The 55,746-nt window shown below is 72.8% G+C and carries 57 protein-coding genes (2 of these 57 only partly in view); 31 read left to right on the top strand and 26 right to left on the bottom strand.

What is annotated here, in order from left to right; genetic code table 11:
• Both ACFV20_RS06090 and ACFV20_RS06085 read right to left on the bottom strand, forming a co-directional pair.
• Window positions 1-676: the 5' portion of an HAD family hydrolase gene (locus ACFV20_RS06090; protein WP_385652915.1), read on the bottom strand. It extends 20 nt beyond the left edge of the window; the window shows 676 of its 696 coding nt (coding positions 1-676); the start codon lies at window positions 674-676; its stop codon lies beyond the left edge, outside the window.
• 19 nt (window positions 677-695) lie between these two features.
• Window positions 696-1,172 (bottom strand): Lrp/AsnC family transcriptional regulator, encoded by a 477-nt coding sequence (locus ACFV20_RS06085; RefSeq protein ID WP_385652913.1) that lies wholly within the window; start codon window positions 1,170-1,172, stop codon window positions 696-698.
• Window positions 1,173-1,371: 199 nt separating this feature from the next.
• Here ACFV20_RS06085 and ACFV20_RS06080 point away from each other — a divergent pair, with 199 nt between their 5' ends.
• Window positions 1,372-2,862, top strand: coding sequence for an FUSC family protein (locus tag ACFV20_RS06080; RefSeq protein WP_385652910.1), 1,491 nt, complete (start codon window positions 1,372-1,374; stop codon window positions 2,860-2,862).
• Window positions 2,863-2,960: 98 nt separating this feature from the next.
• Window positions 2,961-3,998 (top strand): lactonase family protein, encoded by a 1,038-nt coding sequence (locus ACFV20_RS06075; protein WP_385652908.1) that lies wholly within the window; start codon window positions 2,961-2,963, stop codon window positions 3,996-3,998.
• 37 nt (window positions 3,999-4,035) lie between these two features.
• Here the strand turns inward: ACFV20_RS06075 and ACFV20_RS06070 are convergent, their stop codons facing one another.
• From ACFV20_RS06070 to ACFV20_RS06050, 5 genes are all read right to left on the bottom strand, one after another.
• Window positions 4,036-4,215, bottom strand: coding sequence for a hypothetical protein (locus tag ACFV20_RS06070; protein ID WP_385652906.1), 180 nt, complete (start codon window positions 4,213-4,215; stop codon window positions 4,036-4,038).
• A 177-nt stretch (window positions 4,216-4,392) separates the two neighbouring features.
• Window positions 4,393-5,316 (bottom strand): sirohydrochlorin chelatase, encoded by a 924-nt coding sequence (locus ACFV20_RS06065; protein WP_385652903.1) that lies wholly within the window; start codon window positions 5,314-5,316, stop codon window positions 4,393-4,395.
• Window positions 5,317-5,426: 110 nt separating this feature from the next.
• Complete coding sequence (locus tag ACFV20_RS06060) at window positions 5,427-6,413, bottom strand: N-acetylglucosamine kinase (RefSeq protein WP_385652901.1); 987 nt, start codon at window positions 6,411-6,413, stop codon at window positions 5,427-5,429.
• Window positions 6,410-7,087, bottom strand: a complete 678-nt coding sequence (locus ACFV20_RS06055; protein WP_234845935.1) for a uracil-DNA glycosylase — start codon at window positions 7,085-7,087, stop codon at window positions 6,410-6,412. Before ACFV20_RS06055 ends, ACFV20_RS06060 begins: the two co-directional genes overlap by 4 nt.
• Window positions 7,088-7,225: 138 nt before the next feature.
• Entirely contained in the window at window positions 7,226-8,383 is a 1,158-nt protein-coding gene (locus tag ACFV20_RS06050; protein ID WP_385652898.1) for a WD40/YVTN/BNR-like repeat-containing protein, read from the bottom strand.
• 292 nt (window positions 8,384-8,675) lie between these two features.
• Between ACFV20_RS06050 and ACFV20_RS06045 the strand changes: the two genes are divergently transcribed.
• Complete coding sequence (locus ACFV20_RS06045; protein ID WP_385652895.1) at window positions 8,676-9,257, top strand: hypothetical protein; 582 nt, start codon at window positions 8,676-8,678, stop codon at window positions 9,255-9,257.
• 3 nt (window positions 9,258-9,260) lie between these two features.
• Here the strand turns inward: ACFV20_RS06045 and ACFV20_RS06040 are convergent, their stop codons facing one another.
• Together ACFV20_RS06040 and ACFV20_RS06035 are read right to left on the bottom strand one after the other, a co-directional pair.
• Window positions 9,261-11,276 (bottom strand): HEAT repeat domain-containing protein, encoded by a 2,016-nt coding sequence (locus tag ACFV20_RS06040; RefSeq protein ID WP_385652892.1) that lies wholly within the window; start codon window positions 11,274-11,276, stop codon window positions 9,261-9,263.
• Window positions 11,277-11,505: 229 nt separating this feature from the next.
• Entirely contained in the window at window positions 11,506-13,200 is a 1,695-nt protein-coding gene (locus ACFV20_RS06035) for an acyl-CoA dehydrogenase family protein (protein ID WP_385652889.1), read from the bottom strand.
• Between the two features lie 75 nt (window positions 13,201-13,275).
• Between ACFV20_RS06035 and ACFV20_RS06030 the strand changes: the two genes are divergently transcribed.
• Window positions 13,276-14,034, top strand: a complete 759-nt coding sequence (locus tag ACFV20_RS06030; RefSeq protein WP_385652888.1) for a PaaX family transcriptional regulator C-terminal domain-containing protein — start codon at window positions 13,276-13,278, stop codon at window positions 14,032-14,034.
• Window positions 14,035-14,111: 77 nt separating this feature from the next.
• Here ACFV20_RS06030 and ACFV20_RS06025 read toward each other — a convergent pair whose 3' ends face one another.
• Window positions 14,112-14,900: a pectate lyase gene (locus ACFV20_RS06025; RefSeq protein ID WP_385652885.1), complete on the bottom strand. Its 789-nt coding sequence runs from the start codon at window positions 14,898-14,900 to the stop codon at window positions 14,112-14,114.
• Window positions 14,901-15,171: 271 nt separating this feature from the next.
• Here ACFV20_RS06025 and ACFV20_RS06020 point away from each other — a divergent pair, with 271 nt between their 5' ends.
• Window positions 15,172-16,512 carry a PHB depolymerase family esterase gene (locus tag ACFV20_RS06020; RefSeq protein WP_385652882.1) on the top strand — a complete coding sequence of 447 codons (1,341 nt, stop codon included), beginning with the start codon at window positions 15,172-15,174 and terminating at the stop codon, window positions 16,510-16,512.
• A 149-nt stretch (window positions 16,513-16,661) separates the two neighbouring features.
• Here the strand turns inward: ACFV20_RS06020 and ACFV20_RS06015 are convergent, their stop codons facing one another.
• A complete protein-coding gene (locus ACFV20_RS06015; protein ID WP_385652879.1) occupies window positions 16,662-18,005 on the bottom strand; it encodes an FAD-dependent oxidoreductase in 1,344 nt (447 codons plus the stop codon).
• 209 nt (window positions 18,006-18,214) lie between these two features.
• Here ACFV20_RS06015 and ACFV20_RS06010 point away from each other — a divergent pair, with 209 nt between their 5' ends.
• Window positions 18,215-18,667: a DUF6214 family protein gene (locus ACFV20_RS06010; protein WP_385652876.1), complete on the top strand. Its 453-nt coding sequence runs from the start codon at window positions 18,215-18,217 to the stop codon at window positions 18,665-18,667.
• A gap of 37 nt (window positions 18,668-18,704) precedes the next feature.
• On the opposite strand, the gene ACFV20_RS06005 is transcribed toward ACFV20_RS06010, so the two are convergent.
• Window positions 18,705-19,076 carry a VOC family protein gene (locus ACFV20_RS06005; protein WP_385652873.1) on the bottom strand — a complete coding sequence of 124 codons (372 nt, stop codon included), beginning with the start codon at window positions 19,074-19,076 and terminating at the stop codon, window positions 18,705-18,707.
• A 69-nt stretch (window positions 19,077-19,145) separates the two neighbouring features.
• A complete protein-coding gene (locus ACFV20_RS06000; RefSeq protein WP_385652870.1) occupies window positions 19,146-19,796 on the bottom strand; it encodes a DUF305 domain-containing protein in 651 nt (216 codons plus the stop codon).
• Between the two features lie 190 nt (window positions 19,797-19,986).
• Between ACFV20_RS06000 and ACFV20_RS05995 the strand changes: the two genes are divergently transcribed.
• The gene (locus tag ACFV20_RS05995; RefSeq protein WP_385652868.1) at window positions 19,987-21,489 is read left to right on the top strand and encodes an LVIVD repeat-containing protein; all 1,503 of its coding nucleotides are present in this window, start codon (window positions 19,987-19,989) and stop codon (window positions 21,487-21,489) included.
• Here ACFV20_RS05995 and ACFV20_RS05990 read toward each other — a convergent pair.
• The 4 genes from ACFV20_RS05990 to ACFV20_RS05975 all read right to left on the bottom strand — a co-directional run bounded on the left by ACFV20_RS05990 (window position 21,477) and on the right by ACFV20_RS05975 (window position 25,147).
• Window positions 21,477-22,163 carry a TetR/AcrR family transcriptional regulator gene (locus ACFV20_RS05990; protein WP_385652865.1) on the bottom strand — a complete coding sequence of 229 codons (687 nt, stop codon included), beginning with the start codon at window positions 22,161-22,163 and terminating at the stop codon, window positions 21,477-21,479. The genes ACFV20_RS05995 and ACFV20_RS05990 overlap by 13 nt on opposite strands.
• Window positions 22,164-22,436: 273 nt before the next feature.
• Window positions 22,437-23,105: a phosphatase PAP2 family protein gene (locus ACFV20_RS05985; RefSeq protein ID WP_385652862.1), complete on the bottom strand. Its 669-nt coding sequence runs from the start codon at window positions 23,103-23,105 to the stop codon at window positions 22,437-22,439.
• 136 nt (window positions 23,106-23,241) lie between these two features.
• The gene (locus ACFV20_RS05980) at window positions 23,242-24,177 is read right to left on the bottom strand and encodes a M56 family metallopeptidase (RefSeq protein WP_385652859.1); all 936 of its coding nucleotides are present in this window, start codon (window positions 24,175-24,177) and stop codon (window positions 23,242-23,244) included.
• Window positions 24,178-24,598: 421 nt separating this feature from the next.
• Window positions 24,599-25,147, bottom strand: coding sequence for a DUF5134 domain-containing protein (locus tag ACFV20_RS05975; protein ID WP_385652856.1), 549 nt, complete (start codon window positions 25,145-25,147; stop codon window positions 24,599-24,601).
• Between the two features lie 150 nt (window positions 25,148-25,297).
• On the opposite strand from ACFV20_RS05975, the gene ACFV20_RS05970 reads away from it, so the two are divergent.
• On the top strand, window positions 25,298-26,986 hold the full coding sequence (locus ACFV20_RS05970; protein ID WP_385652853.1) for an FUSC family protein: 1,689 nt from the start codon (window positions 25,298-25,300) through the stop codon (window positions 26,984-26,986).
• Window positions 26,983-27,660 carry a MarR family winged helix-turn-helix transcriptional regulator gene (locus ACFV20_RS05965; RefSeq protein WP_385652849.1) on the top strand — a complete coding sequence of 226 codons (678 nt, stop codon included), beginning with the start codon at window positions 26,983-26,985 and terminating at the stop codon, window positions 27,658-27,660. The genes ACFV20_RS05970 and ACFV20_RS05965 overlap by 4 nt, the downstream gene beginning before the upstream one ends.
• 34 nt (window positions 27,661-27,694) lie before the next feature.
• Here the strand turns inward: ACFV20_RS05965 and ACFV20_RS05960 are convergent, their stop codons facing one another.
• Together ACFV20_RS05960 and ACFV20_RS05955 are read right to left on the bottom strand one after the other, a co-directional pair.
• Entirely contained in the window at window positions 27,695-28,747 is a 1,053-nt protein-coding gene (locus tag ACFV20_RS05960) for an aldo/keto reductase (protein WP_385652846.1), read from the bottom strand.
• Between the two features lie 100 nt (window positions 28,748-28,847).
• Entirely contained in the window at window positions 28,848-29,609 is a 762-nt protein-coding gene (locus ACFV20_RS05955) for a VOC family protein (RefSeq protein ID WP_385652843.1), read from the bottom strand.
• A 185-nt stretch (window positions 29,610-29,794) separates the two neighbouring features.
• On the opposite strand from ACFV20_RS05955, the gene ACFV20_RS05950 reads away from it, so the two are divergent.
• Window positions 29,795-30,730 carry a GNAT family N-acetyltransferase gene (locus tag ACFV20_RS05950; protein WP_385652840.1) on the top strand — a complete coding sequence of 312 codons (936 nt, stop codon included), beginning with the start codon at window positions 29,795-29,797 and terminating at the stop codon, window positions 30,728-30,730.
• On the opposite strand, the gene ACFV20_RS05945 is transcribed toward ACFV20_RS05950, so the two are convergent.
• A complete protein-coding gene (locus tag ACFV20_RS05945) occupies window positions 30,712-31,104 on the bottom strand; it encodes a VOC family protein (protein WP_385652837.1) in 393 nt (130 codons plus the stop codon). The genes ACFV20_RS05950 and ACFV20_RS05945 overlap by 19 nt on opposite strands.
• A gap of 72 nt (window positions 31,105-31,176) precedes the next feature.
• On the opposite strand from ACFV20_RS05945, the gene ACFV20_RS05940 reads away from it, so the two are divergent.
• Window positions 31,177-31,731, top strand: coding sequence for a GNAT family N-acetyltransferase (locus ACFV20_RS05940; RefSeq protein WP_385652834.1), 555 nt, complete (start codon window positions 31,177-31,179; stop codon window positions 31,729-31,731).
• Here ACFV20_RS05940 and ACFV20_RS05935 read toward each other — a convergent pair.
• Complete coding sequence (locus ACFV20_RS05935) at window positions 31,721-32,404, bottom strand: glycerophosphodiester phosphodiesterase (RefSeq protein ID WP_385652831.1); 684 nt, start codon at window positions 32,402-32,404, stop codon at window positions 31,721-31,723. The two genes, ACFV20_RS05940 and ACFV20_RS05935, sit on opposite strands and share 11 nt — an antisense overlap.
• A 249-nt stretch (window positions 32,405-32,653) precedes the next feature.
• Here ACFV20_RS05935 and ACFV20_RS05930 point away from each other — a divergent pair, with 249 nt between their 5' ends.
• From ACFV20_RS05930 to ACFV20_RS05910, 5 genes are all read left to right on the top strand, one after another.
• Window positions 32,654-34,051: a DUF6421 family protein gene (locus ACFV20_RS05930; RefSeq protein WP_385652829.1), complete on the top strand. Its 1,398-nt coding sequence runs from the start codon at window positions 32,654-32,656 to the stop codon at window positions 34,049-34,051.
• Between the two features lie 41 nt (window positions 34,052-34,092).
• A complete protein-coding gene (locus ACFV20_RS05925) occupies window positions 34,093-34,839 on the top strand; it encodes an SDR family NAD(P)-dependent oxidoreductase (RefSeq protein WP_385653184.1) in 747 nt (248 codons plus the stop codon).
• Window positions 34,836-35,906, top strand: a complete 1,071-nt coding sequence (locus ACFV20_RS05920) for a threonine aldolase family protein (protein WP_385653181.1) — start codon at window positions 34,836-34,838, stop codon at window positions 35,904-35,906. Before ACFV20_RS05925 ends, ACFV20_RS05920 begins: the two co-directional genes overlap by 4 nt.
• A gap of 113 nt (window positions 35,907-36,019) precedes the next feature.
• Window positions 36,020-36,592 carry a transglutaminase domain-containing protein gene (locus tag ACFV20_RS05915; protein WP_385652827.1) on the top strand — a complete coding sequence of 191 codons (573 nt, stop codon included), beginning with the start codon at window positions 36,020-36,022 and terminating at the stop codon, window positions 36,590-36,592.
• 12 nt (window positions 36,593-36,604) lie between these two features.
• Complete coding sequence (locus tag ACFV20_RS05910; protein ID WP_385652825.1) at window positions 36,605-37,306, top strand: B3/4 domain-containing protein; 702 nt, start codon at window positions 36,605-36,607, stop codon at window positions 37,304-37,306.
• Between the two features lie 18 nt (window positions 37,307-37,324).
• Here the strand turns inward: ACFV20_RS05910 and ACFV20_RS05905 are convergent, their stop codons facing one another.
• Together ACFV20_RS05905 and ACFV20_RS05900 are read right to left on the bottom strand one after the other, a co-directional pair.
• Window positions 37,325-38,053 carry a lysophospholipid acyltransferase family protein gene (locus ACFV20_RS05905; protein ID WP_385652823.1) on the bottom strand — a complete coding sequence of 243 codons (729 nt, stop codon included), beginning with the start codon at window positions 38,051-38,053 and terminating at the stop codon, window positions 37,325-37,327.
• Between the two features lie 188 nt (window positions 38,054-38,241).
• On the bottom strand, window positions 38,242-38,658 hold the full coding sequence (locus tag ACFV20_RS05900; protein WP_385652821.1) for a DUF4395 domain-containing protein: 417 nt from the start codon (window positions 38,656-38,658) through the stop codon (window positions 38,242-38,244).
• 78 nt (window positions 38,659-38,736) lie between these two features.
• Here ACFV20_RS05900 and ACFV20_RS05895 point away from each other — a divergent pair, with 78 nt between their 5' ends.
• From ACFV20_RS05895 to ACFV20_RS05880, 4 genes are all read left to right on the top strand, one after another.
• Window positions 38,737-39,150: a thioredoxin family protein gene (locus tag ACFV20_RS05895; RefSeq protein ID WP_385652819.1), complete on the top strand. Its 414-nt coding sequence runs from the start codon at window positions 38,737-38,739 to the stop codon at window positions 39,148-39,150.
• Between the two features lie 82 nt (window positions 39,151-39,232).
• On the top strand, window positions 39,233-39,724 hold the full coding sequence (locus tag ACFV20_RS05890) for a flavin reductase family protein (RefSeq protein WP_385652817.1): 492 nt from the start codon (window positions 39,233-39,235) through the stop codon (window positions 39,722-39,724).
• Between the two features lie 219 nt (window positions 39,725-39,943).
• Window positions 39,944-40,732, top strand: coding sequence for an electron transfer flavoprotein subunit beta/FixA family protein (locus ACFV20_RS05885; RefSeq protein ID WP_366713936.1), 789 nt, complete (start codon window positions 39,944-39,946; stop codon window positions 40,730-40,732).
• A 52-nt stretch (window positions 40,733-40,784) separates the two neighbouring features.
• Window positions 40,785-41,747: an electron transfer flavoprotein subunit alpha/FixB family protein gene (locus ACFV20_RS05880; protein ID WP_234845906.1), complete on the top strand. Its 963-nt coding sequence runs from the start codon at window positions 40,785-40,787 to the stop codon at window positions 41,745-41,747.
• A gap of 58 nt (window positions 41,748-41,805) precedes the next feature.
• Here the strand turns inward: ACFV20_RS05880 and ACFV20_RS05875 are convergent, their stop codons facing one another.
• On the bottom strand, window positions 41,806-42,711 hold the full coding sequence (locus tag ACFV20_RS05875; RefSeq protein WP_385652814.1) for an endonuclease/exonuclease/phosphatase family protein: 906 nt from the start codon (window positions 42,709-42,711) through the stop codon (window positions 41,806-41,808).
• 194 nt (window positions 42,712-42,905) lie between these two features.
• On the opposite strand from ACFV20_RS05875, the gene ACFV20_RS05870 reads away from it, so the two are divergent.
• The gene (locus ACFV20_RS05870) at window positions 42,906-44,207 is read left to right on the top strand and encodes a DUF6986 family protein (RefSeq protein ID WP_385652811.1); all 1,302 of its coding nucleotides are present in this window, start codon (window positions 42,906-42,908) and stop codon (window positions 44,205-44,207) included.
• A gap of 154 nt (window positions 44,208-44,361) precedes the next feature.
• Window positions 44,362-46,329, top strand: a complete 1,968-nt coding sequence (locus ACFV20_RS05865) for a protein kinase (protein WP_385652808.1) — start codon at window positions 44,362-44,364, stop codon at window positions 46,327-46,329.
• Here ACFV20_RS05865 and ACFV20_RS05860 read toward each other — a convergent pair.
• Together ACFV20_RS05860 and ACFV20_RS05855 are read right to left on the bottom strand one after the other, a co-directional pair.
• Window positions 46,275-47,090: a hypothetical protein gene (locus ACFV20_RS05860; protein WP_385652805.1), complete on the bottom strand. Its 816-nt coding sequence runs from the start codon at window positions 47,088-47,090 to the stop codon at window positions 46,275-46,277. The two genes, ACFV20_RS05865 and ACFV20_RS05860, sit on opposite strands and share 55 nt — an antisense overlap.
• A 7-nt stretch (window positions 47,091-47,097) precedes the next feature.
• Window positions 47,098-48,162 (bottom strand): LacI family DNA-binding transcriptional regulator, encoded by a 1,065-nt coding sequence (locus tag ACFV20_RS05855; RefSeq protein ID WP_385652803.1) that lies wholly within the window; start codon window positions 48,160-48,162, stop codon window positions 47,098-47,100.
• Between the two features lie 194 nt (window positions 48,163-48,356).
• Between ACFV20_RS05855 and ACFV20_RS05850 the strand changes: the two genes are divergently transcribed.
• The 9 genes from ACFV20_RS05850 to ACFV20_RS05810 form a co-directional block, all read left to right on the top strand.
• The gene (locus tag ACFV20_RS05850) at window positions 48,357-49,310 is read left to right on the top strand and encodes an ROK family protein (protein WP_385652801.1); all 954 of its coding nucleotides are present in this window, start codon (window positions 48,357-48,359) and stop codon (window positions 49,308-49,310) included.
• Window positions 49,311-49,613: 303 nt separating this feature from the next.
• Entirely contained in the window at window positions 49,614-50,057 is a 444-nt protein-coding gene (locus ACFV20_RS05845) for a helix-turn-helix transcriptional regulator (protein WP_385652798.1), read from the top strand.
• Window positions 50,058-50,067: 10 nt separating this feature from the next.
• Complete coding sequence (locus tag ACFV20_RS05840) at window positions 50,068-50,484, top strand: VOC family protein (RefSeq protein ID WP_385652796.1); 417 nt, start codon at window positions 50,068-50,070, stop codon at window positions 50,482-50,484.
• A 99-nt stretch (window positions 50,485-50,583) separates the two neighbouring features.
• The gene (locus ACFV20_RS05835) at window positions 50,584-52,986 is read left to right on the top strand and encodes an ATP-binding cassette domain-containing protein (protein WP_385652794.1); all 2,403 of its coding nucleotides are present in this window, start codon (window positions 50,584-50,586) and stop codon (window positions 52,984-52,986) included.
• A gap of 140 nt (window positions 52,987-53,126) precedes the next feature.
• Window positions 53,127-53,399, top strand: coding sequence for a hypothetical protein (locus tag ACFV20_RS05830; protein WP_385652791.1), 273 nt, complete (start codon window positions 53,127-53,129; stop codon window positions 53,397-53,399).
• 50 nt (window positions 53,400-53,449) lie between these two features.
• Window positions 53,450-53,686, top strand: a complete 237-nt coding sequence (locus ACFV20_RS05825; protein ID WP_385652789.1) for a hypothetical protein — start codon at window positions 53,450-53,452, stop codon at window positions 53,684-53,686.
• A gap of 156 nt (window positions 53,687-53,842) precedes the next feature.
• Window positions 53,843-54,043 (top strand): hypothetical protein, encoded by a 201-nt coding sequence (locus ACFV20_RS05820; RefSeq protein WP_385652787.1) that lies wholly within the window; start codon window positions 53,843-53,845, stop codon window positions 54,041-54,043.
• Between the two features lie 145 nt (window positions 54,044-54,188).
• Window positions 54,189-55,232, top strand: a complete 1,044-nt coding sequence (locus tag ACFV20_RS05815; protein ID WP_385652784.1) for an NUDIX domain-containing protein — start codon at window positions 54,189-54,191, stop codon at window positions 55,230-55,232.
• A gap of 141 nt (window positions 55,233-55,373) precedes the next feature.
• Window positions 55,374-55,746 carry the 5' portion of an MSMEG_1061 family FMN-dependent PPOX-type flavoprotein gene (locus ACFV20_RS05810; protein ID WP_385652782.1) on the top strand. The gene runs 287 nt beyond the window's last position, so only the first 373 of its 660 coding nucleotides appear in the window; it begins with the start codon at window positions 55,374-55,376; its stop codon lies beyond the right edge, outside the window.

The raw sequence follows: 55,746 nt of genomic DNA, 5'->3' as shown, positions 1-55,746 counted from the left end.
GCGCCAGCCAGTCGTACGCGACCCGTGCCGTGAACTGCGCCTGGCCGCCCGGCAGCAGCAGCCCCGCCGTCGCGAACTCCGGCGCGCCCGCCTGGTCCGGGACGTACGGGATCGCGATGCAGCGCATACCGGCCGCGTGCGCGGCGGCGGCGCCCGGAGCGGCGTCCTCCAGTACGACGCAGTCGGACGGGGCCGCGCCGAGCCTGCGGGCCGCCTCCAGGAAGACGTCCGGAGCCGGCTTGCCGTGCGGGACCTCGTCGGCGGAGACCACGGTGTGCACGTGCGCGTCCAGGCCCGTACCGTCCAGCACCGCCGCTATCGCCTCCGGTGACGAGCCCGAGGCCACGGCCATGGGCACGGCCTCGGCCGCCAGCAGCTCGACGAACGCGCGCATCTCCGGGTAGGCGCGGGTGGCGCTGCGGGCCAGTGCCAGATAGTGGCGGTTCTTCACGGTGAGCAGTTCCCCGACCGGGGCGCGCAGGCCGTAGCGGACCTTCCAGTCCGCGACCGTCTCCCGTGTGCTGATGCCGACGTACCGCTCGTGGTCCGCCCAGCCGAAGTCCGTCACGCCGTACTCGGCGAGCGTCCTGCGGCCTGCCTCGTAGTAGTTCGGCTCGCTGTCCACGAGCGTTCCGTCGAGATCGAAGATGACTGACGTGCGGCGGAGCCTGCTCATACGGCCATGCTCTCAAAGATCATCCGCGGGCCGACCGCCCGATCGACTCCACCAGTGGCAGCAGCCGGTGGGACACACGCTCGCGCAGGGCGACCTCGGTACGGGTGCGCACCACACCCGGCATGCTGATCAGCTTCTGGACGACGTCCTCCAGATGCGCGTTGTCCCGTGCCACCACCCGGGCCAGCAGGTCCCCGCCACCCGTGGTCGAGAACGCCTCCACGATCTCCGGCACCGCCGCCAGCGCGTCACCCACCTCGTCGAGATGGCCCTGGGTGACCTCGATGTGCACGAAGGCCAGCACCGGATGCCCGAGCGCGGCGGGGGAGAGGGCCGGTGCCGTCCCGGTGATCACGCCGTCGCGCTCCAGCCGGTCGAGCCGGGCCTGGAGCGTGCCGCGGGCGACGCCCAGGATCCGGGCGTACTCGCGCACGCTCGTGCGCGGCTGCTCCAGCAGCAGCCGCAGGATGCGGGTGTCGAGCTCGTCCACGGGCATGGCGCCATCTCCTCGTCCGTTGGCCCTGTCGTGGCCGTTCACGGGAATCTCCTACTGTACCAATGGCCCAGGTCCAGATGTGCGAGTTGAGCCACTGGCCGCCGGGATGCTGATATGGGTACGTCGATGGCGCTGCGGACCCCGCGGCGCCTTTTTCATGCCGTGCCGGTGGCCGGTATCTCGAAGGGGGCGGTAAGCGGTGCTGAAGAGGGTGTTCATGGCTCCGGATCCGGGGCGGACACGACTGCGGTTCGCTGCGCGGGCCGTGCTCGGCATCGCGCTCGCGGTCACCGTCTGCGGTCTCGCCGGGCATTCCCTCGCGGGGGCCGTCACCGGAGGTCTCGCCGCCCTGCTCGCCCTGTTCACCGTCACCGACGCCACGGTCCGCGGCCAGGCCGTCACCACCGCGCTGCTGCCCGCCGTGGGTCTGCCCGTGCTCACCGCCGCGGCCGAACTGCACGACCACCCGGTGGCCCGGGACCTCACCTTCCTCGCCGTCGTCGGGGCCGGTGTGTACGCCAGGCGCTGGGGGCCGCGCGGGCACAGCCTCGGCGTCTTCGCGTTCATGACCTTCTTCGTGGCGCAGTTCCTGCACGCCACCACCGGGCAGCTGCCCCAGCTGTACGCCTCGGTCCTGCTGTCCGTCCTCGCCGCCGCCGTGGTGCGCTTCGGCCTGTGGTGCTACGAACGCCGCCTGCCCCCGCCCGTCGTGCCCGCTCCGCCGGGCGGCACGGGACTGGCCCGGGTGACCACCCGCCAGGCCGTCCAGGCCACCGCCGGGGCCGGCTTCGCCCTGGTCGTGGGCCAGCTGGTGTCCGGACAGCGCTGGTACTGGGCCGTCGGCGCCACCTGGTGGATCTTCGTCAACACCACCTCGCGCGGCGAGACCCTGGTCCGCGGGTTCCGGCGGGTCCTCGGCACGGTCATCGGTATCGGCCTGGGCCTGGTCGTGGCCGTGCCCGTGCACGGCGACCCGGCCGTCACCGCCGCGCTGACCGCCGTCTGCGTCTTCGGCATCTTCTACACGGCCGCCGTGTCCTACACCTGGATGATGCTCTGGGTCACCCTCCTCGCGGGCCTGCTGTACGGACTCCTCGGCGTGCTCGGCCCGGATCTGCTCGCCCTGCGGCTCGCCGAGACCGGGGTGGGGGCGCTGGGCGCCGCCCTGGCCGTGATCCTCGTCCTGCCCGTCACCACGCACAGCATCACCGACGCCTGGATCCGGCGGGCCCTGCGCTGCGTGCACGCGTGTGCCGTCGAGACCGCCAGGCGCCTGGCCGGGGCGGCGGACGCCGACCCCGCCCCCCGGGTGGCGGAGCTGGAACAGCTCCTCGCCCGGGTACGCCTCTCGGTCGCCCCGCTGGTGCACCCGCTGAACCCGATGCTCGGCCGCAAGCGGCGGGCCCGGCACGTCCTCACCCTCCTCGACGACTGCGCCCGTGAGATCCGCGGCCTGGTCGCCGTCGCGGCCGACCCGGAGGCCTCCCACGACGCCCGTCTCGCCACCGCCTGCCGACGGGTCGAGGCCGCCGTGGAGGCCCTCACCGAGGGCCGTGACATCGCGGTCCACGCGGACGGCCAGCCCCACGCGGAACCAGCCCTGGCCCATCTGCACGGCCTGGAACGGGCCCTCGCCGACCTGGCCCGCCCCCTGCGCACACCGTCGGGCTCACCACTGGTGGGCGCCTGAGGGGGCTGCCCGGGCGACGCACCCTTGACCGTTTGGTCTAGACCGCGCATGATCGGCTGCGCGGTCCTCCCGGGCTGCGCCGGCGGAAGGGGACAGCGGTGGCGGACGGCAGGCGGCGGGCGTTCATCGGGTCGTTCACGGCGGCCGGCGGCCCCGGCATCGTGACGGCCGAGGTCGACCCCGGCACCGGCGCGCTGACCCCGCTGAGCAGCGTCGACGCCGTCCCGGATCCCTCCTGCCTGGCGCTCTCGCCCGACCGGGAGACGCTGTACGCGGTCAGTGAGACCGCCGAGGGCGCGGTGGCCGCGTACCGGGTGGACGGCGACAAGCCCGAGCCGGCCGGGCGGCCCGTAGCGATCGACGGCAGCAGCCCGACCCACCTCAGCGTCTTCGCGGGGCACGTCCTGACCGCCAACTACGGCTCCGGCAGCGTCACCGCGATCCCCCTCCGCCCCGACGGCGCCCTCGTACGATCTTCAGCCCGCGTGCTCCGGCACAGCGGCTCCGGCCCCCACACACCCCGCCAGCAGGGACCGCACGCCCACCAGGTGCAGCCCGACCCGAGCGGCCGCTGGGCCGTCAGCGTGGACCTCGGCACGGACTCGGTGCGCGTGTGCACCCTGACGGGCGGGGTCCTCGCCCTGCACCGCGAGATCGCCCTGCGTCCCGGCTCGGGGCCGCGCCACCTGGCCTTCCACCCGGACGGCTCGTACGCGTACGTCGTGAACGAGCTGAGCCCCTCCGTCACCGTCTGTCGCTGGGACGCGGTCGAAGGCGCCCTGACGCCGCTGTCCGAGATCCCGGTCCTGTCCGGTGTGCCGACGCGTGACGCCTACCCGTCGGGCATCGCCGTCTCTCCCGACGGCCGCTTCGTGTGGACCGCCACCCGCGGCGAGGACGTCCTGTCCGTGCTCGCCGTCGAGGGCGAGGAGCTGCGGCTCGTCACCACGGTGCACTGCGGTGGCCACTGGCCCCGCGCCCTCACCGCGGGCGACGGCGTCCTGGACGGCTTCCTGTACGTCGCCAACGAGCGCTCCGGCGACGTGACCTGGTTCGCGGTCGATCCGCTCACAGGCGTCCCGCGAAGGGGCGGCTCGATCCGGGTGACCGCCGCCTCGTACGTGATCCTCGGCTGAAGACCACCCGCACGACCCGCCCTGGCCGCGCCATCCATCACGGCCGCACAGCCCCCTGGCCCGCGCCATCCATCACGGCCGCACAGCCCCTGGCCGCACTCTCCACCATGGCCGGGCAGGCCACCTTGACCGCACCCTCCACCACGGCCGGGCAGGCCACCTTGACCGCACCCTCCACCACGGCCGGGCAGGCCACCTTGACCGCACCAGCCGCCACGGTCGTCCAGCCCACCCTGGTCGCATCATCCACCCCGGCCGGGCAGCCACCCTGACCAGGCGGCCCCGGCCGGCAGCCCCATCCCTGCCGGTCTTCCCCCTCGACAGGCCCCGGACGAATGAAGGCCCGCTCCTCAACGGAGCGGGCCTTCACGGCGTCCTGTGGTGGGGCCTCGCGTCAGCGCGCAGGCGTGCTCTGCGCCTGCTGCGGCGCGATGCCCAGCGCCGTCGTGTACTTGGCCAGGGCGAGCTTGCCGATCGCCGGGTACGGGCCGAGCGACTCGGCGGCGGAGCAGCCGGCCTCCTTCGCGGCCTCCTCGACCAGGCCCGGCTCGATCTCCGGTCCGATCAGATACGGCGCGAGCGCCAGTTGCTGCGAACCCGAGGAGCGCAGCTGCTCGGCGACGGACGCGATGGAGCCCTCCTGGTCCAGGGCCGCCGCCATCACCGGGACGGCGAGACGCGCGGCGAGCAGCATGCCGGTGATGCCCGCCGCCTGCACGGCCTCGTCACCGCCCACCGAAGCGAGGATGATGCCGTCGGCGGCGGTCGCCACGGTGAACAGCCGGGCACGGTCCGCACGGGCCAGACCCGCCTCGGACAGCCGCACGTGCAGCGCCTCCGCGAGCAGCGGGTGCGGGCCGAGGACGTCGGTCAGCTCGGCGGCGACCCGGCTCTCCATGAGGGCCTGGCGGACCTGGCGCAGCAGCGAGCCGTCCGGGCCGGCGAGCAGCGGCACGACGACGGCGACAGGACCGTCGGGCGTCTTCACGTCCATGCCGGCGGCGCGGGCCTGCTCGAAACGGGCCGTGCGCTCCTCGGCGGCGTGCACGAGCACGGCCTGCAGCGAGGGGAACTCCGCGTTGTCCCCGTCGAGGTACCCGATGCGGGCGTCGAGGCCGGGCAGCTCGGAGCGGGCGATGCTCACAACCTCTTCGGCGAGGCTGCGCGTGGTGCTACTGGGCGTCCCCGGCACGGCGAGGACGAGCGCGGGCGCGCCCTCGGGAGCGACCAGCGGCTCGGGACGGCGGTGCCGTCCGGGCTGGCGGGGGCGCGGCATTCGTACAGGCAGGCCATCCGCGGGCCCAGTGGGGGAACTCATGGCGCCGCATGTTACTGGCTTCTGGGGTTCCCCTGTTCGGGGAGGGTGCAGGTGAGCGGTATCCGTCCCGTTTTGTCTGATGAGTTGTGTACGGAAGGGACGCGATCGGATCAATCACCCGAACGGGTGGTCACGGTCAGCATCCTGCCGTCCACCGGCAGGGTGAGGGAACCGGCGCTCAGGTCTGTGGCGATCCGCACCGAGCCGTGCAGCGGGTCGCCCTCGGCCGGTACCCGCCGCGCCCGCGGAAGCCGCCGGGCCAACTCCTCCTCCAACGGCCCGAGCAGCGGGTCGCCCAGCTTGAACAGCCCACCGGTGACGGCGACACGCGGCTCACCACCGGAGGGGCACACGGCGGCCGCGGAATCGGCCATGTGCCGGGCGGCGGCGCGCAGGATGCCCGCGGCGACGGGATCCGCGTCCGCGCAGGCGGCCACCCGGGGCGCGAAGGAGGCCAGGACGGCGGGCCGGTCGGGGCGGGGGTACAGCGCGCCGGGCAGCCCCGCGACGGGCCCGAACTCCTCTTCCGCGCAGGCCAGCAGCCGGGGCGAGCCGTCCTCGCGCCCGTCGTGGGCGCGCAGTGCGGCCTCGAGACCGGCCCGGCCGATCCAGGCACCGCCCCCGCAGTCGCCGAGCAGATGCCCCCAGCCGTCCGCACGCCGCCAGCCGGTCAGATCGGTGCCCACCGCGATCAGTCCCGTACCGCCGGCGATCACCGCACCGGGGTGCGGTCCGAGCGCCCCCACGTAGGCGGTCACGGCATCGGCGGCCAGTGCGACCCGGCGCACGCCCCACTCCCGGGCCAGGGCCCCCGGCAGTTCGGCGCGCAGCCCCTCGCCCAGGGAGGCGAGCCCGGCCGCGCCGACGACGACCGTGGTCAGCGGCACCGCTCCCGCCTCGGCGGTCAACGCGCCGACCAGCGGCACGAGTCGCGCCATGAAGTGCTCGGGGTCGATGCCCCGCTCGCCCGTGCGCACCGGCTCACCGGACGTCCGCCGGGCCAGCGGTCCGCGCTCGGCGGTCCCGACCACGGCCCGCAGTCCGGAGCCGCCCGAGTCCACGGCGAGAAACCCGGAGTGCTCCGACGCGCCGGTCACGGCAGGCGCCAGTCCACCGGTTGGCCGCCCTGGCGGATCAGCAGGTCGTTGGCCCGGCTGAACGGTCGGGAGCCGAAGAAGCCCCGGTCGGCCGACATGGGGGAGGGGTGGGCGGACTCGACGGAGGGCAGGTCGCCCAGCAGCGGGCGCAGATTGCGGGCGTCACGGCCCCACAGGATGGACACCAGTGGCTTGCCCCGCCCCGCCAGGGCGCGGATGGCCTGCTCGGTGACCTCCTCCCAGCCCTTGCCCCGGTGGGCGGCGGGCTTGCGCGGGGCGGTGGTCAGCGCCCTGTTGAGCAGCAGCACGCCCTGCCGCGTCCACGGGGTGAGGTCGCCGTTGGACGGCTGGGGCAGTCCCAGGTCGGCGTGCAGCTCGCGGTAGATGTTGATGAGGCTGCCGGGCAGCGGCCGCACCTCCGGCGCCACCGAGAAGGACAACCCCACCGCGTGCCCGGGGGTGGGATAGGGGTCCTGACCGACGATCAGGACACGCACGTCGTCGAAGGGCTGCTGGAAGGCCCGCAGAACGTTCGGCCCGGCCGGGAGGTAGGTGCGCCCCGCGGCGATCTCCGCGCGGAGGAAGTCCCCCATCGCGGCGACGCGTTCGGCCACCGGTTCCAGGGCCTTCGCCCAGCCCGCTTCGACGATTTCATGCAAGGGTCGTGGTGCCACGGGCGTCACCCTACTGCCGTACGCACAGCGGCGATCAACCGGTGGCCAACGCCTGTGGGTAACCCCGGCCCCACCTCACCCCCACCCCCACTCACGCCTCGCCCCCTCGCGCTCATCCCCCTCGCGCCCCGCCCTCCCTCAGCCGACGAGCGCGGCCCGGACGCACAGCACGTCCGGCAGATGCGAGGCGAGCTGGTGCCAGCTGTCACCGTCGTCGGCCGACGCGAACACCTCGCCGTTGCGGTTGCCGAAGTAGATGCCCGCCGGGTCGGCGTCGTCCGTGCACATCGCGTCCCGCAGCACCGTGCCGTAGTGGTCCTCCTGGGGGAGTCCCGCCGAGAGGGGCTCCCAGCTCTTGCCCGCGTCCGCCGTCCGGTAGACCCGGCACCGGCGGTCGGCCGGGACCCGGTCGGCGTCGGCGTTGATGGGGAACACGTACGCCGTGTCGCCCCGGTGCGGATGCGCCGCCGCGGCGAAGCCGAACGTGGACGGCAGGCCCTCGCCGATGTCGGTCCAGTGCGCGCCCGCGTCGTCGCTGCGGTACACCCCCCAGTGGTTCTGCAGGTACAGCCGGTCCGGGGTGGCCGCGTCCCGCGCGACCTTGTGCACGCACTGGCCGAACTCCGGGTTCGGGTCGGGCAGGAACACCGCGGAGACGCCCGAGTTGGAAGGAGTCCAGCTCGCTCCGCCGTCGAGCGTGCGGAACACGCCGGCGGTCGAGACGGCGACCGTGACCGCCCGCGGGTCGCGCGTGTCGGTGAGCACGGTGTGCAGGCCCTCGCCTCCGCCGCCCGGCACCCACTTCGACCGCGTGGGGTGCTCCCACAGGGGCCGGACCAGCTCGAACGTCTCCCCGCGGTCCTCCGAGCGGTACAGCGCGGCCGGTTCGGTGCCCGCGTACACCACGTCCGGCTCGGCGGCGGCCGGGTGCAACTGCCACACCCGCTCCAGGGACGCCCCCGTGTCCTTGGGGAACTTGACCGCCGGGCGGGCCGGCTCGGTCCAGGTCCGGCCGAGGTCGTCGGAGTGGAACACGGACGGGCCCCAGTGCGCGCTGTCGCCGCCGACCAGCAGCCGCGGGGTCCCGGCCCGGGTGTCGATGGCGACCGAATACACGGCCTGCGCGTTGAAGTAGGGGCTCTCGTCGAACTCCCAGGCGTCACCACCTCGCCGCCGCCCGATGAACAGGCCTTTGCGTGTCCCCACGGCGAGCAGTACCTCGGTCATGCCGATCACCTCCGCGGCGTCCTCGTCGACGCCCTCGTCCCGGACACCGGCCAGTCTGCACCCGACCACTGACAGTCACCTCCGGAACGGGCTGCGTCCCAGGTCAGCCGGGTGTCGGCGGCGAGGGCGCCGGGTGCCGCCAACGTCCCCCGGCAGGGCGTCGGCAGCCGGTAGACGGGGCCCGCGTGCCGCACCGGCAGGCCGTACGACGGGGCCCGCGCGCCGCACCGGCAGGGCGCTCGCCGGGACCGGCGGCCGCGGACCACCGTCCCCTCGGGCAGGTGCGGTGAGCATCCGGGCGCCGCCGTCCGTATGGGGAGAGCGGCGGGATGATCGTCGGCTCGTGATGAGGAGGCCTTCGATGGCGTTACGTGGTCCGAGGGTGTGGCTGTGGCGCTGGCGGCGCAATCCGCTCAAGCGCCGCGCCGACCGGGTGGAGGCCTGGGTCGTGCTGGGCGTGTGGACGTTCACCGTGTTCCTCGGGCTGCTCGCCGGCACCACCGTGAGCCGGTCCGTCGAGGACGGCCTGGCCCGGGAACGTGCCGAGTGGCGCCCCCTCGTGGCGCGGCTGGCCGAGCGCGCCCCCGGGACGGCCCCCGCGAGCGAGCGTGCCCGCGCCGAGCAGGTGTGGGCGACGGCACGGTGGACCGCCGCCGACGGCTCCGAGCACTCCGGCCAGTTGCGGGTACCGGCGGGCAGCGCCGCGGGCGCCCCGGTCACCGTGTGGACGGATCCCGAGGGCCGTCAGGTCACCCGGCCCGTCACCGAGGCCCAGGCCCGCGTGCGGGCCTCGCTGACCGGTGCCGTGGCAGGGCTGTGCGCGGCGGCCGTACCCCTGGGGGCCGGGCGGGCCCTCCGCGGCCGTCTGGAGCGCCGCCGCATCGACCAGTGGGCCGTGGAGTGGTCCCGCTTCGGCCCGATGTGGGGCCGTACGGCGGGGTGAGCCCTACCGGCCCCCCGGCCCGGCCACCGCCTCCCGGCACACCCGGAGCAGCGCCAGGTCCTCGCGTATGCCGGAGCCGCCGGAGCCGGGGCGATGCCGTCGCGGAGAGGCGAGTTCCGCTCGGAGCACGTCGTGCAGGGGGGCTCCCGCCGGTCCCAGGGCGAACACGCACTCCGCGATGGTCGCGCGCGTGCACGGGTGTTCCGTCCACGCCGAGCGGAGGAGCGGGAGGAACCGCTCCGGGTCCCCCGTGACCTGCCACACCGCACAGGCGGCCGTGGTCCTCTCCCGCGCGTCCCCCCGGTCCGCCAGCGCGCGCAGCCCGGGCAGAGCGGGGCGCGCCGCCGGGCCCAGCCGCCCCAGTGCGGCCGCCGCACGGTGTGACCGACCGTTTCCCGAGTCCGTCAACTCCCCGGTCAGCACGGGCAGGACCGCGTCAGCGTCGCCGGTGACCGACCACAGCGCGTCCGCCGCCGCGACCGCGCAGTCCGTCTCCAGCAGCGCGCGAAGATCGGGCACCGCCTCGTGCGCGGCGCCGCCGAACGCGCCGACGGCACGGACCGCCGCGTCCGTGACCGCCGCACGCCGAGGCAGCCCGTCCGGTATGCCGCGCAGCAGACGCACCACGGCCGGCAGGGACGCGACGTCGCCCAGCGCGGCCAGGGCCGACAGCAGGGGAACGGCCTGTGCGGGGGTGTCGGGCGCGTCGAGCGGCAGGCGGGCGAGACGACGCCGCAGCGCGGGGGCGAGCGGCAGAGCCGCGCGGCCCAGAGGGGGTACGGCCAGCCCCAGGTCGTGCGGGACGACCGGACCCGCCAGCACGTCGGCCAGCACCGGTACGGCCCGCGCGTCCCCGGCCCCCGCCAGTGCCTTGAGGGGGCCGCCCAGGGTCGGGGCGCCCCGCTCCCCGTGCCGTATCCGAAGCTCGGGGCGGAAGGTGACCAGAGCGTGCAGCCGGTCGGCGGCGGGCGCGGCCAGCTCGGAGAGCTCCAGCAGGACCGCGACCGCCGCGTCGTGCAACCTGCCCTCCTCCGAACCGAGTTGGCCGCCGATGAGGGGGACCGTCTCGGTGTGACCGGTGCGCCAGGCACGGAACAGTCCGGCCGACATCCACACGCCGTTGCACCGGTCGAGGGGGTCCGGGCTGGTCAACTGCCCGCACAGCAGGGCGACCCGGTCGGCCACCCGGCCGTCGAGGGCGTGGTGCAGGGTCCGCAGCAGCCGGGAGCCCTCCTCGTCCGAGGGGCGCAACCGCCGCAGCCGGCCGGCGAGCGTGTCCGGACCGGGACCGTCGTCAGCGCGCTCCGCCCGGGCCCGCTGCTCGGACCTGTCCCTGAGCAGTCCGACGACGGTCGGCACGAGATCCGCCGGGAGCGTGTCCGGGGCGCACCCCGCGAGCTGGCCCAGCGCGGCGATCCGGAGCCCGGGGTCATGAGGAGGTCCGCTCAGCTCGACCAGCAGCCGTACCGCGGCGGCCGCGTGGGCCTCCTCGTCCGGGCGACAGCGCCCGGCGAACAGGCCGAGGCTCTCCGCGAGGGCGAGCAGGACACGGTCGTCCCGCTCCACGGTGATCCGCTCCCGCAGCAGGGCGAGCACCCGCGCCGGCCGGTCCACGTACCGCACGAGCGCACCCGGAGCCGCCCGGCGCACGGCTGCGTCCGGGTCCCCCACGAGGCGGACGAAGACGTCGGCACGCGCGCACAGGGCGTCCCGCACGGCTGCCCCGAGACCACCGCGGGCACCGGCGGTGTCGCCGATGCCGACGAGGAGCTCCACCACCTCCGCCCGGTCCCGCACCCCCTCGTCACCGGCGAGTGCCAGGAGGAACGGAACACAGGCGAGCGTCGAGTCGTAGACGTCGCCCGGGTGGTGCACGGCGCCGTACATCCCGTCGAGCGCGGTCTGCCGCTCGGCGGGGTCGGCGGAAGCCAGGTTCCGCAGTAATCCGGGCACGTCCTCCGCGCTGCCCTGCGCATGGCGCAGCGAGGCCCAGTCGACCTCGTCGATCCCCCTGAACACGTTGTCCTCCCCAGGCGAAATGCCAACTGACGGGGAGTCTGCACCACGGCACTGACAACGAAGCGAAGCCGGGCGATGACTGTGCGCGAACTGTACGCACGATGGCTTGAGTTCGAGTCGACCGGCCCACGCGGACCGGTTCAGCGGGCGGGACGGCCCGGCTCGCGCGGACCGGTCCAGCGGGCGGATCGTCCCGGCCCGGCCGGGGCCGACGGCTCAGTCGCCCGGCTCAGACTCCCGTGTCCCGGCCCCCGTCCCCGGGCAGCGCCCGCTCCACGATCGCGTCCAGGCCCGCCGTCTGCGGCAGCGTCCCGAACGCGTGCCCCCAGTCGCCCCCGAGCCGCGTCGCGCAGAACGCGTCGGCGACGGCCGGCGGGGCGTGCCGGACGAGGAGGGAGGCCTGGAGGGTCAGCGCCATCTGCTCCACGAGACGGCGTGCCGTCACCGGCGACGCCTCCGACAGACCCGCCTTGAGCCGTGTCACGGCCGCGTCCAGGCGGGTGTCCGCGCCCCCGGCGAGGGCGAGCTCGCCGAACAGGGCCTCCGCGGCGCCCGGTTCGCGGCTCAGCGCCCGCAGCACGTCGAGGGCGTTGACGTTCCCGGAGCCCTCCCAGATCGACAGCAGCGGGGCCTCGCGGTAGTGCCGGGGCATGCCCGAGTCCTCGACGTAGCCGTTGCCGCCGAGGCACTCCAGCGCCTCCGCGGTGAAGGCGGGACCGCGCTTGGTCACCCAGTACTTGCCGACGGCGGTGGCGATCCGGCGGAACGCGGCCTCCGACCCGTCCGGGTCGTCCCCGCGGACCGCCCGGTCGGCCGCCCCCGCCAGTCGCAGGGTGAGCGTCGTGGCGGCCTCGGACTCCAGCGCGAGATCGGCGAGGACGTTGCGCATCAGCGGCTGGTCCACCAGCCGCGCGCCGAACGCGCTGCGGTGGCGTGCGTGGTGCCCGGCCTCGACGAGGGACTTGCGCATCAGCGCGGCCGACATCATCACGCAGTCCAGCCGTGTGCAGTTGACCATCTCGATGATGGTCTTCACGCCCTGCCCCTCGGCGCCGACCAGCCAAGCCACCGTCCCGTCGAACTCGGGCTCGGAGGAGGCGTTGGACCGGTTGCCCAGCTTGTCCTTCAACCGCTGGATGCGGAAGGTGTTGCGCGTCCCGTCGGGCAGGACGCGCGGCACCATGAAGCACGACAGGCCGCCCGGGGCCTGCGCCAGGACGAGGAACACGTCGCACATCGGCGCCGAGGTGAACCACTTGTGCCCGCGCAGGGTGTACACCCCGGGCTCGGCCGTGGGGGTGGCCGCCGTGGTGTTGGTCCGGACGTCGGAGCCGCCCTGCTTCTCGGTCATCCCCATGCCCGCCAGCAGCCCGCGCTTCTCGGTGGGCTCCCGCAGGACGGGGTCGTACTCCCGGCTCGTCAGCAGCGGTTCGTACAGCTTCGCCAGCTCCGGCTGCCGGCGCAGCGCGGGGACGGCCGCGTAGGTCATGGACGTGGGGCAGCCGTGCCCGGCCTCGGTGTGGCCCCACACCAGTCCGCCGGCCGTCCTGACGACGTGGGCGCCGGGCCGGTCGTCCGCCCACGGTGACGCGGCCAGTCCCTCCCCCACCGCCGAGCGCATCAGATGGTGCCAGCTGGGGTGGAACTCGACCTCGTCGACGCGGTTGCCGTACCGGTCGTGCGTGCGCAGCTCCGGTTCGTGCCGGTTGGCGAGGTCGGCCCACTCCTGCACCTGGGCGCTGCCGGCCTGCCTGCCGAGCCGTCGCAGGTCCTCCTCGGCCCACCCGGCGCCCTCCCGCCGCAGCCCCTCCAGCAGGGCCGTGTCGGCGGAGGCGTCGTACGGGGCGAGGGGCGGGGCCTGATTGGTGACGTCATGCGTGGCGGGTCCGTCGTATCCCCGCTGTTCGTCCGGTGTCGAGACCATGCGTCGAGTGTTGCACTCTCGCTACGACCGCAGCAATCCTGCAACACGGAAAACCGCCGCGTACAGTACGTGACCATGCCGATGAACGTCCCTGCCCGGCCCGGCGCGCACGACCTGCGCCCGCTGTCCGCGCGGTCGGTCGTGCTGAGCCTGCTCCTCGGGACGCACCCGCCCGAACTGCCGGTCAGGGAGCTGGTGCGGCTGGTGGAGGGCTTCGGCGTCGGCGGCTCCACGCTGCGGGCGGCCCTCAGCCGGATGGTGGCCGCGGGGGACCTGCGGCGCACGGACGGGGGCTACCGCCTGAGCGACCGGCTGCTGGAGCGTCAGCGCCGCCAGGACGACGCCGTGCATCCCCGCACGCGCGCGTGGGACGGCGACTGGGAGATGGTCGTGATCACCGCGACCGGACGCGGCCCCGCTGAACGGGCCGATCTGCGCACGCGGCTCACCGCGCTCCGGCTCGCCGAGCTCCGTGAGGGTGTCTGGCTCCGGCCCGCCAACCTCTCCCGGGCTCTCCCCGGCGACCTGGACCGGCTCGTCCAGCGCTACACGGCCCGCCCCGACCGGCCTCCGGGCGAACTGGCCGCGGAACTCTGGCCCCTGGACGCCTGGTCCGCCACCGCCCGGGCCCTGCTCGCGCACATCGCCGACTCCCCGCACCCGGCCGACCGCCTGGCCGCCTTCGCCGCCGTCGTACGGCATCTGCTGGCCGACCCCGTCCTGCCTCCCGGCCTGCTGCCCGCCGACTGGCCCGGCGCCGCGCTGCGCGCCGCCTACGCCGACTACCAGCGGGAGCTGGTCGGGGCGGTCCGCGCGCGCGTGCGCGGCACATGACGCGGGCGGCCGTGCGCGGCGCCCGCCGGGGCACTGCGCACGGCCGCCATCACCGTGGGGGGAGGGTCCGCACGGAGCTACCTGTAGGTGATGTCGGCGGTGGAGTAGAAGCAGTTCGTGCTGTCGGGTCCGGATCCGACAGCGGTGTTGTTGTTGTACTTCTGGCAGGGGACGACCTTGCGGGCGGAGTCGTTGCGGATCGTGATGTTCCGCAGGGTCGCCACGTCATTGCGGTTGACGTTGATGCCGACGAGCCGCGCGGTGGAGCCCGTGCCGGTGACGTCGATGGTGTTGAGGTTGACCTTGCGGGTGTACTGCGTGGAGCAGTCCCCGCAGGAGCGGTACAGCGTCTTGAACTCCTGCACCGCGAAGTTCGAGATGGTCAGCGTGCCGCCGCCGTTGTGCTGGAAGACCTTGTCCGCCGCCTTCTTCGCCCCGCCGCCGATCACCTGGTAGGCGGCGCCGTTGCCGCCGCGGAAGGTGGCCGCGTCCTCGCCGACGTCCTCCCACCAGACGTTCTGCAGCGTGCAGCTGCCCTCGCAGTGGATGCCGTCGGCCGCGGGGGCGCCGAGGATGACGTTCTTCAGCACCGCGCCGTCGGCGAGCTTGAAGATCGGGTCCTGGCCCTCTTCCTGGCCGTCACCCGCCAGGCTCCCGGTGCCGTAGTACCGCTTCATGCCGTAGTCCTTGGTGCCGGACACGGAGATGGTGGAGGAGGTTCCCTGGCTGCCGTTGGGGGTCGGCCAGGTCGCGGCGCTCGCAGGAGGCGCATTGAGTGTCATGATCATGCCAAACGTGAGGCCGAGCGCGGCCAGGGTCCCGGTCGCCGTGCGCCCGCGGGCGCTTCGACGCGTCCCAGAAGTCATGTCCCGAATCCTTCTGTCGTGGGGGTAGCGGACATGTACATGAACGAGATTCTTCACGCTGTCCATCGCGCGTACCAGACGTGCCCCGTTCGCGCCGATGGGTCACACTGCTGAACGGAACGTAGAGGGCAAGCGCTTTCTAGTCAACGCCTCGCGCAGAACGGAATCTGTCGCCCCTGGTCGCGTCGGCGATGTTGTGGGAGCGCTTCCATGGAAGCCATGTCCATGCCACCATGCCGCGGACGCCTCCCTCGACGGAAGGAACCCGAACGTGCCTGCCACCCCCCACCTCCTGCCGAGGAGGCCCTCGCGGTCGCTCCTGCTCGCGCTGGTCGCCGCACTGCTGCTCTTGTCGGCGACCACCACGATCACCGCCCCCGCGGCCGCCGCCGGTGAGCCCGCCCGCACCTCCGGCCGCCAAGGCGCGCTACCCACCGCGGCCCTCACCGAGGTCGCGAACTTCGGCACGAACCCCAGCAACCTGCGTATGTACCTCTACGTCCCGGAGAGCGTGACAGCGAAGCCGGCGATCGTGGTGGCCATGCACTGGTGCACCGGCTCGGGCCCGGACATGTACAACGGCACCGAATACGACACCCTCGCCGACCGGTACGGATTCATCGTGCTCTACCCGTCCGTCACGCGCGGCAGCAAGTGCTTCGACGTCTCCTCGCCCCAGGCCCTGCGCCGGGGCGGCGGCAGCGACCCCGTCGGCATCAAGTCGATGATCGACTGGACCACCCGCACGTACGGCGCCGACCCCGGCCGGATCTTCGCCACCGGCATCTCCTCCGGCGCGATGATGACGAACGTCCTGCTCGGGGACTACCCGGACGTGTTCGCGGCGGGCGCCGCCTTCTCGGGCGTCCCGTTCGGCTGCTTCGCCACGACCGACGGCTCCGAGTGGAACAGTGCCTGCTCGGGCGGCACGGTCATCCGCACCCCGAAGGCGTGGGGCGACCTGGTCCGGGGCGCGTACCCCGGCTACACCGGGCCCCGCCCCCGCATGCAGATCTGGCACGGCACCCAGGACGACGTCCTGCGGCACCCCAACTTCGGGGAGCAGATCAAGCAGTGGACCGACGTGCAGGGCGTGAGCCGGACGCCCGCCGCGACCGACACGCCCCAGTCGGGCTGGACCCGTACCCGCTACGGCGGCACGGGCGACCGGGCCCCCGTGGAGGCCGTGAGCCTCCAGGGCGTCGGCCACAACCTGTACGCACCGGGCATGGCGTCCCGTGTGCTCACCTTCTTCGGGCTGGACGCCTCCGGCCCCGCTCCCCAGCCCCAGCCCGGCGCCTGCCGGGTGACGGCCTCGGTGAACGCCTGGAGCACCGGCCTGACCGCCTCCGTGACCCTCACCAACACCGGCACCACGGCCGTCGACGGCTGGAAGCTCGGCTTCGCACTGCCCGCCGGGCAGGCGATCACGGGCGGCTGGGGCGCCACGTACGCGCCGACGTCCGGGTCGGTCACCGCCACCAACGCCCCGTACAACGGCATCATCGCCCCGGGCGCGAGCGTGAGCATCGGCTACCAGGCCTCGCACACCGGCAACAGCGCCACCCCGGCCGCGTTCACGCTCAACGGGACCGCGTGCGCGGCCGGTTGACGTAATGGACCGGTGCCCGGTGCCCGGTGCCGGGTGCCGGGTGCCGGGCCGGAGGTCGGGGGCCGGAGGGCGGGGCCGGCGCCCGGTGGTCGGCCGTGCGCGGCCGGTCGACCGCCAGGCCGCCCCGTCCGGTCGGCTGACGCGGCCCTCTAGGGTGTCTCGGTGCGCGCGGCGGCCAACAGGGAGTCCCAGTCCGGGAGTTTGACCACGGTGCGGCCCAGCGAGGCGCCCAGGTCCGCCTCCGCCCGCTCGATCGACTGCCAGCCCCGCCATGCGACCGGGTCGGTGCCCGCCGCGCGCAGAGCCGCGACGGGGTCGTCGGCCACGGCTTGTTGCGTGAGGGCCGGCGCATCCGCGAGCAGGGAGGTCGCCGTCTCCTTCGCGCAGGGGCGGTTCGTGCCGATGACGCCGGTGGGGCCGCGCTTGATCCAGCCGGCCACGTATTCGCCGGGTGCGATGGCGCCCTCGCGCAGGACGCGGCCGGACAGGTTCGGGACGGTGCCCGTGGCCGGGTCGAACGGCAGGCCCTCCAGGGGGACCCCGCGGTAACCCACCGAGCGAAGGATCAACTGTCCCTCGATGACCTCGAAGCGGCCCGTGCCGGTCACGCCGCCCCGGCCGTCCGGGGCCGTGCGCTCGAAGCGCGCGGCAGCCACGCGGCCACGGTCGGGGAGCAGTTCGGCCGGGCGGAGGAAGAACCTCAGGCGGATACGGCGCGGGGCGCCCGTCGGCGGTGTCTCCGCCCAGCCGCGCAGCACCTCCACGTTGCGGCGCTGGGGCGCGGGCAGGGCGGACGGGTCGGTGCAGTCCGGGTCCAGGGCCAGCTCCGCCGGGTCCACGACGACGTCGGTCTCCGGCAGGGTGCCCAGTTCGCGCAGCTCCTTGGTGGTGAAACGGGCCTGGGACGGGCCGCGCCGGCCCACCATGTGGATCTCGGTCACCTTGCTGTCCGCCAGGGTGGTCAGGGCCGCCTGCGGCATGTCGGTCGGGGTGAGCTCGGCCAGGCCGCGGGCCAGCATCCGTGTGACGTCCACGGCGACGTTGCCCACGCCGATGACGACGGCCGACCGGGCGTCCCGCAGGAACCCGGCGTCCGCCGCGTCCGGGTGGGCGCTGTACCAGGACACGAACCGCGTCGCCGACCAGCTGCCCGGCAGATCCTCGCCGGGGATGCCGAGGCGCCGGTCGGTGGCGGCGCCCAGGCAGTACACCACCGCGTGGTAGAGCTCCCGCAACCGCGTCACCGTGACCCCGCCGGGGCCGATCTGCACGCCGCCGAGGAAGCGGACCCGGTCGTGTTCGAGGATCGCGCGCAGGTTGTTCTGCAGCGACTTGATCTTCTCGTGGTCGGGTGCCACGCCGTAGCGGACGAGACCGTACGGGCACGGCAGGCGGTCCAGGACGTCGACGCGCACGTCCGGGTCGAGCTGCACGAGGCTCTGGGCGGTGTAGCACCCGCTCGGCCCCGACCCTACGACGGCGACTCGCAGCACGGCGGAACTCCTAACCCGGGGGATCCGGAGGATCACGGGAGAGCGCTGACGCCTCCAGCATCGCACCGGGTGGGCTCCGCTGACAGGGTGCAGTGCTCCGCCCGCGACGCGTGTCCGATCTGTAGGGAATGTGATCATGCGGTTACGTTCAGTGCGTGCTGGACGCATCCTTTCTGAATCTTTCTGATCGCTCTCCGGCGGACGGTGCGGTGTCCGTGCGCCCCGCGTGGGAAGTGCGGGAGAGCCAGGGCACCACGCGGTGGTTCGAGTTCCGGCTGGTGTTCCCGGACGGCGCCCGGGTCGACGCGCTGGCGGTGGTGGGCGGCGGATGCGTCTGCGTCGAGGAGTTGCGCGCTCAGCCCGCCCTCTCCCTCGACGACCTGGGCGTGCTGGGCGAGTGGATCGAGGAAGCGGTGGCGGGGGCGTGCGGTGCCGGGCCCGGGGACGACGGGGGCCCGGGACGCCGCGCCCGGTCGGCCTGGCCGCGCGGGGCGGAGGGGCGGCGGCTGGTCGCACGGGAGTACCGGGCCGCCCAGCGGGACGGCGCCGACCCGGTCCTCGCGGTGATGGGTGCGACCGGGCACAGCCGGCGCACGACCCTCAGACTGATCGGCCAGGCCCGCGACGCGGGCCTGCTGGCACCACGCCGCGCCAGACGCTGACCCGGCACCACCGCCCGTCCCGCACGCGCCGCCGCGATCAGGCACCTTCAGGGGTGATCAGGCAGAAGGGGTGACCGACGGGGTCCTGGTACACCCGGTAACCGATCGGCTTGTCCGAACCGTCGAGCAGTGTCGCACCGAGGGTGAGCACCTGCTCCTCGGCCACGTCGAGATCCTCGACCATCACGTCGAGGTGCATCTGCGGCGGGCACGCGGGGTCCGCCCATCGAGGCGCGCGGAAGTCGGCCACTCGCTGGAGGACGACGACCGGCGCGCCCTCGGCATTCCGCAGCACGACGTAGTCACCGGAGTCCTCCTGCCGTGAGAGGGACAGCAGCTTCTCGTAGAAGCCGGCGAGCCGCCCCGGGTCGGGGCAGTCGATGACAACGGTGTACAGGCGTCCGATCATCCGCTCACTGTGCCACCGGCCCGCGGACCGGCCGACCGGCCTCTGTCCTGGCCGACTGGCCGAGGAAGATCAGAGCATCCTCCGCATCCGGTTGATCTCGCTCGTCTGCTGGGCGATCACCTCGTCGGCCATCTCCTCCACGCGGATGTTGTTGCCCTCCCCCTTCACCTCCGTCGCCATGGTGATCGCACCCTGGTGATGGGTCGTCATCAGGGTCAGGAAGAGGTGGTCGAAGGCCTCCCCGTCGGCCGCGCGGAGTTTCGCGAGCTGGGGCTCCGTCGCCATGCCGGGCATGGTGGTGTGCTCGTGCCGCCCGGCCTTCAACGGTTTGCCGTACGACTTCAGCCAGCCCTTCATGGCCTCGATCTCCGGCTTCTGCCCGGCGGCGATGCGCTCGGCGATCCGCTGCACGTCCTTCGACTCCGCCCGCTTCGGGACGAGTTCGGTCATCACCAGGGCCTGTGCGTGGTGCTCGATCATCATGCGCACGTAGGAGACGTCGGCCGAGTTGGGGGAGTCGTTCTCCGAGTGCCGGTCGGCGGCCTCCTCGGCGGACAGGGTGCGGTTCGCCCCGCCGGGCTCGCCCGGTGCGATCACGGCGGGCCCGTCCGCCGCCGGCTTCCGGTCCGAACCGGAGTCACAGCCCCCGGCCCCGAGCACGGCCAGCACGATCAGCCCCGTCGTGACGGCGGACACCCGGGACGCACGGCGGAACAGCACAACGACCTCCTGAGACGAGCGAGTTGGGAAGCACCTCGTGTTGCGGACGACGTACTGGCACGCTTCCTCGGGTCATTGATCGGAAAACTTCATTGCGATTCTGTTGCCCCCTGTTGGTATGTGCATGGCGAAGACGATACTGCGTGGTGCGTGAACCGTTCCGCAGCGAACGGAACCAGGGAGGAAAACAGTGATCCTGTTGAACGACCGCAGAACACGCCGCAGACGCCTCGGAGTCGCCGCTGCCGCCGGAGGGCTGCTGGCCGCCCTCCTCACAGCGGCGCCGGCAGGGGCCACCCCCGACCCCGGAGACGCCCCGCCCGCCCCGAAGAAGGTCTCCCAGAGCGCCCAGGCCGAAGTCCGGGAGGCCATCCAGAACGGCGACATACCCGGCCAGGACGAGATCGTCCACTCCGACAACATCCAGCACCTGGCCCACGTCCCCAAGGACGCCCTGCAGGCCACGAACTCGGACCTCGCCTTCCAGGGCAGATACGCGTTCGCGGGCAACTACGACGGCTTCAGCATCTTCGACATCAGCAACCCCAAGGCGCCCAGAACCGTCGCCCAGGTGCTGTGCCCGGGCTCGCAGAACGACATCTCCGTCTCGGGCGACCTGCTGTTCCTGTCCACCGACTCCTCACGCAGTGACAGCAGTTGCTCCAGCACCACGCAGCCGGCGACCGAGAAATCCTCCTGGGAGGGCATGAAGGTCTTCGACATCAGCGACAAGCGCAACCCGAGGTACGTCGCCGCCGTCGAGACCGCCTGCGGCTCACACACCCACACGCTGGTGCCCGAGCGCCGCAACGTCTACGTGTACGTCTCCTCGTACTCGCCGAACGCCGCCTACCCCGACTGCCAGCCGCCGCACGACGGGATCTCCGTCATCAAGGTGCCGCGCGACGCCCCCGAGAAGGCGAAGGTCGTCGGCTTCCCCGTGCTGTTCCCCGGTGAGGGGCCGGACGGCGGCGGCAACCCGGGCGGACCCACCAACCCGGGCGTGTCCAAGACCACCGGCTGCCACGACATCACCGTGCTGCCCTCGAAGGACCTGGCCGCGGGCGCCTGCATGGGCGACGGCATCCTGTTCTCCATCAGGGACCCGGAACGCCCGAAGGTCATCGACCGCGTGCAGGACAACGTGAACTTCGCGTTCTGGCACTCGGCGACCTTCAACCAGAAGGCGAACAAGGTCGTCTTCACCGATGAGCTGGGCGGCGGCGGCGCGGCCACCTGCAACGCGGAGATCGGCCCGGACCGTGGTGCCGACGGCATCTACGACATCACCGGCAAGGGCGACCGGCGCAAGCTCGTCTTCCGCAGCTACTTCAAGATCCCCCGCCACCAGGCCGACACCGAGAACTGCGTCGCCCACAACGGCTCGCTCATCCCGGTCAAGGGCAGGGACATCATGGTCCAGGCCTGGTACCAGGGCGGCGTGTCCGTCTGGGAGTTCACCGACTCGGACAAGCCGAAGGAGATCGCCTACTTCGACCGCGGTCCCCTGACCACCGACGTGCTCAAGTCCGGCGGCTCCTGGTCGGCGTACTACTACAACGGCTACATCTACTCCAACGAGATCGCCCGGGGCTTCGACGTCCTGAAGGTCGACGACCGGCGCACGAACCCGGCCCGCTGGGTCCACCAGCGTGAGCTCAACGTCCAGACCCAGCCGGACTACTTCGACTGACCCCGCGGGTCGCACTCCGGTGCGGCCCCGGTGGCGAAGAAGCGCGACAGATCCTCGTCGCCCCTCCCGCCGCAGGCTCCGGTCCCCGGCGGGAGGCCCTGCTCCCGGTCGAGCCGGTAGCGCTTGAACAGCTCGGCCCGCAGCAGCGGCACCGGCATCGGCGCACCCGGCACCAGGGCCGCGTACACCGCGCCCATCAGCAGGGCGCGCATCATCGGATAGTCGCTGTCGACGTCCGGTGACCCGTGCCGGGACATGGTGTCCCGCAGCAGCTCGGCCAGCCGCCGCTGCTCCGGGCACTGCATGAAGCCCTCGCCCTGGAGGATCCCCGCCATGTGCTGCCGCATCAGCACGGGCCGGTCCCGGGCCAGGCCCAGGATCGCGTCGATGGCTCGGGCCATCCGCTCCCGGCCGTCCTCGGTGCGCGGCTCGCGCTCCAGCGCCTCCTCCAGCGTCCGGTGCATCAGCCGGTGCACGGCGGACTGCACCAGCTGGCGCTTGCCGGGAAAGTAGTACGACACCAGGCCGCGGGCCGAACCCGCCCGGTCGGCGATGTCGCCCAGCGTCGTCGCGTCGTACCCGCGCTCGCTCACCAACTCGACCGCCGCCTGCAGGAGCCGCTCCCGGGAACGCCGCCGCAGCTCTTCGTTCACCGAGGCGCTACGCGGAGACATGCGACAACTCCTGTGTTGACTGGCTGCCAGCCAACTATACTCAGACGGGTCCGGCCACGACCTGTCAGGTCCCGGCCGGTGCTGCCGTCTGCCTCGGGCGACGCGGGGGATCGTCCGAGGCGGGCGGACAGACCGGCCCGGTGGTCGCCCAGGGCTACTTTCACCGGCCCGGGGTGCGGCCGCCCGGGAAGCGCGGCGCGTACGCCGCGGCCCCCCGGCTCCGCGCCCGGCCGCCTCCCGCGACCGCGTCACCGCGGCCCCCCGTGGTCCTGCTCAGGGCTGCCAGCGCCGGTGCGCCCACACCGCCAGGGCCACCACCGTCGCGCCGAGGAGCCAGCCCCCCGCCACGTCCGACGGCCAGTGCACGCCGAGCCAGATCCGCGTCAGCCCGACCCCCACCACGGACACGACGGCCACGGCCACGGCGGTGCGCCACACGGCCCTGCCGACGCCGTGCCGGTGCAGCAGCCAGAGCAGCAGGCCGCAGACCACCGTGGCGGTCATGGCGTGGCCCGACGGGAAAGCCGAGTAGTGGGCCGAGTCGACGGGGTCGGGCCAGACCGGGCGCGGACGGTCCACCGCTGCTTTGACGCCCTGCTGCAGCAGCGTGCCCAGGGCGACGGCCAGCGCCAGCCACACCGCCGTCCAGCGCGCCGCCCACCGCACCACCAGCCACACGACGACGGCCGCGCACAGCAGACGCATCGTCCAGGGATCCCACACCCAGTCCGTGAGGATGCGGCACGTCTGCGTGAGGACCGGTTCGTCGACCGCCCAGCGGTGGGTGGTGTCGGAGATGTTGTCGTCCGCGCCGATCAACGGGCTCCATCTGGCGGAGACGAGGACCAGCAGCAGCGCCGAGCACAGGGCCAGGGCGCCGGTGAGTCCGGCCGTGCCGCGGTGTTCCGGACGGGGCGGGGAGTCGACGGACGAGGTGTGCATAGAGCGATCCTCGCCGAACCGGGGGGTCCGGATCCAGTACGGGGACGATCTTGCGTCACCGGCGACATCCTTCGGCCACCCCCGTGCGCACCGAATGCGCACCGAATGCGCACCGACGTGGCCCGTGCGCCCCTCGTCATCCCAGTGCCCGCAACCCCGGCACGAACGCCAGCAGCACCGGCACCACGGGCACCAGCGCGGCTGCCGCCGTCAGCCGCAGGCGCCGGCCCGCGGTCAGCCGGTCCGGGGGAGTGAGCAACCGGTTCACCCGGGCCGGGACATGGGCCTGCGGGGTCGGGCAGGGCCCGAACACGCCGCGGTGCTCGTTCAGTTCGACCAGGGCGAGGGCCGTGGTCAGACGGCCGAAGCGGCGCGACGCCGTGTCGTCGGCGGCGAGTTCGACCAGGCGGTGCATCTCGTCACGGAACGCGGCGAACACCGGCACCTGCGGAAAGCCGCCGGCCAGGGCCGAGGAGCAGTTGAGCAGCCAGTCGTGCCGGGCCCGGGCATGGCCCTGCTCGTGGGCGAGCACGGCGTCCAGCCGGCGGCCCTTCAGACGGCGCAACGCGGCCGTGGTGACGACCAGTTGCGGGGGAGTGCCCGGCTGCCACCAGGCATCGGGCCGCTCGCTCTCCAGGACGACCAGCCGGCCGGACACGGCCACCTCGCCGGGCAGCAGCGGGGCCCGGACCAGCAGATCGGCGCGCCGACGGCGGCGCCGGGCACGGGCCCGGCCGATCTCGCGGACCAGCATCGCCGCGCTCCACAGCCCGCCGCCGGCCAGTGCGACCGCGGTGGTCGCCGCCCAGGGGCCCGCCGTGCCGAGGGCGTAGGCCTCGACGACCCCGCGCGGGGCGGTGGCGAAGAGGTGCCCACCGACCGCGTGCCAGGCCGCGGCCGCGCTGAGCGTCATCGACAACGCGCAGCACACCAGCACGGCCGCCACCACGCACTGCCACACCCACAGCGCCACCACCGGTTCACGGTCCGGCCAGTCCGCCCGGGCGAGCAACCGGGGGGCGACCACGGCGGTCAGGGCGCCGAGCAGCAACAGCGCGGCGGGGAGCATCATGGGGGCAGCCTATGAGCGCGGCCCCGGCCAGGGGTACGGCTTGTGGCGCCAAAGTGACGCAGACAACGGAGCCGTTGGGACACCGGCCCGCCGGACGCGGCGCCGGCCCGAGGGACCCGGACGGGGTGCCGCCACGGCGGGTGCGGTTGCCTGGGTGGCTCCGGCTGGGTCCTGCCACGGGGGGTGCGGTTGCCTGGGTGAGGGCTTCGGCTGGGTCCTGCCACGGGGGGTGCGGTTGCCTGGGTGAGGGCTTCGGCCGGGTGCCGCCACGGCGGGTGCGGTTGCCTGGGTGAGGGCTTCGGCCGGGTGCCGCCACGGCGGGTGCGGTTGCCCGGGTGAGGGCTCCGGCCGGGTGCCGCCACGGCGGGTGCGGTTGCCGGGGTGAGGGCTCAGCCTGGGCGCCACGCCCGGTCCGGCTGGCTCACAGGGTCAGCAGCATCGCCACCATCGCCATCCCCATGGACAGCCGGCAGGCCCGAGCCAGTTCCGGCCGGTCGCCCCACCCGGCGGCGCCGCCTCCCCCGGCCACGGCTGCGGCCGGCACCAGACGGACGCCGGACAGGAGCACGTACCCGGCGAAGTAGAGCAGCAGCACCCCGGTCAGCAACGGCACCCCCGATCCGCCCCGGCCGTGTCCGTGAGCGGGGGAGCCGGCCATGACGAGCGCCATGTAGACCATCGCCGCGGCGCCCACCAGGTGATGGAGGTGGTGCGCTCCGGCCCGCGCCGCCCACAGCGCGTGGACGCCCGCCGCCCCGAACACCGCGGCGTAGACGGGCCACGCCCACGCGGGCGGTGTGAACACCGCCGTCGGCACGGCCATCGCGGCCATCCCGAACCCCATCAGCGCCTCACCGCCCGCGGCGCTGCGCTGCCCCGCGGCACCGCTGCGCATCCGCGCCAGGCAGTAGGCGCCGGTCACGGCGCAGAGCGCCACCAGCAGCCAGCCGGACGAAGCCGGTCCGTGCACGCGTACCTCCCCCTTCGCGAGTCGGTCGATCGATGCCCCGGCCACGCGGCGCGCACGCGAGCGCAAGGATGTACACGGGGAGCATTCGGCGGAGCACAGCAGGTGAAGGCGTATGCTTTACAGGTAAAACACCTGTTAATCTTGTTCGTCATGAGTGCTGCGCCCCCCACCCCCACGCCCGCCGACCCGCCCGCCCGGCGCCTCCCGCTGGCGGGGGTGCTGCGCCTCGGCAGGCCCTCGGAGATCTGGTTCAAACCCGCGCTGAGCGTGGTCGCCGCGATCGCCCCGCCCGCCCTCACACTGCAGGCCATGGGCCGGCTCGACCTCGTGATGTACGCGATGGCCGGGTCGCTCTGCGCGCTGTACACCCACAACCGCCCGTACGCCGCCCGGGCCGGAGCCCTGTTCCGGGTGGTGCTGGGCATGCTCGGCGGGCTCTCCGCGGCCCTGGTCACGGCCTCCCTCACGGACAACGCGGTCGTGCTGGTCACGATCGGCGCACTGCTGGCCGCCGCCCAGAAGGTGCTGTGCGACGCCACCCGGATCGGCCCGCCGGGCAACGTCGTCCTCACCTTCGTCAGCTCCGCCGCGCTGTTCGCACCGCAGACCATCGGCCAGGTGCCCGGCCATCTGGCCCTCGCCGCCGGGACCGGTGCCTGGGCCTGGCTGGTCTGCATGGCCCCCGCGCTCGTCCGGCCGCACGGACCGGAGCGCCGCGCCACCGCCGCCGCCCTGAGGGCCACCGCCCGCTACGCCGGCACCGGCGGCGCGGAGGAGGGCCACACGCGTGCCGCCGGTTACGCCGCGGTGCAGGCCGCCTGGCAGTCGCTGCTGTCCACCCGGGCCCCTTCCCGGACCCGACGTGTTCTGGAACGGCTCGTGGTCCGTGCCGAGGTCGCCCTCGCGGCGCCGACGGAGGCGGACCCGGACCGGCTGCGGGCCTGGGCGGACTCGCTGCGCGGCACCGGCCCCGTCCCCGGGGCCCAACTGCCCGACGCGGCCGCCGACGAACTGCTCGGCCTGGCCGCGGCCCGCCCCCTCCGGGCTCGGCTGGGCCCGCTGACGCCGCTCGCGGTACGCACCACGCTCGGCTGCGCGCTCGCCGGCTACGCGTCCCTCGGCCTCGGCATCGGCCGCCCCTACTGGGCCCTGGTCACCGCCGCCTCGCTCTACCAGGCCAACATCACGCTGACCTGGAGCCGAGCCGTGCAGCGGGTCGTCGGCAACGTCGTCGGCGTGCTCGTGTTCCTGGCCGTCGTGCCGGTCGCCCACCTCGGTCCCCCGGCGCTCGTGCTGTGCTGCCTGGCGTTCAGCTTCGGCGCGGAGGTGCTGATCAGCCGGAACTACTGGCTCGGCAGCGTCTGTGTGACGCCGATGGCCCTGCTCATCACGGAGTTCGCCGGATACCAGGAGCCGAGGACACTGATGACGGAGCGGGTCGTGGACACCGTGGTCGGCGCGCTGGTGGGGTTCGTCGCCGCCGTGGCCGTCACCAACCGGCGCGCGGGTGACCGTGTCGAACGCGCCCTCACCGCCGCCGACCGGGCCCGTGAGCACGCCGCCACCCTGCTGGCCGAGCCGGACCCGGGCAGGGCGGCCCTGGAAGCCGCGCGCCGCGGCCTGGCCGTCGCTCTGACCGACCTGCGCGCCGCCGCCGACGCCGCCGCCGGTGAATGGTGGCAGCGGGCCCTGCCCCAGGAGCGGGTCGTGCTCGTCGAACAGTCCGGACACCGTACGCTCGCCGCTACGGCCCGACGCCAGGGACTGCTCCCGCACCGGGACCCTGCTGCCGAACCGGACCGGGACCCGGCCACAGAAACGGAGGACGCACGGTCATGACGCCGACCGAAGGACCCTCGCCCACGGGGAACGACCCGGGACGGGCCCCGCGGCAGGAGGCCGGGACGGAGCCGGAAGCGCGGGCCGGGGCGGCCGATGCGGGGGCCACGGCCGGAGCGGACACCGGTGTCGACGGTTCCTCCGCCGGGGTGGGTCCGGCCGGCGGCCGACGGGACGACACGGTCGCTTCCGTGGTCCGGCAGTGGCAGGCCGTGCGCCCCGGGCTCGCCACCGGGCCGATGGAGATCATCGGACGCATCAACCGCTGTGCCGCCCTGCTCCAGCAGGCCGAGGACGCTCCGCTGCGTCGCGCGGGGCTCAGCCGGCCCGAGTTCGACCTGCTGGGCGCGCTGCGTCGCACCGGGCACGAGCTGACGCCCGGCGAGCTGGCCCGGGAGACCTTCTCCTCCGGCGCCGCCGTCACCAAACGGCTGAAGCAGCTCACCGAGCGCGGTCTGGTCGAGCGGCGCGGCGACACCCGTGACCGCCGGGTCGTCCACCTCCGCCTCACCGACGCCGGACGAGACCTCGTCGACGGCCTCCTGCCCGTCCAGCTCGCCTACGAGACGTCGGTGCTGTCCGGACTCGACGGCCTGGAGCAGGGCGAACTCGCCGATCTGCTGGGGGAGTTGCTCAGCCGGCTGGAAGGGCGGGCCGGGATGCTGCGGCCCTGACCCCTGCACCGGCCGGATCGGGCCGGCGCACCGGTCAGAGCACGTCGTGCACCGTGCGGCGGTACGTGGAGCGGCGGTCCTCGACGGCCGCCCAGCGGTCACCGTAGACGTTCCGGGTGATGTCCGGGTCGCGCAGGAAGTCGTGCGGGAACCCGAGCGGCACCGCGCTCACCTCGTCGAGCAGGGCGAGGGCGTCGTCGTCGAGCCGGACGTCGACGCTGCCCAGGTTGTCGGCGAGTTGCTGCTCCCCGGTCGCCGCGACGATCGGCACGACGTTGCCCGGCCGGGCCAGCAGCCAGGCCAGCGCCACCTGGGCCGGACTCCAGCCGCCCTGCCCGGCGACCTCCAGCACGGTATCGATCACCGCCTCCTCACGCGGGTCCGTCTCCTTGCCGGTGGAGTCGAGGCGCCCCGTCTCACCCCTGCGGTACTTGCCCGTGAGCTTCCCGGCGGCGAGCGGCGCCCAGGCCGGCACGGCCAGGTCGAACGCCCGGGCCTGCGGCAGCAGTTCACGCTCCGGGGTCCGGTCCAGCAGGCTGTAGCGCAGCTGCGAACCGGCGAACGCGGTCCAGCCCCGCAGCTCCGCCAGCGTGCACGCCTGGGCGATCTCCCAGGCGGGCCAGTCCGAGACACCGAGGTACAGCACCTTGCCTGTGCGCACGAGGTCGTCCAGGGCCCGCATGACCTCCTCGACCGGGGTGAAGTTGTCCCTGGCGTGCACCCACAGCACGTCCAGCCGGTCGGTCCGCAGCCGCCGCAGGCTCGCCTCCACCGACTGCACCAGGTTCTTGCGGTGGTTGCCCGCGGCGTTGACGTCGCCCTCGCGGATCCGGCAGGTGTACTTGCTGGCGAGCACGAACCGGTCGCGCCGGCCTTCCAGCAGCGCGCCCAGGATCCGTTCCGAGCTGCCGTCGGTGTAGTTGTTGGCGGTGTCGATGAAGTTGCCGCCCGCTTCCGCGTAGGCGTCGACGATCCGGGCGCTGGTCTCCTCGCCGGCGCCCCAGCCCCAGTCGTCGCCGATGGTCATCGCGCCGAGGCTCAGCTCGCTCACGCGCAGACCGGTCTTGCCGAACAGTGTGTAACGCACGGTTTTCCCCCTCCGGGCAGGTCGTGCCCAGGACGCTAGAAGCTGGAGCGCACTTCAGCGCAAGTCCCGGCCGGCCCCCTCGCTGTCGCCCAGGGCCGTCTCAGCGCTCGTAGTCCGCCCCGTACACGCCGAACATCGCTCCCTGGGGGTCCCGCAGCACTGCGATGCGCGGCCCGTCGGGCACGGAGGTGGGCACCATCAGGACCGTGCCGTGCCGCTGCACGACGGCCGTCGTGTCGTCCACGTCGGCCACGGCGAAGTACGGCAGCCAGTGCGCCGGCACCTCGGGCGGGAACTTGTCGTCCATCGCCACCATGCCGCCGAAGTCGGCGCCGCCGACGCCCCACTGGGTGTAGCGGTCGGACGGGGCGACCGTCCAGCCGAACACCCGCGTGTAGAAGGACACGGCCCCCTCGGGATCCCGCGTCATCAGTTCCACCCAGCCCAGCGAGCCGGGCGCGTTGAACAGCCCCGCACCCGGAAAGGTCCCGGCCTGCCACAGCTGGAACACGGCACCGCCCGGGTCGGCGGCCACCGCGAAACGGCCCACGTCGAACACGTCCGTCGGGCCGAACAGCAGCGTCCCGCCCGCCTCGGTCACCGCACGGACGGTGGCGTCCGCGTCGGTCACCGCGAACGACACGTTCCAGGCGACCGGCTGCGACGGCTGGTACAGCGGGGCGAGCGCGGCCACCGCCGCGTCACCGAGATGCGCGACGGTGTAGCCGCCGGCCTCCTGACGCGTGTCCGTCTCGTGCCGCCAGTCGAACAGCCGCGTGTAGAACCGCCGGGCGGCCTCCAGGTCGCTGGTCCCCAGCTCGGTCCAGCAGGGACCGCCGGTCACCGGTGCGTCGAGCTTCATGGCGTTCCTTCCGCGAGCGGCGGGGACAGGCCCCCCGGGGGGGCTTCTCCAGCACGCTAAGCCGCGTCGCGGGCTCCCTGCCATCCGGGGAAACCCACTGGTGTGCCGCCGCGGCCCCGGCGTACCCTCGCCCCGTACCGCACCGCGTGGCGGCCTCCAGCTCTCACCCTGCCCGGAGGTACCCCATGCCCGCGCCCGAGGTGCGCCTCTTCCGCCGTACCGACCGCGACCAGCTCACCGACCTGGTCAATCTGCACGTCGCGGCCGTCGTCCCCGGCGTCTCCGTCTCCGTGAACACCGTGCTCGGCGACCTGGAGCGCCAGCCGGGGGAGTTCATCACCGACCCGTGGGTGGCCGAGCGGACGACACTCGTCGCCGAGCAGCGCGCGCACGTCGTCGCCGCGGCCCACCTGCTGCGCTACCGCGCGGACGCCGACGTCGGCGACGCCTACCGCGACGCCGCCGAGATCAACTGGTTCGTGCACCGCCCGGCGGCGCCCCTGTGGCCGGACGCCGACCGTGCCGCCGACCTGCTGATGCGGGCGTGCCTCGCACAGTTCACCCGCTGGCACGCCCGGATCGGCTACGGGGACGGCTGCCTGCCCGCCCCGCTGGTCTACGGTCTGCCACGCAACTGGCCGCACATCCGGGCCCTGTACGCACGCGCGGGATTCCGGCACACCGGTGACACCGAGGTCATCCTGATCGCCCGGGTCGCCGACCTGCCGGTCCCCGAACCCCGGCCGGACGTCACCGTGGAGCGCACCCCGGGGACGTGCGGCACCCGCTTCACCGCCCGGGCCGACGGGAAGAGCCTGGGCTTCATCGAGATCGACACGGCCCTGGCCCGCCCGGAACGCCACACCCGCGCCGCGGGCCTCGCCGAGATCGGCGACCTGCACATCGACCCCGCCCGCCACGGCACCGGCCTGGAGCACTGGCTGCTCGGCCGGGCCGCGGACTGGCTCCGGCTGTGCGGCGTCGACCGGCTCGTCACCTGTGAGGCCGCCGGCGACAGCGCGATGCTCGCCCTGCTGGCCGCCGCGGGGTTCGGCGAGCTCACCCGCACCGACCGGGGCTGGGAGTACCGCCCCGACCGGGCTCAGATGCCCGGGCGGTAACGCATCGGGTGGTCCGCCGGTACCTCCACCAGCACGATCGGCGTCCCGTCCGGGTCCGCGATCCACATCTCCACAAGGCCCCACGGCTCCTTCACCGGCGGCCGGACGATCTCCACGCCCTTGGCACGCAGCTCCTCCTGCGCCGCGGCCACGTCGTCGACCTGCAGCCACAGCCGTACGGAGGGCGCCCGGGGCGTCTCGGAACGGCCCGAGACCTCCAGGAAGCCGCCGCCCGTGAAGAAGACCGTGCCGCGCTCCGCGCCCGTGCCGAACTCCCGGTACACGGCGAGGCCCAACTGCTCGCCGTAGAAGGCCCGCGAGCGCTCGGGGTCGGTCGGGCGGAGCAGGATCCGACTGCTGAGTACATGCACCATGCAGCGGAGCCTAGTGGGGGCGTTACGCTCGTCCCTGCCCGAGCCGCGCCCGCAGGACGGAGACGTACCCCCATGGAAACCGCCGCCACCGCACTGACCTTCCGCGAAGCCACCGACGCCGACGTGGACGAGCTGGTCGCGCTGATCGAGTCGGCGTACCGGGGCGACGACAGCCGGGCCGGGTGGACCACCGAGGCGGACATCCTCGAAGGGCAGCGGACCGACCCGCAGGGGGTGCTGGCGGTCGTCAAGTCGCCCGACAGCCGGCTCGTGACGGTGGAGCGGGACGGCAGGATCGTCGCCTGCTGCCAGCTGGAGCACCGGGGTGAGAGCGCCTACTTCGGGATGTTCGCCGTCAGTCCCCTGCTCCAGGGCGCGGGCCTGGGCAAGCTGATCATCGCGGAGGCGGAGCGCCAGGCACGCGAGGACTGGGGCGTGCGGGAGATGCACATGACGGTGATCTCCGTGCGTGACGACCTCATCGCCTGGTACGAGCGACGCGGCTACCGCCGTACGGGACGCATGACCCCGTTCCCGTACGGCGACGAGCGCTTCGGCGTCCCGCAGCGCGACGACCTGCAGTTCGAGCTGCTGATCAAGGAGATCGGCCGGCCGTCTACGCCGTGAAGCGGCCCGTGCGCTTGATGTCCGGGTGGTCGGTGGTGGCGCCGTCCAGGCCGAACGCCCGGACCAGCCGCAGCTGGTCCTGTGTGTTCACCACCCAGCCGATGATCTTCAGATCGGCCTTGCGGGCCCGCTCCACGATCTCCAGGGTGAGCCGGCGGATGTTCAGGCAGACGGTCTCGGCACCGGCCTCGACGGCGCGGTCCACGATGTCCGTGCCGTAGCGGCTGGCGATCAGCGCGGTGCGCACGCCCGGCACCAGCGGCTTGATCTCGGCGATCGCCTCGTCGTGGAACGAGGACACCTCCACCCGGCCGGCCAGATCGCGCCGGTTCATCACCTCGGCCAGGGCCCGGGCCGCCTGCTTGTCCTTGATCTCCGCCTGGAGCGGCGAGTGGACGGCTTCCAGTACCTCCTCGAAGACCGGCACCCGCTCACCCCGGCCCGCGTCCAGGGCCCGCAGCTCGGCGAGGGTCTTCTCGGCGATCGGGCCGGTGCCGTCGGTCGTGCGGTCCACATCCGTGTCGTGCATGACGACGAGCGCGCCGTCCTTGCTCAGGTGCAGATCGAGTTCGATGGCGTCGAGTCCCGCCTCCTGGGCGGCGACGAAGGACCGGAGGGTGTTCTCGGGCTCCACACCCATGACTCCGCGGTGACCGATGGTGAGGAAGTTCAAGACGCGACTCTCTTCCGTCGACAGGCGGCACTGGGGGCCTGACGGCCCCCCTGACCGTATCGCCTGGACCCGTCCTGTGCAGAGAGTGAGGGCATGGTTGCGGCACATCCGGGCAGAAGCGTGGCGGACAGGAAAAAGTGCGGTGAAGCACAGGGTCGGGCAGGATAATTTCCCGGGTTCACCCTTGCTGGGAGGAACCTCGTGTGTATACGGTCTGCATACGTGAGATTCTCCCGTGGAAGGTGGGACATGACGGAAATTCTTGTGCAAGTGGGTTCGGAGGAAGCTCTTCCTCCCGTGGCCAGGGTGGTGGACCACCCGGCATGGCCCGTGCTCAAGGATGCCGTGGAGCGGATCCGGCCATGGCAGTCCAAGGACGGGTCGATCGACTTCGACGCCGAGGGCGCGCCCGACCCGGCCGACGCCGAGCTCGTGGTCCGCCAGGTCGCCGACGCCGTCCGGGAGCTCTCCCCGCTGCTCCCGCACGACACCGCCTACCACGAGGCCCTGGTGAAGGACCTGACCCGGTGGGCCGACAGCGGCTTCCAGGTGCCCGACTTCCTCGACTCGCTGCTGGCCTTCCAGCCCGCGGCGAACCGCGCGGACGGCCTCCAGCACCTCGTCGTCTTCCCGATGTACACGCAGAACGGCAACCCGGACCGCAACCTCGAAGCGGTCGTGCTGCGCATGGTCTGGCCGGACTGGCTGGCCGAGCTGGAGCGCACCCGCTACGACAACCCGCTCTTCTGCGGCATCAAGTTCGAGGACTTCACGGCCGGCTACGACACCAACTCGGCCGTCCTGTTCCCCGAGACCATCGCCGTGCGCGAGGCCCCCGAGCGGTTCACCTGGGGCGGTATCTTCTGCGACCGCGAGGCCGCCCGCTTCCGCCGGGTGACCGACGCCGCCGTCGACATCCTGGGCCTGGAGCTGCCCGAGGACGTCGCCGCGATGGTCCACGACCAGAAGCGCTGCGAAGAGGCGTTCGTGCTGTGGGACATGGTCCACGACCGCACCCACAGCCACGGCGACCTGCCGTTCGACCCCTTCATGATCAAGCAGCGCCAGCCGTTCTGGATGTACGGCCTGGAGGAGCTGCGCTGTGACCTCACCGCCTTCAAGGAGGCCGTGAAGCTGGAGGCGGACGGCGTCCCGCAGGCGCGTGACGTGCAGGTCGCGGTCCTCTTCGACCGCATGTTCCGCTTCCCGGTCACCGGCGAGCGGGTGCGCAACTACGACGGTCTCGGCGGCCAGCTCCTCTTCGCGTACCTGCACAAGCACGACGTCGTCCGCTGGACCGACAACAAGCTGACCATCGACTGGGAGCGCGCTCCGCAGGTCACCAACCAGCTGTGCGCCGAGATCGAGGACCTGTACCGCGACGGCATCGACCGCCCGAAGCTCGTCCACTGGTTCGCCGGGTACGAGCTGGTGTCCACCTACCTCGCCCCGCACCCGGGCTCGAAGTGGGCCAAGGGTCCCGACGCCCTCGACACGACGCAGCCGCCGCGCAAGCTCGTCGATGACGTGCTTCCGGACGAGTTTCCGCTGAGCATGTTCTATGAGGCACTGTCCAAGAAGCTGAAGCATGTGATCGCCTCCACCAAGGGCATCACGGCGGACGGCGCCGAGCGGATCGCCGCGTGAGCGATCGGCGTACCGGGAACACTGCTCAGGAGGCGAAGATCATGGGGAACGGGGCGCTCAGCGGTGCGGTGATCGCGGTGGCCGGAGCGGGCGGACCCGCCGGCCGGGCCGCGCTGCTCAGGCTGGCCGAGGCGGGAGCGACCGTCATCGGGTCGGACAACGATCCGGAGCGGCTGGCGGAGGCGGTGGACGCGGCGAGCTTCGCGTCCGGCGGCGCCACCGTCACCGGTGACACGGTGGACCTGCTCGACCTCGGGGCCACCCGCGACTGGGCCACCCGCATCGAGAAGGACTTCGGCCGGGTCGACGGCCTGGTCCACCTCGTCGGCGGCTGGCGCGGCAGCGAGACCTTCACCAGGACCAGCCTCGACGACTGGGACTTCCTGGAGATGCTGCTGGTCCGCACGGTCCAGCACACCTCGCTCGCCTTCCATGAGGGACTGCAGCGCAGCGACCGCGGCCGGTACGTACTGATCAGCGCCGCGGGTGCCAGCAAGCCCACCGCGGGCAACGCCGCCTACGCGGCCGGCAAGGCGGCGGCCGAGGCGTGGACGCTGGCCATGGCGGACTACTTCCGCAAGGCCGGGGGCGCGGAAGGGCCGACGTCGGCCGCTGCGATCCTGGTGGTCAAGGCGCTGGTCCACGATGCGATGCGCGCCGACCGACCCAACGCGAAGTTCGCGGGCTTCACCGACGTCAAGGACCTGGCCGAGGCCATCACCGAGGTCTGGGACAAGCCCGCCGCCGAAGTGAACGGAAAACGTCTGTGGCTCACCGAGAAGCCGTGAACCCGCCGAAGACCGACGCCCGTCGTCATCACGACCCCGAGGTCCGCGGATTCGCCAGCGACAACTACGCCGGGGTCCACCCGGAGGTGCTCGCCGCCCTGGCCCTGGCCAACGGCGGGCACCAGGTCGCCTACGGCGAGGACGTCTACACCGAGAACCTCCAGCAGGTGGTCCGCAGCCACTTCGGGCCCACGGCAGAGGCCTTCCCGGTCTTCAACGGCACCGGCGCGAACGTCGTCGCGCTCCAGGCGGTCACCGACCGCTGGGGCGCGGTGATCTGCGCGGAGAGCGCGCACATCAACGTCGACGAGTGCGGGGCCCCCGAGCGGGTCGGCGGTCTGAAGCTGCTGACCGTTCCCACACCCGACGGCAAGCTCACGCCCGAGCTGATCGACCGGCAGGCGTACGGCTGGGACGACGAGCACCGCGCGATGCCGCAGGTCGTCTCCCTCGCCCAGGCCACCGAGCTCGGCACGGTCTACACGCCGGAGGAGATACGGGCCATCTGCGAGCACGCCCACGCGCACGGCATGAAGGTGCACCTGGACGGCTCCCGGCTGGCCAACGCCGCCGCCACCCTGAACGTCCCGATGCGGGCGCTCACCAACGCCGCCGGCGTCGACATCCTCTCCCTGGGCGGCACCAAGAACGGCGCCCTGTTCGGTGAGGCCGTGGTGGTCCTGAACCAGGACGCCGTCAGCCACATGAAGCACCTGCGCAAGCTGTCCATGCAGCTCCCCTCCAAGATGCGCTTCGTGTCGGTGCAGTTGGAGGCCCTGCTCGCGCGTGACCTGTGGCTGCGCAACGCCGCACACGCCAACGAGATGGCCCAGCGCCTCGCCGAGGGCGTGCGCGCCGTGCACGGTGTGGAGATCCTCTACCCGGTGCAGGCCAACGCGGTCTTCGCCCGCCTGCCCCACGACGTGAGCGAACGCCTCCAGAAGCGGTTCCGCTTCTACTTCTGGGACGAGGCGGCGGGCGATGTCCGCTGGATGTGCGCGTTCGACACGACCGAGGACGACGTGGACACGTTCGTGGCGGCGCTCAAGGAGGAGATGGCCCGCTAAGGCTTCCCACCCCCGGCTGCACGCCAGGGCCGGGGTACGGACGACTGCATATGTATGCGGCAGAGCGTAAAAGGATTGACCCCTGTGTGGGTCCCTCTCTACGCTCTGCCCGCATGCAGCTCATTCAGCAAACGCCCGACCTCTCCGCCTACCTGGCCGCCGACGAGGTGATCGACCATCATCATCCGCTGGTTCGCGCGACTGCCGCGAGGCTCGCCGACCGGGTGGATGACTCGTATGAGTATGCGCGGGCTGCCTTCGAATTCGTACGCGACACCATTCCGCACTCGCAGGACTCCGGCGATCCCCGCGTCACCTGGCGCGCCTCCGACGTCCTGGAGCAGCGCACCGGCATCTGCTACGCCAAGGCCCATGCGCTGGCCGCGCTGCTGCGGGCCGAGGACATTCCCACCGCGCTGTGCTACCAGAAGTTCGACGAGGTGCACGGGCTGGTCGCCGTGCGGTTCAACGGTGCCTGGCACCGGCAGGACCCCCGGGGTAACAAGCCCGGCGTCGACGCGCAGTTCTCCCTCACCGGTGAACGGCTCGCCTTCGTGCCCGACCCGGCGTCCAATGAAATGGACTATCCAGTCCTGTATGCTGCACCGCACCCGGTCGTGCTGGGCGCTCTCACCGCTGCGCGCGACCGGCCGCACCTGTGGCAGACGCTCCCCACCGCACTCTGAGGCAAGGCGACCATGACGCTCACGCTGACCGTGTCCGACGACGTACGCGCCCTCGCGCCCCACTTCACGCACGTCGCGATCGAAGCGCACGGCCTGGTCAACGGGCCGAGCAGCCAAGCCGGTTCGCAGCTCCTCGACGACGCGGCGCGCCGGCTCGCCGTGCGGCTGGAAGGCCGCGCCCCGCACGAGGACCCGCACATGGCCGCCTGGCGTGCCGCCTACACGGCGTTCGGCTCGAAGCCGTCCCGCACCCGCAACTCCGCGGAGGCGCTCGCCAGGCGCGCCCTCTCGGACGCCGGACTGCCCCGAATCAACCTGCTCGTCGACCTCTACAACGCCGTCTCCGTCGCCCATCTGATCCCGGTCGGCGGCGAGGACCTCGACCGCATCGAGGGCGGCATGCGGCTGATCCGGGCCACGGGGGAGGAGCGGTTCGTGACCGTCGCCGGCGGCGAGGAGACCGTCGAGCACCCCGACGCGGGCGAAGTGGTGTGGTGCGACGACGCGGGCGTGACCTGCCGTCGCTGGAACTGGCGTCAGGGCCCGCGCACCCGGCTCACCGAGGAGACGACGTCGGGCATCTTCCTGCTGGAGAGCCTGGCGCCGATGCCGGTCGCCGAGGTGACGGCCGCGGCGGCGGAACTCGCCGAGCTGCTGGCGAAGTTCAGCCCGGGCGCGGACATCGCCGTACGGGCTCCGGAGTCTGCCGCCTGAGACCGGGCCGGGCGGGCGTCAGTGCGCCTCGGCCGCCCGCACCTGCTCGGGCGTCGGGGCCGTGCCGCCCAGGTGGGCCGGCATCCACCAGGTGTCCTCCGGGCCCTTGGGGCGGACGGGATAGGCGCGCTGGGCGGCTTCCAGGAGCTCCTGGACGCGCTCCCTCAGCTGGCGCGTGATGGCGCCCGCGTACTTGTCGCGGGAGGCCTCGATCGCCTCGCCCACCCGGATCGTGATGGGGATGTGGCTGCGCTTGAAGTTGCGCGGGTGCCCCTTGCTCCACAGCCGCTGCGTGCCCCACACCGCCATCGGGATCAGCGGGACGCCCGCCTCCTGGGCCAGGCGCGCGGCGCCCGACTTGAAGCTCTTCAGCGTGAACGACTGGGAGATCGTCGCCTCGGGGAAGACGCCGACGATCTCGCCCGACCGCAGCGAGTCCAGGGCGTGCGCGTAAGCCGCCTCGCCCTGCTCGCGGTCCACGGGGATGTGCTTCATCCCGCGCATCAGCGGGCCGGAGATCCGGTGCCGGAAGACGGACTCCTTCGCCATGAAACGCACGAGACGCTTCTGCGGCAGGGCCGCCAGGCCGTTGAAGACGAAGTCCAGGTAGCTGATGTGATTGCTCACCAGCACGGCGCCGCCCGAGCGCGGGATGTTCTCCGACCCCTGGCAGTCGATCTTGAGGTCCCACGCCTTGAACAGCGTGCGGGCGAAACCGACGACGGGGCGGTAGACGAGCTCTGCCATGGGCGGGTCGGACCCTTCCTGCTCTGCCTGGGAAGGGATTCCCAGTGGAAAAGTTACGCAGCCGTAGGTTTACGGCTTGTCGCAGATCGTGCCCCAAGAACGGCCGGGTAGCCAGTCCTCGTGCCCGTCGACGGCGAGATTCTCGTCACGTCGCCCGCAGCTCTCCACCTCGTGCTTTTGCGTCCCCATTACCCCGCGCGCACCACCACTCGCCGCACGAGCAGGTACAACTCGCAGCCCAGGCAATACCCGAACGCAGCATTGAGGAACGCGGCGGCGAGCGCGGCGCCGGTCGCCGCGAGACCCAGCCAGCCGGGCCCCAGGGTGTGACCGACCAGCCCGAGTCCGGCGAAAAGCAGCCCCACCGCCTGGGCGAAACGCGGCGGTTCGGGCGCTTCGAACTCCGTCGGCGGGCCGAGGCGCGGCCGCACGGCCCGGGCGAACAGCAGACCGTACGGGGAGCGGCCCACGCCGCCCGCCGCGCCGCACAGGAACGCCAGTGTCTGCCAGGCCAGCAGCCAGGCGTTCCCCGTGACCAGCACGACCGCCAGGACGGCGGTCGTGACGGCCGCGCCGAAACGCGGCCCTCTCGCATCGATGTCCATGGGAAGCAAGCATTCCGCAGCAGGCCCTCCTGGCGGGGGCGGGAATCTTTGCGGTCTCGTGAACGCTTGCAGGAGGTGATGACCGGACTGGTGGTGTGCATGGCGGTGCTCGCGGCGGCGAGCGCCTTCGGAGTGCTGCAGCGGCGGCGGAGCGGGAGAGTGCGCGTGCGCGGGCGGGACGGCGGCAAGCGGCTCGAGGCGGCGGAGCTCGGTGCGGAACTCGGCGAACGGGCCACGCTCGTGCAGTTCTCCAGCGCGTTCTGCGCGCCCTGCCGGGCGACCCGGAGGGTCCTCGGCGAGGTCGCCGGCCTCGTGCCCGGCGTGACGCACGTCGAGATCGACGCCGAGGCGCACCTCGACCTCGTGCGGCGGCTGGACATCCTCAAGACCCCCACCGTGCTCGTCCTGGACGCCGACGGCCGGGTGGTGCGGCGGGCCACCGGCCAGCCGCGCAAGGCCGATGTGATCGCCGCGCTGGGCGAGGCGGTGTGAGGGCGTGCCGCCGTCAGTGAGTCATCTCCCACATCACGGAACGAACTTGACTGTGCGCACCATTTATCGTCAGCCTGACCGCATGCCTGCGGACCTCCTCGCCACGCCCGACCTCCTGCGCTCGGTCTTCCGGCGGCACGCGGCGGGAGTCGCCGTGATCACCGCTCGTGGCGAGGCAGGCCCGGTGGGCTTCACCGCCACCTCCCTGACGTCCGTGTCCGCCGAGCCGCCGCTGCTGTCCTTCGGTGTCGGCACCGGCGCCTCCAGCTGGCCCGCGATCGCCGCGGCGGATCATGTCGGCGTGCACATCCTCGGCGAGCACCAGCAGGAGCTGGCCGCCACCTTCGCCCGCAGCGGCGCCGACCGCTTCGGGGCCCCCACCGCCTGGCGCGAGGGGCCCGAGGGGGTCCCGGTCCTCGACGGCGTGCTGGCCTGGCTGGTGGGCCGGATCGTGGCGCGGGTGCCCGCCGGTGACCACCGGCTCGTGATCGCCGAGGTCGTGGACGGCGACCCCTCGGGCACCGGCCGTCCCCTCCTCTACCACCAGGGACGTTTCCAGCGTCTGGGCGACTGACCGGCCGGCTCCCCGGGCTGCGTGACCGTCGAGTTCCGGTTACGCTGCGTTGCGAAGGTCACAGTTCAAAGCGCTTGCTTAGCGGGAATGAACTGGGTGTACTGACGAGTAATATTTCGCTCGGGGCGTGGGTCGCCCCGACCGGGATCGGACGCTAGAGGCGCCTATGCTGCCTGCAAGTAGGCAGCATGGAAATGACGATGCAGTAGGAGAGCCGGCGTGAGCTTGAGGATCGTTGTCACTGTGAAGTACGTGCCCGACGCCACTGGCGACCGGCACTTCGCCGATGACCTGACCGTCGACCGGGACGACGTGGACGGTCTGCTCTCCGAGCTCGACGAGTACGCGGTCGAGCAGGCGCTGCAGATCTCCGAGAACTCCGACGACGACGTGGAGATCACCGTCCTGACGGTCGGTCCCGAGGACGCCAAGGACGCCCTGCGCAAGGCGCTGTCCATGGGTGCGGACAAGGCGATCCACGTCGAGGACGACGACATCCACGGCACCGACGCCATCGGCACCTCCCTGATCCTGGCCAAGGCGATCGAGAAGGCCGGCTACGACCTGGTCGTCTCCGGCATGGCCTCCACCGACGGCACCATGGGCGTCGTGCCCGCGCTGCTCGCCGAGCGCCTGGGCGTCCCGCAGGTCACCCTGCTCTCCGAGGTCTCCGTCGAGGACGGCACGGTCAAGGGCCGCCGCGACGGCGACGCCGCCTCCGAGAACCTGGAGGCCTCCCTCCCGGCGGTCGTGTCCGTGACCGACCAGTCGGGCGAGGCGCGCTACCCCTCCTTCAAGGGCATCATGGCCGCGAAGAAGAAGCCGGTGGAGTCCTGGGACCTGTCCGACCTGGACCTCGAGGCCGAGGAGGTCGGCCTGGAGGGTGCCTGGACCAAGGTCGACGGCGCGGCCGAGCGTCCCGCCCGCACCGCGGGCACGATCGTCAAGGACGAGGGCGAGGGCGGCAAGCAGCTCGCTGAGTTCCTCGCGGGCCAGAAGTTCATCTGAGCCCCTTCGCTGACCGCCCCTCATCTTTCGCAAGCAGGAGAGAAGAAGTCCCATGGCTGAAGTTCTCGTCTACGTCGACCACGTGGACGGTGCCGTCCGCAAGCCCACCCTGGAGCTGCTGACCCTGGCCCGCCGCATCGGCGAGCCCGTCGCCGTCGCGCTGGGCAACGGCGCCGCCGACACCGCCGCCACCCTCGCCGAGCACGGCGCGGTCAAGGTCCTCACCCACGACGCCGCCGAGTACGCCGACTACCTGGTCGTACCGAAGGTCGACGCCCTCCAGGCCGCCCACGAGGCCGTGTCCCCGGCCGCCGTGCTGGTCCCGTCCTCCGCCGAGGGCAAGGAGATCGCCGCCCGCCTGGCGCTGCGCATCGGCTCCGGCATCATCACCGACGCCGTCGACCTGGAGGCCGGCGACGAGGGCCCGGTGGCCACGCAGTCCGTGTTCGCCGCGTCCTTCACCACCAAGTCCCGTGTCTCCAAGGGCACCCCGGTCATCACGGTCAAGCCCAACAGCGCCGCCGTCGAGGCCGCCCCGGCCGCCGGTGCGGTCGAGGCCCTGAACGTCTCCTTCTCCGCGCAGGCCACCGGCACCAAGGTCACCGGCCGTACGCCGCGTGAGTCGACGGGCCGTCCGGAGCTGACCGAGGCCGCGATCGTCGTCTCCGGTGGCCGTGGTGTCAACGGCGCGGAGAACTTCGCGATCATCGAGGCGCTCGCCGACTCCCTCGGTGCCGCCGTCGGCGCCTCGCGTGCCGCGGTCGACGCCGGCTGGTACCCGCACACCAACCAGGTCGGCCAGACCGGCAAGTCGGTCTCGCCGCAGCTGTACATCGCCAACGGCATCTCGGGCGCCATCCAGCACCGCGCCGGTATGCAGACCTCGAAGACGATCGTGGCGGTCAACAAGGACGCCGAGGCCCCGATCTTCGACCTCGTCGACTACGGCGTCGTCGGCGACCTCTTCGACGTCGTCCCCGCGCTGACCGAGGAGATCAAGGCCCGCAAGGGCTGATCGCCTCCCCGGCCGCGAAGGGCCCCCGTGACCGTACGCACGGTCACGGGGGCCCTTCTCATCCCAGGGTCATCGAGGCCTGCACCGGCAGATGGTCGCTCGGAAACGTCCCGTCCCTGCTGAAGGTGTTCATCCCCGCCCAGTGCGTGGTCACCCCGGGGGTGGTGAGGATCCAGTCGATGCGCCGCCCGTCGGGCCGGGGCGTCCGGTAGCCGTGGTGCGTCCCGTACGCCGGACCCCGCGAGGCCGCCGCGTCCCAGGCGTCCACCAGCCCGATGTCGAGCATGAGGTCGTACACCCGGTTGTCGTGGGCGGCCGCGTTGAAGTCACCGGTGACGATGACCGGCAAGGACCGGTCCCACCCGGCGATCGTCTCGCCGATGAGTCCCGCCGAGCGTTCCCGGGCGTACTGGCTGACGCTGTCCAGGTGGGTGTTGAGGACGTAGAACTCGCGTCTTCCGTGGGCGAGATCGGCGAAACGGACCCAGGTGACCATGCGGAGCCAGTCCGCGCCCCAGGTGTTCGAGGCGATCGTGTACGGGGTGCCGGACAGCCAGAAGTGATCGAACTCGAGGGGCTCGAGTCTGCGCGTGTCGTAGAAGACCGCCATGAACTCGTCCTTGCTGCCGCCCCCGCGTCCGGTGCCGATCCAGTCGTAGTGCTCGCCGAGATCCTTCTCGATCGCGCGCACCTGCCGGTAGAGCCCTTCCTGGGTGCCGATGACGTGCGGCCGCTCGCGGCGCAGCAGTTCCCGCATGACCGGTCGGCGCACTTCCCAGCGCGGTGTGCTGTCGACGATTGTTCCGAAGCGGACGTTGAACGTCATGACGTCCAGGGCGCCCGGGTGCGCGCGGGCGGAAGCGGGGTGGGTGGGGCCCGCCGTCGTGAGCAGCGGTCCCGCGATGGCGGCGGCGGCCGCCGCCTTGAGCCCGTGACGTCGCGTCACTCCGACCTCGTGCGGCACGTGATCTCCCTCTCCTTGCACGTCAGGATGAAGCTTGCCTTGTGAATACGGAAGATGAGGGCGGGTCGACGGTGACCGGGGGTGAAGGATGGGGAACCCCACTCCACGACGGTGTTGACCAGGCCGAAGGTCGGCCGATAACTTCGCTCTACGGATTGTTGATTCCGTACAGCGGAAACCAGGAGGATCTCGGAATGGGTCAGGGCCAGCAGGAGAAGGTGGCGACGAGCCTCGCGGGCGCCGTCAGCGAGGAGATCAGCGCCTCCCTCGCGCCGGTCGACGCCGAGCTGGAGCGCCGCTACCCCGGCGACCCCGGCACCCGCCAGCCCGTCCACACCGTCTACGTACCCGGCGACGTCTTCACCGCCGGCACCGTCCGCTCCTGGGGCGACCGCGCCCTCGCGGCCCTCGACGAGCACGCCCCGGACGCCGCGTCCTTCGCCGCCGTCCTCGGCCTCTCCGAGGAACTCGCCGAGCCGGTCCACGCCCGCGTGCGCGCCAAGCTGGAGCGCGAGCCGGTCGAGGACCTGCGCGTCGACTTCGAGGACGGCTACGGCAACCGCCCCGACGCCGAGGAGGACGAGGCCGCCGCCCGCGCCGCCCGCATCATCGCCGAGGCCTATGGAGACGGCACCGCCGCCCCCTGCATGGGCATCCGCATGAAGTGCATGGAAGCGCCCGTGCGCGCCCGGGGCATCCGCACTCTCGACATCTTCCTCACCGGCCTGATGGAGGCCGGCGGCCTGCCCGACGGCCTGGTCCTCACCCTGCCGAAGGTGACCTACGCCGAGCAGGTCACCGCCATGGCGCGGTTGCTGGACGCCTTCGAGAAGACACACGGGCTCGCACCCGGCCGGGTCGGCTTCGAGATCCAGATCGAGACCAGCCAGTCCATCCTCGCCGCCGACGGCACCGCCACCGTCGCCCGCATGATCCAGGCCGCCGAGGGCCGGGCCACCGGGCTGCACTACGGCACCTTCGACTACAGCGCCTGCCTCGGCGTCTCCGCCGCCCACCAGGCAAGCGACCACCCCGCGGCCGACCACGCCAAGGCCGTCATGCAGGTCGCGGCGGCCGGCACGGGCGTACGTGTCTCGGACGGCTCGACGAACGTCCTCCCGGTCGGCCCGACCGCGAAGGTCCACGACGCCTGGCGCCTGCACTACGGCCTCACCCGCCGGGCCCTGGCCCGCGCCTACTACCAGGGCTGGGACATGCACCCCGGCCACCTCCCCACCCGCTACGCGGCCGTCTTCGCCTTCTACCGCGAGGGCTACGAGCAGGCCGCCGCCCGCCTGTCCCGCTACGCCAACCGCACCGGCGGCGACGTCATGGACGAGCCCGCCACCGCCAAGGCCCTCAGCGGCTACCTGCTGCGCGGCCTGGACTGCGGCGCCCTGGACAACGGCGAGGTCGCCCGCCTGGCCGGCCTGACTCGGGCGGACCTGGAGACCTTCGCGGCGCCCCGCCGGGGGGATCTGACGGCCTCCGCCTGACGGTTCACGCACGCCGGCACCACGGGCGCGTACCGGCCCTGTCACAGCCGTCGCCGACGGCCGGCCCCGCCACCTCCGCCCCGTAGTCTGTACGCCACGCAACTACGGTGCCGGTCGTCGGGGCGTCCGACGGGACCACAGGAACGGGGCAGCGGTGTCGACGGGGGAGCACGGACGGGCGGACGGGGACGGACGGCTGCTGGCGGGCCGCTATCGCGTCACGGCGGCGCTGGGGCGCGGCGGCATGGGTGTCGTCTGGAAGGCCGTGGACGAGGTCCTCGGCCGTGAGGTCGCGGTCAAGGAACTGCGCACCTACACCGACACGGCCGGACCCGAACTGGACGCACTGCGGCTGCGGATGCAGCGCGAGGCGCGCGCGGCGGCCCGGGTGCGTCACCCCGGCGTCATCGCCGTCCACGACATCGCCCAGGTCGACGGGCGCCCGCTGATCGTCATGGAACTGGTCGACGGACCGTCCCTCGACGACGTCCTGCGCCGGCGCGGCACGCTGGACCCGGCCGAGGCGGCCGGGATCGGCGCCGAGGTCATGGACGCGCTGGCGGCCGCCCATCGCGCGGGCGTCCTGCACCGGGACGTCAAACCGGGCAACATCCTCCTCGACCGCTCGGGCCGGGTCGTGCTCACGGATTTCGGCATCGCCACGATGGACGATCCCGGCGACGGCTCCGCCACCCACCTGACGCGCAGCGGCGAACTCGTCGGATCCCTCGACTATCTGGCACCCGAGCGCGCCCAGGGCGCCGACCCGGGCCCCGCCTCCGACATCTGGGCCCTGGGCGCCACGCTGTACGCGGCCGTCGAGGGCTCGTCGCCCTTCCGCCGCACGTCCACGTTCTCCACGCTCACCGCGATCGTCTCCGAGCCGCTGCCGGAGCCCCTGCGCGCGGGTCCTCTCACGCCCGTCCTCCAGCGGTTGATGGACAAGCGCCCCGAGTCCCGCCCGGAAGCCGACCAGGCCCGCGCGCTGCTCCAGGCGGTCGCGGACACCGGGGGCACCGACACGCCGACATCCACCCTGCGGGGCCCCGCGGCCACGCCCCCACGCGCGCGGACGGAACGCAGTCTCCCGTCGGTGCCGCCGGGGTTCGGGCCTGCGCAACAGGGCGCGGCAGGACCGCGGACGGGCCCGGGCGCGCCGAGCCCGGGCACGGGCCCTCAGGGCGGCTCAGGCGCGCAGAACCCGGGCACCGCCACCCAGGGCGACCCTGGCGCGCAGGACTCATGCGCCGGTCCTCGGAGCGGCCTTGGCGCGCCGAGCCCGGGCGCGGCCTCCCAGTACGGCCCTGGCGCGCAGAACCCGGGCACCGGGCCTCAGAGCGGCTCAGGCGCGCAGAACCCGGGCACCGGGCCCCAGGGCTTCGGGCCGCTCGACCCGGGCAACACCGCCCCCGGCGCGTCCGCCCCGACCACCCCGATGGACCCCGACCGCACCGTCTCCCGCCGTAATCCGCGCGTCCTGGTGGCCGCCGCGGCCGTCGCCGTCGTGCTGGTCGCCGCCGGGACCACGGTCGCTCTTCTCGGCGACCCCGGCGGCAAGGACACCGGCCCGCGGGCCGACGCGGGCCGTGGGGTGGCCGGTTCCTCCGAGCCCTCCGGTCCGGACGACGGCTCGAACGCCCCGAGGTCCACACAGCAGGGCGACGACAAGGGCACGGCTCCGTCCCGGAAGCAGACCGACCAGAAGGACCCCGAGTCCACCGGCCGCGCGACCACCCCGGCCCCCGAGAAGTCGACCGGCGGTGGAGGAACCCCGGACGACGCCACCCCCGGCGGTTCGGGCGGCGGCTCCGTGCCGGGCGGCGCCTCGACCACCCCGGCCCCGGTGTGCCACGCGATCGACGGCGGCAAGTACAGCTGCCACGTCTGGAAGACCGCCGACTCCCACACCGCCTCCGGCGCCAAGGCCGGCATCCTCAACGCGGGCACCAACTACTTCTACTGCCAGCGGAACCTGGGCCGCCGCGAGACCTCCGGGCAGTGGACCAACGTCTGGTGGGCGAAGACCGACGACGACAGCGGCAACACGGACGTCTGGGTCAGCGACGTCTACATCAAGGGCGGTGACAACGACGCGCCGGTGCCCGGGCTCCCGCTCTGCTGACCCCGCGCCGAAGCGGCCACGTACCGTTCCAGCCCGGAGGCCGTCACCAGCTTCTCCTCGATGAACAGCCGCGTGCCCCGCTCGCACAGCCGCCGGTCGCCCCGGGCCCGCGCGCAGAACTCCTCGGGCACCACCCCGAACAGCTCCCGCAAGCGGGGCAGCCCGACCAGGAGCTCGGTCAGCAGCTCCCGCTCACCCGGGTGCACGCGCGGCCTGCCCGTGCCGTCGAGGAGGACGCCGTGCCGGTTGACGTAGGCGTACGCCCCGGGCAGCCGGGTGCCGTCCGCGAGGTCGACCCTGACGTCGGGCGAGGGCAGCCAGGCCCGGTCGAAGTTGCCGCCCGGCACCGGAACGCCCTCGCTCGCGTCGATCACCGCGAGCTGCTCCGCGTCGAGCCACAGCACGAACAGCTCCCGCACGGCCCCGGGGGCGCCGACCGGCGAGGCGGACACGTACCCCATGCGGCTCACGTGCGCGGAGACGCCGGCCTCGATTCCCGTCAGCCGCGCCTTCACCATGGGCAGCGGCGTCCGGATGCCGAACTCCGTCATCTTGTGCCGCAACTGCCCCGGGCAGCCGTTGGAGCCGATGGCGAGGACCGGAGTGCGATCCTCGTACACCAGCCGCTCCAGCGGCAGGAAGCGGTCCCCGTCGAGGAGCCCGGAATCCGCGGGCCACGCTCCCGGATACAGCAGAGGGTGCTCGCGCGGGGCCTCGGCCAGGCCCAGGGCCCGCAGCGTGCGATCGGTGCCGTCGTCCATCGGCCGCTCAGTCCGCCGGGGGGATCTCGCCCGAGCCGCGGGTGATCAGCCGGGTCGGCAGCTCGATGCGCTCGGGCGTGACCAGGGTGCCGTCCAACTGTCTGAAGAGACGTTCCGCCGCGGTGCGTCCGATGTCCGCCGCGTCCTGGGCGACGACGGTGACGCCCGGCTGGAGCAGGTCGGCGAGCTCGATGTCGTCGAAGCCGACGAGGGCGACCCGGCGGGCCTGCTCGGCCAGCACCCGGACCACGGTGACGGTCACCCGGTTGTTGCCCGTGAAGACCGCCGTGACCGGGTCGGTGCCGCTCAGCATCTCCTCGGCCGCCCTGCGCACCCGCTCGGGGTCGGTGACGCCGAGGGACATCCAGGAGTCCGCCACCGGTATGCCCGCGTCCTCCATCGCCGCCCGGTAGCCGCGCAGCCGCTCGGCGGCGGTGTGGATGCGCGGCATGTCGCCGATGAAGCCGATCCGGCGATGCCCGTGCGCGATGAGGTGGGCGACGCCGTCACGGGCACCGCCGAAGTTGTCCGACAGCACCACGTCGGCGTCGATGTGCCCGGCCGGCCGGTCCACGAACACCGTGGCCACCCCCGCCTTGAGCTCCGGCTCCAGATACCGGTGGTCGTCCCCGGCCGGGATCACCACCAGCCCGTCCACCCGCCGCGCGCACAGGGCCAGCACCAGCTCCTGTTCGCGCTCGGGGTCCTCCGCGCTGGAGCCGTTGATCAGCAGGGCGCCGTGCGCGCGGGCCACCTCCTCGACCGACCGGCTCAGCGGGCCGTAGAACGGGTCGGCGAGGTCCTCCAGGACCAGGCCGATGCTCGCCGTGCGGCCCTTGCGCAGTACGCGCGCGCTGTCGTTGCGGCGGAAGCCGAGCGCGTCGATCGCCTCCTGGACCCGCCGCTCCGTCTCGGGGGTGACCCCCGGCTCCCCGTTCACCACCCGGGAGACCGTCTTCAGGCCGACTCCGGCGCGTGCGGCCACGTCCTTCATGGTCGGCCGGGTGCCGTAGCGCGCTGCGGATCGGAGGGGGGTCTGGGGCACGGTGCGGTGTCCTGTCCTGTCGTCCACGGGGGTGCGTCGATCCTGGGCTTGTATGAGGATGTGGCGTCGAGCATAGAGCCTGGACAACGTTGTCAGGCTCGGGGGAGACTGTCCACCGCACTCTCCGGCCCGCGCACCGCCGCGCATCCGGCCTGCCGCGTGCCCTGCTTGATGGCCTTTATCGGCGTTTTTCTCATGTCCGACGGGGAGATCCGACTCTGATGCACACCGACCTCGTGGCCGCGCTCGACATCGGCGGCACCAAGATCGCCGGCGCTCTGGTGGACGGCCGCGGCCGGATTCAGGTCCGCGCCCAGCGGCCGACGCCCGCCCAGGAGGACGGCGACACCGTGATGGGGGCCGTGGAGGAGGTGCTGGGCGAGCTCACGGCGTCGCCGCAGTGGGGGCGTGCCTCGGCCGTGGGGATCGGAAGCGCCGGGCCCGTGGACGCCTCGGCGGGCACGGTGAGCCCGGTGAACGTGCCCGGCTGGCGGGACTATCCGCTCGTGGCCCGGGTCCGGGCCGCCGCCGGTAACCTGCCCGTCGAGCTGATCGGCGACGGGGTGGCGATCACGGCGGCCGAACACTGGCAGGGCGCGGCCCGGGGGCACGACAACGCGCTGTGCATGGTCGTCTCCACCGGCGTCGGGGGCGGTCTGGTGCTCGGCGGGCGCCTGCACCCCGGGCCCACCGGCAACGCCGGGCACATCGGCCACATCAGCGTGGACCTCGACGGCGATCTGTGCCCGTGCGGCGCGCACGGCTGCGTGGAGCGCATCGCGAGCGGCCCCAACATCGCCCGCCGTGCCCTGGAGAACGGCTGGCGGCCCGGCCCGGACGGGGACACGTCCGCCGCGGCGGTGGCCGCCGCCGCCCGCTCGGGCGACCCGGTCGCCGTCGCCTCCTTCGAGCGTGCCGCCCAGGCCCTGGCCGCAGGGATCGCCGCCACCGCGACCCTCGTGGAGATCGACATCGCAGTCATCGGCGGGGGAGTGGGCAAGGCGGGTAGCGTGTTGTTCGACCCGCTGCGCAAGGCCCTGCGTTCCTACGCGACGCTGTCCTTCGTCCGGCACCTGACCGTGGCGCCGGCGCAGATGGGCACCGACGCGGGGCTGGTGGGCGCCGCGGCGGCGGCCCTGGCGAAGCGGCCGGACGCGGCGGCGGCCGGGGTGTGAGGCCGAGGCCCCGCCGATCCGGCAGGAACGTTCAGCCTGCGGCGGCGTGATGAGGGAACCGCCGGAACCACCGGAACCGCCGGAACCGCGGGAAGTGCCGGAACCGCCGGAGCCGCGGGAAGTGCCGGAACCGAGGGGCCGACGGAAGCGCCGGAACCGCGGGAAGCGCCGGAACCGCCGGAACCAACGGGACGGCCACTCCGGGGTGATGCGGACCGGTCCGGCCCGGAGCGATACGGACCGGTCCGGTCCGTATAGCCGGATATCGGCCGCACGCGCGTGCGATGTGGCACGATCGCGCTTGTGAGCAGCAGACCCGCCTCGGCGCAGCATCTGCGCGACCTCGCCCGCCTGCGCCGCGTCAAGGACCGCATCGACCGGGAGTACGCCAAGCCCCTGGACGTCGAGGCGCTCGCCCGGGGCGTCCACATGTCGGCCGGGCACCTCAGCCGCGCGTTCCGGCAGGCGTACGGGGAGTCGCCGTACAGCTATCTCATGACGCGGCGCATCGAGCGCGCGATGGCGCTGCTGCGCCGGGGGGACCTCAGCGTCACCGAGGTGTGCTTCGAGGTCGGCTGCGCCTCGCTGGGCACCTTCAGCACGCGTTTCACCGAACTGGTGGGCATGCCGCCCAGTGCCTACCGGCGCGAGGCGGCGCGCGCGACGGCGGGGATCCCGTCGTGCGTGGCCAAGCAGGTGACCAGACCGGTCAGGAATCGAGAAGCGCCGACCGCTGGCCGAAACTAGCGTGAGGGCCATGGACCTTCGTATTCACGCCAGTTTCCTCCCGCACGACGACCCGGACGCCGCCCTGGCGTTCTACCGCGACACCCTCGGCTTCGAAGTCAGAAACGACGTCGGGTACGAGGGCATGCGCTGGATCACGGTCGGCCCCGTCGGCCAGCCCGGCACGAACATCGTGCTGCACCCGCCGGCCGCCGACCCCGGCGTCACCGACGACGAGCGCCGCACCATCGCCGAGATGATGGCCAAGGGCACCTACGCCAGCATCGTCCTGGCCACCACCGACGTCGACGCCACCTTCGAGCGGGTGCAGGCGGGCGACGCCGAGGTGGTCCAGGAGCCGGTCGACCAGCCCTACGGCGTCCGTGACTGCGCCTTCCGCGATCCCGCGGGCAACATGGTCCGCATCCAGCAGCTGAAGGCGCCGTAACCGTCCCGGCACCGCACGGCCCGCGCCGCCCTCTCGGGAGCGGCGCGGGGTAATGAGATCGCCCGAGCGCGGCAGCGCCGCCCGACAGATGGAGACACCATGAGCAAGGCCACGACGACGGACGGACAGTCGCCCGGGCCGCACGCTGCCGACAGCCATGACGTGATCCGTGTGCACGGCGCACGCGAGAACAACCTCAAGGACGTCAGCATCGAGATCCCCAAGCGCCGGCTCACGGTGTTCACCGGTGTCTCGGGTTCGGGCAAGAGCTCGCTGGTGTTCGACACCATCGCCGCGGAGTCGCAGCGGCTGATCAACGAGACCTACAGCGCCTTCCTGCAGGGCTTCATGCCGAACCTGGCCCGGCCCGAGGTCGACGTCCTCGACGGGCTGACCACCGCGATCGCCGTCGACCAGCAGCGCATGGGCTCCGACCCCCGTTCCACCGTCGGCACCGCCACCGACGCCAACGCGATGCTGCGGATCCTGTTCAGCCGCCTGGGCACACCGCACATCGGCCCGCCCGGGGCGTTCTCCTTCAACACCGCCTCGGTCTCGGCGAGCGGTGGCTTCACGGTGGACCGGGGGGCCGACAAGACCAAGACCGAGAAGGTCTCCTTCAGCCGCACCGGCGGCATGTGCACGCACTGCGAGGGCCGGGGCACGGTCTCCGACATCGACCTCACCCAGCTCTACGACGACTCCAAGTCGCTCTCCGAGGACCCCTTCACCATCCCCACCTACACCGGGGGCGGCTGGGTGGTGCGGGTCATCGCCGAATCGGGCTTCTTCGACAAGGACAAGCCGATCCGCGATTACACCAAGAAGGAGCGGCACGACTTCCTGTACCGCGAGCCGACCAAGGTGAAGATCAACGGGGTCAACCTCACCTACGAGGGGCTGATCCCGAAACTGCAGAAGAGCTTCCTGTCCAAGGACCGCGAGTCGATGCAGCCGCACATCCGGGCCTTCGTGGACCGGGCGGTCACCTTCAGCCGGTGCCCCGAGTGCGACGGCACCCGGCTCAGCGAGCTGGCGCGCTCCTCGAAGATCGGCGAGGTGAACATCGCGGACGCCTGCGCGATGGAGATCCGCGACCTGGCGGAATGGGTGCGGGGGCTCGACGAGCCGTCGGTGGCGCCGTTGCTGGGCAAGCTCCAGCACACCCTGGACTCGTTCGTGGAGATCGGCCTCGGCTATCTCTCCCTCGACCGGGCGTCGGGCACGCTCTCCGGCGGCGAGGCCCAGCGCACCAAGATGATCCGCCACCTCGGTTCCTCGCTCACGGACGTCACCTACGTCTTCGACGAACCGTCCATCGGCCTGCACCCCCATGACATCCAGCGGATGAACAACCTGCTGCTGCGCCTGCGCGACAAGGGAAACACCGTGCTGGTCGTCGAGCACAAGCCGGAGACGATCGCTATCGCCGACCACGTCGTGGACCTCGGCCCCGGAGCCGGCACGGCGGGCGGCACCGTCTGCTTCGAGGGCAGTCTGGAGGGACTGCGGGGGAGTGGCACCGTCACCGGCCGGCACCTCGACGACCGGGCCAAGGTCAAGGCGACCGTGCGCAAGCCCACCGGGGCGCTGGAGATCCGGGGCGCCTCGGCGAACAACCTGCAGGACGTCGACGTCGACATCCCGCTCGGCGTGCTCACCGTCGTCACCGGTGTCGCGGGCTCCGGCAAGAGCTCTCTGCTGCACGGCGCGCTGCCCCGGCAGGCGGGGGGAGAGGGCGTGGTGGCGATCGACCAGGCCCCGATCCGCGGCTCCCGGCGCAGCAACCCGGCGACCTACACCGGGCTGGCCGACCCGATCCGCAAGGCCTTCGCCAAGGCCAACGGCGTGAAGCCGGCCCTGTTCAGCGCCAACTCCGAGGGCGCCTGCCCCACCTGCAACGGCGCCGGTGTCATCTACACCGACCTCGCGATCATGCAGAGCGTCGCCACGCCCTGCGAGGAGTGCGACGGCAAGCGGTTCGACGCGTCGGTGCTGGAGTACCGGCTCGGCGGCAGGGACATCAGCGAGGTGCTGGCGATGCCCGTGGCCGAGGCCGAGGAGTTCTTCGGCAGCGGCGAGGCCCGTACGCCGGCGGCCCACAAGATCCTTCAACGGCTCGCGGACGTCGGGCTCGGCTACCTCACCCTCGGCCAGCCGCTCACCACGCTGTCCGGCGGCGAGCGGCAGCGGCTCAAGCTGGCCACGCACATGGGCGAGAAGGGCGGCGTGTACGTCCTCGACGAGCCGACCACCGGGCTCCACCTCGCGGACGTGGAGCAACTGCTCGGCCTGCTCGACCGGCTCGTCGACTCCGGCAAGTCGGTCATCGTGATCGAGCACCACCAGGCGGTCATGGCGCACGCCGACTGGATCATCGACCTCGGCCCCGGCGCGGGTCACGACGGCGGCCGGATCGTCTTCGAGGGCACCCCGGCCGACCTCGTCGAGGCCCGCTCCACGCTCACCGGGGAGCACCTGGCGGCCTACGTCGGCGCCTGACGGGAGTCCGTCACCGTGAGGCGGGCACGCCGGTGCCCGCCTCACCATCACCGTGTCGGACATCAAAGACAAATGCGACGAATATTGACATTCGGTGGGGGCACTCCGTCTCCTGCACCCCCCACCGAACGGAGCCGCTGATGATCATCAAGAAGATGCATGAGATGGGCGTCCGCAGCGAGCACGCCTATATGGCCGGCATGGCCTCCATCGGCCTCAGCGTCGTCGCCTGGATGGGCTCGCGGAAGATGGAACCGGGCACCGGTGTCGCCCGCGCCGACCGCTGGGGCATCTTCGTCGGCGAATGGGCGCCCACCTTCTTCGGCCTCGGTCTCGCCCTGTCCCACTACGAGCAGCAGGACGGCACCCTCACGGCCGACGTGCACGAGTTCCGTCCGCGGAAAGCGGGCTGAACGGCCCAGCCCGGCGCGCGGCCGGCACCGTCCCGGCGGACCCTGGTCCCATGGCGTCGGAGAAGCCCGTCGTGGTCTACCCGCCCGCCGCTGACGGCGGCCGGCGGGTCCGTGTGGACGGCCAGTTCCTCGGCATCGCCTACGGGCCGCTCGACATCGCCGAGTTCCTGCGGCGCGCCGGGATCGAGGACGCGGACGAGGCGTACGTGGCGGCCACGCGGCTCATCGAGTGGCGCGGCGGCGGCCCCGAAGCGTGGGGGACCGACCAGGACGGCGACTTCGCCTAGCCGACTGGTTCCTCGTGGCCGACGTGATCGTGTTCGTTCTTCGTCCTGACACGGCCGTGCTCGGTCCTCGTGCCGACGCGGCCAGGCAGAAGTCCCGCTTCCCCCGGTCGTACGCGGCTGCGTGACCCCGGAGCGGGTCGGGCCGTTGAGTCGGGCATGAAGAAGCGCAGCATGCTCGCCATCGCCTCCCTCGCCACCGGCTTCGTCGTCGCGGCGGTCACCCCGTCCCACGCTCTCGGGGAGAGCCTCGGCACCCTGAGCGTGGACGACACCCTCAAGACCCTCGACGAGACCGTGGCCAAGGACAGCCTGTCCCTGGACCGGGAGGACGGCGCCCAGGCCAAGAAGAAGGGCTGACGAGCCGCACGGCCCCGCGGCCACGGCGCCGGTGCTCCCGGGAGAGGGGGCGCCGGCGCCGTACTCATGCGCCCTCAACTGCGGCTGGTTTCCGTGGCAGGGTGGAGCGGGCAAGCCTCAGGGGGCCAACAGAAGAGGGGGACCTGTGACCGTCGTCTGGATCAACGGCGCGTTCGGTGCGGGGAAGACCACCACCGCACGGGAGCTGATCGAACTGATCCCGAACAGCACGCTCTTCGACCCGGAGGTCATCGGCGGCGCGCTAGCCCACCTGCTGCCGCCCAAACACCTCGCCGAGGTCGGCGACTTCCAGGACCTGCCGATCTGGCGGCGGCTCGTGATCGACACCGCGGCCGCGTTGCTCGCCGAGGTCGGCGGGACCCTCGTCGTCCCCATGACCCTGTTGCGCCAGGAGTACCGCGACGAGATCTTCGGCGGCCTCGCCGCCCGCAGGATTCCGGTCACCCACATCCTGCTCGCCCCGGCCGAAACGATACTGCGGGAGCGGATAGCGGGTCGTGAGGTGCCCCGGGACCTGCCCGACGGCGACGCGCGAATACGCCAGTGGTCCTTCGACCACATCGAGCCGTACCGCACCGCCCTCGCCTCCTGGCTCACCGCCGACGCCCACCCGGTCGACACCAGCGACCTCACGCCGTACGAGACGGCCGTGCGGATCGCCGAGGCCGTCACCGGCGGGTCCGCGCCCGTCTGCGACATCGTGCAGACGCCCGAGCCCACCGCCGAGACCGTCGCCGCCGGGGTGCTCCTCTTCGACGAGCAGGACCGCGTGCTGCTCGTCGATCCCACGTACAAAGCCGGCTGGGAGTTCCCCGGCGGCGTCGTCGAACCCGGAGAGGCACCCGCGCGAGCCGGGGTGCGGGAGGTCGCCGAGGAGACCGGCATCCGCCTCGAACGCCTGCCCAGCCTGCTCGTCGTCGACTGGGAGCGCCCCGCGCCGCCCGCGTTCGGCGGACTGCGCCTCCTCTTCGACGGCGGACTGCTGCACTCCGCCGAGGCCGGCCGGCTGCTGCTGCCCGGCCCGGAGTTGCGTGCCTGGCGGTTCGTCACCGAGGCGGAGGCCGCCGACCTGCTGCCCCCCGTGCGCTACGAGCGGCTGCGCTGGGCGCTGCGCGCCCGCGAGCGCGGGGCGGCGCTCTACCTGGAAGCCGGGGAGCCGGTCGGCTGAACAGCAGCTCGACGCCGTGGTGCAGACGTTGAGCCGGACCAGGTGGGCGAACAGGCCCGGACCGGGAAGGGCGCCGTCGGCGTGGTCCTCGACCGCACTCCGGGCGAAGCCCCAACGGCCGGTGCCCTTAGGGTCGGTGGCATGACGACATCCCTTGCCGGCAGTGCATTCGACTCGCTCCGCCTCGACGCCGTGTCCGACCCGGACGCGCTGCGCCGGGTCTACGAACTGCCCAAGGACGCGGCCCTGCGCAAGCAGATGAGTGAACTCACCGAGCAGACGCGGCGGTTGATCGCGTGCTCGTCGCTGGTCCTGGTCGCCAGCACGGACGCCGACGGCAACTGCGACGTCTCCCCGCGCGGCGGCCCAGCGGGGTTCGTCGCCGTCCTGGACGCACGGACGGTGGCGATACCCGACGCGACCGGCAACAAGCGTCTGGACACCCTGCAGAACGTCATCGCCACCGGCCGGGCCGGACTGCTGTTCATCATCCCCGGGCGCACCACGACGCTCA

The organism is Streptomyces sp. NPDC059696, from assembly GCF_042733745.1.
In the GTDB taxonomy this organism is placed as follows: Bacteria; Actinomycetota; Actinomycetes; order Streptomycetales; family Streptomycetaceae; genus Streptomyces.
This window is presented reverse-complemented; position numbering and strand designations above follow the sequence as displayed.

Coding starts and splice junctions, on each gene's coding strand:
- ACFV20_RS06085 (WP_385652913.1), bottom strand. CDS start 1,172: ATGCCCGTGGACGAGCTCGACACCCGCATCCTGCGGCTGCTGCTGGAG.
- ACFV20_RS06065 (WP_385652903.1), bottom strand. CDS start 5,316: ATGAGTTCCCCCACTGGGCCCGCGGATGGCCTGCCTGTACGAATGCCG.
- ACFV20_RS06045 (WP_385652895.1), top strand. CDS start 8,676: ATGGCGTTACGTGGTCCGAGGGTGTGGCTGTGGCGCTGGCGGCGCAAT.
- ACFV20_RS06035 (WP_385652889.1), bottom strand. CDS start 13,200: ATGGTCTCGACACCGGACGAACAGCGGGGATACGACGGACCCGCCACG.
- ACFV20_RS06030 (WP_385652888.1), top strand. CDS start 13,276: ATGCCGATGAACGTCCCTGCCCGGCCCGGCGCGCACGACCTGCGCCCG.
- ACFV20_RS06025 (WP_385652885.1), bottom strand. CDS start 14,900: ATGACTTCTGGGACGCGTCGAAGCGCCCGCGGGCGCACGGCGACCGGG.
- ACFV20_RS06005 (WP_385652873.1), bottom strand. CDS start 19,076: ATGATCGGACGCCTGTACACCGTTGTCATCGACTGCCCCGACCCGGGG.
- ACFV20_RS05990 (WP_385652865.1), bottom strand. CDS start 22,163: ATGTCTCCGCGTAGCGCCTCGGTGAACGAAGAGCTGCGGCGGCGTTCC.
- ACFV20_RS05985 (WP_385652862.1), bottom strand. CDS start 23,105: ATGCACACCTCGTCCGTCGACTCCCCGCCCCGTCCGGAACACCGCGGC.
- ACFV20_RS05980 (WP_385652859.1), bottom strand. CDS start 24,177: ATGATGCTCCCCGCCGCGCTGTTGCTGCTCGGCGCCCTGACCGCCGTG.
- ACFV20_RS05970 (WP_385652853.1), top strand. CDS start 25,298: ATGAGTGCTGCGCCCCCCACCCCCACGCCCGCCGACCCGCCCGCCCGG.
- ACFV20_RS05965 (WP_385652849.1), top strand. CDS start 26,983: ATGACGCCGACCGAAGGACCCTCGCCCACGGGGAACGACCCGGGACGG.
- ACFV20_RS05955 (WP_385652843.1), bottom strand. CDS start 29,609: ATGAAGCTCGACGCACCGGTGACCGGCGGTCCCTGCTGGACCGAGCTG.
- ACFV20_RS05950 (WP_385652840.1), top strand. CDS start 29,795: ATGCCCGCGCCCGAGGTGCGCCTCTTCCGCCGTACCGACCGCGACCAG.
- ACFV20_RS05945 (WP_385652837.1), bottom strand. CDS start 31,104: ATGGTGCATGTACTCAGCAGTCGGATCCTGCTCCGCCCGACCGACCCC.
- ACFV20_RS05940 (WP_385652834.1), top strand. CDS start 31,177: ATGGAAACCGCCGCCACCGCACTGACCTTCCGCGAAGCCACCGACGCC.
- ACFV20_RS05930 (WP_385652829.1), top strand. CDS start 32,654: ATGACGGAAATTCTTGTGCAAGTGGGTTCGGAGGAAGCTCTTCCTCCC.
- ACFV20_RS05925 (WP_385653184.1), top strand. CDS start 34,093: ATGGGGAACGGGGCGCTCAGCGGTGCGGTGATCGCGGTGGCCGGAGCG.
- ACFV20_RS05915 (WP_385652827.1), top strand. CDS start 36,020: ATGCAGCTCATTCAGCAAACGCCCGACCTCTCCGCCTACCTGGCCGCC.
- ACFV20_RS05910 (WP_385652825.1), top strand. CDS start 36,605: ATGACGCTCACGCTGACCGTGTCCGACGACGTACGCGCCCTCGCGCCC.
- ACFV20_RS05905 (WP_385652823.1), bottom strand. CDS start 38,053: ATGGCAGAGCTCGTCTACCGCCCCGTCGTCGGTTTCGCCCGCACGCTG.
- ACFV20_RS05900 (WP_385652821.1), bottom strand. CDS start 38,658: ATGGACATCGATGCGAGAGGGCCGCGTTTCGGCGCGGCCGTCACGACC.
- ACFV20_RS05895 (WP_385652819.1), top strand. CDS start 38,737: ATGACCGGACTGGTGGTGTGCATGGCGGTGCTCGCGGCGGCGAGCGCC.
- ACFV20_RS05890 (WP_385652817.1), top strand. CDS start 39,233: ATGCCTGCGGACCTCCTCGCCACGCCCGACCTCCTGCGCTCGGTCTTC.
- ACFV20_RS05880 (WP_234845906.1), top strand. CDS start 40,785: ATGGCTGAAGTTCTCGTCTACGTCGACCACGTGGACGGTGCCGTCCGC.
- ACFV20_RS05870 (WP_385652811.1), top strand. CDS start 42,906: ATGGGTCAGGGCCAGCAGGAGAAGGTGGCGACGAGCCTCGCGGGCGCC.
- ACFV20_RS05860 (WP_385652805.1), bottom strand. CDS start 47,090: ATGGACGACGGCACCGATCGCACGCTGCGGGCCCTGGGCCTGGCCGAG.
- ACFV20_RS05850 (WP_385652801.1), top strand. CDS start 48,357: ATGCACACCGACCTCGTGGCCGCGCTCGACATCGGCGGCACCAAGATC.
- ACFV20_RS05840 (WP_385652796.1), top strand. CDS start 50,068: ATGGACCTTCGTATTCACGCCAGTTTCCTCCCGCACGACGACCCGGAC.
- ACFV20_RS05835 (WP_385652794.1), top strand. CDS start 50,584: ATGAGCAAGGCCACGACGACGGACGGACAGTCGCCCGGGCCGCACGCT.
- ACFV20_RS05830 (WP_385652791.1), top strand. CDS start 53,127: ATGATCATCAAGAAGATGCATGAGATGGGCGTCCGCAGCGAGCACGCC.
- ACFV20_RS05825 (WP_385652789.1), top strand. CDS start 53,450: ATGGCGTCGGAGAAGCCCGTCGTGGTCTACCCGCCCGCCGCTGACGGC.
- ACFV20_RS05820 (WP_385652787.1), top strand. CDS start 53,843: ATGAAGAAGCGCAGCATGCTCGCCATCGCCTCCCTCGCCACCGGCTTC.